Annotated in this window: 56 protein-coding genes (2 of these 56 running past the window's edge); 18 read left to right on the top strand and 38 right to left on the bottom strand. The window is 62.5% G+C overall.

From position 1 onward, the window contains the following. The 6 genes from PFLQ2_RS13610 to PFLQ2_RS13585 all read left to right on the top strand — a co-directional run. On the top strand, positions 1-346 hold the 3' portion of the coding sequence (locus PFLQ2_RS13610) for an extracellular solute-binding protein (protein WP_003181939.1). It extends 917 nt beyond the left edge of the window; the window shows 346 of its 1,263 coding nt (coding positions 918-1,263); its start codon lies beyond the left edge, outside the window; the stop codon is at positions 344-346. Then, entirely contained in the window at positions 346-1,251 is a 906-nt protein-coding gene (locus PFLQ2_RS13605) for a carbohydrate ABC transporter permease (protein WP_003181940.1), read from the top strand. Before PFLQ2_RS13610 ends, PFLQ2_RS13605 begins: the two co-directional genes overlap by 1 nt. Beyond that, entirely contained in the window at positions 1,251-2,126 is an 876-nt protein-coding gene (locus PFLQ2_RS13600) for a carbohydrate ABC transporter permease (protein WP_003181941.1), read from the top strand. The genes PFLQ2_RS13605 and PFLQ2_RS13600 overlap by 1 nt, the downstream gene beginning before the upstream one ends. 24 nt (positions 2,127-2,150) lie before the next feature. Then, positions 2,151-3,104, top strand: coding sequence for an SIS domain-containing protein (locus PFLQ2_RS13595; RefSeq protein WP_003181942.1), 954 nt, complete (start codon positions 2,151-2,153; stop codon positions 3,102-3,104). Between the two features lie 30 nt (positions 3,105-3,134). Continuing rightward, the gene (locus tag PFLQ2_RS13590) at positions 3,135-4,214 is read left to right on the top strand and encodes an ABC transporter ATP-binding protein (RefSeq protein ID WP_003181943.1); all 1,080 of its coding nucleotides are present in this window, start codon (positions 3,135-3,137) and stop codon (positions 4,212-4,214) included. Positions 4,215-4,337: 123 nt separating this feature from the next. Further along, entirely contained in the window at positions 4,338-5,207 is an 870-nt protein-coding gene (locus tag PFLQ2_RS13585) for an AraC family transcriptional regulator (protein WP_003181944.1), read from the top strand. A gap of 58 nt (positions 5,208-5,265) precedes the next feature. Here PFLQ2_RS13585 and metC read toward each other — a convergent pair whose 3' ends face one another. The 9 genes from metC to PFLQ2_RS13540 are packed head-to-tail and all read right to left on the bottom strand — an operon-like array spanning position 5,266 to position 15,407. Further along, positions 5,266-8,022: a cystathionine beta-lyase gene (gene metC, locus PFLQ2_RS13580; protein WP_003181945.1), complete on the bottom strand. Its 2,757-nt coding sequence runs from the start codon at positions 8,020-8,022 to the stop codon at positions 5,266-5,268. A gap of 45 nt (positions 8,023-8,067) precedes the next feature. Beyond that, complete coding sequence (locus tag PFLQ2_RS13575) at positions 8,068-8,667, bottom strand: hypothetical protein (RefSeq protein ID WP_003181946.1); 600 nt, start codon at positions 8,665-8,667, stop codon at positions 8,068-8,070. A 30-nt stretch (positions 8,668-8,697) separates the two neighbouring features. Beyond that, positions 8,698-9,534, bottom strand: coding sequence for an amino acid ABC transporter ATP-binding protein (locus PFLQ2_RS13570; RefSeq protein ID WP_003181947.1), 837 nt, complete (start codon positions 9,532-9,534; stop codon positions 8,698-8,700). Continuing rightward, positions 9,521-10,309 carry an amino acid ABC transporter permease gene (locus PFLQ2_RS13565; protein WP_003181948.1) on the bottom strand — a complete coding sequence of 263 codons (789 nt, stop codon included), beginning with the start codon at positions 10,307-10,309 and terminating at the stop codon, positions 9,521-9,523. Before PFLQ2_RS13565 ends, PFLQ2_RS13570 begins: the two co-directional genes overlap by 14 nt. Then, positions 10,299-11,033, bottom strand: coding sequence for an amino acid ABC transporter permease (locus tag PFLQ2_RS13560; RefSeq protein WP_003181949.1), 735 nt, complete (start codon positions 11,031-11,033; stop codon positions 10,299-10,301). Before PFLQ2_RS13560 ends, PFLQ2_RS13565 begins: the two co-directional genes overlap by 11 nt. Further along, positions 11,030-12,241, bottom strand: coding sequence for an aminotransferase class I/II-fold pyridoxal phosphate-dependent enzyme (locus PFLQ2_RS13555; RefSeq protein ID WP_003181950.1), 1,212 nt, complete (start codon positions 12,239-12,241; stop codon positions 11,030-11,032). Before PFLQ2_RS13555 ends, PFLQ2_RS13560 begins: the two co-directional genes overlap by 4 nt. Further along, complete coding sequence (locus tag PFLQ2_RS13550; protein WP_003181951.1) at positions 12,238-13,662, bottom strand: FAD-binding oxidoreductase; 1,425 nt, start codon at positions 13,660-13,662, stop codon at positions 12,238-12,240. The genes PFLQ2_RS13555 and PFLQ2_RS13550 overlap by 4 nt, the downstream gene beginning before the upstream one ends. Continuing rightward, positions 13,659-14,510 carry a transporter substrate-binding domain-containing protein gene (locus PFLQ2_RS13545; protein ID WP_003181952.1) on the bottom strand — a complete coding sequence of 284 codons (852 nt, stop codon included), beginning with the start codon at positions 14,508-14,510 and terminating at the stop codon, positions 13,659-13,661. The genes PFLQ2_RS13550 and PFLQ2_RS13545 overlap by 4 nt, the downstream gene beginning before the upstream one ends. Positions 14,511-14,564: 54 nt before the next feature. Further along, positions 14,565-15,407 carry a transporter substrate-binding domain-containing protein gene (locus tag PFLQ2_RS13540; protein WP_003181953.1) on the bottom strand — a complete coding sequence of 281 codons (843 nt, stop codon included), beginning with the start codon at positions 15,405-15,407 and terminating at the stop codon, positions 14,565-14,567. Between the two features lie 238 nt (positions 15,408-15,645). Between PFLQ2_RS13540 and PFLQ2_RS13535 the strand changes: the two genes are divergently transcribed. Continuing rightward, complete coding sequence (locus tag PFLQ2_RS13535; RefSeq protein WP_003181954.1) at positions 15,646-16,503, top strand: LysR substrate-binding domain-containing protein; 858 nt, start codon at positions 15,646-15,648, stop codon at positions 16,501-16,503. A 39-nt stretch (positions 16,504-16,542) separates the two neighbouring features. On the opposite strand, the gene PFLQ2_RS13530 is transcribed toward PFLQ2_RS13535, so the two are convergent. From PFLQ2_RS13530 to PFLQ2_RS13495, 8 genes are all read right to left on the bottom strand, one after another. Further along, on the bottom strand, positions 16,543-16,986 hold the full coding sequence (locus tag PFLQ2_RS13530; RefSeq protein WP_003181956.1) for an HIT family protein: 444 nt from the start codon (positions 16,984-16,986) through the stop codon (positions 16,543-16,545). A gap of 128 nt (positions 16,987-17,114) precedes the next feature. Beyond that, complete coding sequence (locus PFLQ2_RS13525; RefSeq protein WP_003181958.1) at positions 17,115-17,486, bottom strand: response regulator; 372 nt, start codon at positions 17,484-17,486, stop codon at positions 17,115-17,117. Then, positions 17,483-19,666: a PAS domain-containing sensor histidine kinase gene (locus PFLQ2_RS13520; protein ID WP_003181960.1), complete on the bottom strand. Its 2,184-nt coding sequence runs from the start codon at positions 19,664-19,666 to the stop codon at positions 17,483-17,485. Before PFLQ2_RS13520 ends, PFLQ2_RS13525 begins: the two co-directional genes overlap by 4 nt. Positions 19,667-19,822: 156 nt before the next feature. Further along, positions 19,823-20,653, bottom strand: coding sequence for an amidohydrolase family protein (locus PFLQ2_RS13515; RefSeq protein WP_033046037.1), 831 nt, complete (start codon positions 20,651-20,653; stop codon positions 19,823-19,825). Positions 20,654-20,681: 28 nt separating this feature from the next. Then, positions 20,682-21,971: an MFS transporter gene (locus PFLQ2_RS13510; protein ID WP_003181963.1), complete on the bottom strand. Its 1,290-nt coding sequence runs from the start codon at positions 21,969-21,971 to the stop codon at positions 20,682-20,684. Positions 21,972-22,109: 138 nt separating this feature from the next. Continuing rightward, the gene (locus PFLQ2_RS13505; protein WP_003181964.1) at positions 22,110-22,841 is read right to left on the bottom strand and encodes a GntR family transcriptional regulator; all 732 of its coding nucleotides are present in this window, start codon (positions 22,839-22,841) and stop codon (positions 22,110-22,112) included. A 174-nt stretch (positions 22,842-23,015) separates the two neighbouring features. After that, positions 23,016-24,356, bottom strand: coding sequence for a HAMP domain-containing sensor histidine kinase (locus PFLQ2_RS13500; RefSeq protein WP_003181966.1), 1,341 nt, complete (start codon positions 24,354-24,356; stop codon positions 23,016-23,018). Further along, the gene (locus tag PFLQ2_RS13495; RefSeq protein ID WP_003181969.1) at positions 24,353-25,012 is read right to left on the bottom strand and encodes a response regulator; all 660 of its coding nucleotides are present in this window, start codon (positions 25,010-25,012) and stop codon (positions 24,353-24,355) included. The genes PFLQ2_RS13500 and PFLQ2_RS13495 overlap by 4 nt, the downstream gene beginning before the upstream one ends. A gap of 205 nt (positions 25,013-25,217) precedes the next feature. Between PFLQ2_RS13495 and PFLQ2_RS13490 the strand changes: the two genes are divergently transcribed. From PFLQ2_RS13490 to PFLQ2_RS13480, 3 genes are read left to right on the top strand one after another with little or no spacing between them, the layout of a single operon-like run. Continuing rightward, complete coding sequence (locus PFLQ2_RS13490; protein WP_003181971.1) at positions 25,218-25,688, top strand: DUF2271 domain-containing protein; 471 nt, start codon at positions 25,218-25,220, stop codon at positions 25,686-25,688. Between the two features lie 24 nt (positions 25,689-25,712). Further along, positions 25,713-27,893, top strand: coding sequence for a PepSY domain-containing protein (locus PFLQ2_RS13485; protein WP_003181973.1), 2,181 nt, complete (start codon positions 25,713-25,715; stop codon positions 27,891-27,893). Further along, positions 27,844-28,854 (top strand): FAD:protein FMN transferase, encoded by a 1,011-nt coding sequence (locus PFLQ2_RS13480; protein ID WP_050551574.1) that lies wholly within the window; start codon positions 27,844-27,846, stop codon positions 28,852-28,854. The genes PFLQ2_RS13485 and PFLQ2_RS13480 overlap by 50 nt, the downstream gene beginning before the upstream one ends. A gap of 55 nt (positions 28,855-28,909) precedes the next feature. Here PFLQ2_RS13480 and PFLQ2_RS13475 read toward each other — a convergent pair whose 3' ends face one another. Further along, a complete protein-coding gene (locus PFLQ2_RS13475; RefSeq protein ID WP_003181976.1) occupies positions 28,910-29,800 on the bottom strand; it encodes a universal stress protein in 891 nt (296 codons plus the stop codon). A gap of 233 nt (positions 29,801-30,033) precedes the next feature. Here PFLQ2_RS13475 and PFLQ2_RS13470 point away from each other — a divergent pair, with 233 nt between their 5' ends. Further along, on the top strand, positions 30,034-30,597 hold the full coding sequence (locus PFLQ2_RS13470) for a GNAT family N-acetyltransferase (RefSeq protein ID WP_003181979.1): 564 nt from the start codon (positions 30,034-30,036) through the stop codon (positions 30,595-30,597). A gap of 48 nt (positions 30,598-30,645) precedes the next feature. Here the strand turns inward: PFLQ2_RS13470 and PFLQ2_RS13465 are convergent, their stop codons facing one another. The 3 genes from PFLQ2_RS13465 to PFLQ2_RS27795 all read right to left on the bottom strand — a co-directional run bounded on the left by PFLQ2_RS13465 (position 30,646) and on the right by PFLQ2_RS27795 (position 33,171). Continuing rightward, on the bottom strand, positions 30,646-31,557 hold the full coding sequence (locus PFLQ2_RS13465) for a universal stress protein (protein ID WP_003181981.1): 912 nt from the start codon (positions 31,555-31,557) through the stop codon (positions 30,646-30,648). A gap of 106 nt (positions 31,558-31,663) precedes the next feature. Further along, on the bottom strand, positions 31,664-32,908 hold the full coding sequence (locus PFLQ2_RS13460) for an MgtC/SapB family protein (RefSeq protein ID WP_003181983.1): 1,245 nt from the start codon (positions 32,906-32,908) through the stop codon (positions 31,664-31,666). Further along, positions 32,905-33,171, bottom strand: coding sequence for a hypothetical protein (locus PFLQ2_RS27795; protein ID WP_033046039.1), 267 nt, complete (start codon positions 33,169-33,171; stop codon positions 32,905-32,907). Before PFLQ2_RS27795 ends, PFLQ2_RS13460 begins: the two co-directional genes overlap by 4 nt. Between PFLQ2_RS27795 and PFLQ2_RS13455 the strand changes: the two genes are divergently transcribed. The 3 genes from PFLQ2_RS13455 to PFLQ2_RS13445 all read left to right on the top strand — a co-directional run bounded on the left by PFLQ2_RS13455 (position 33,170) and on the right by PFLQ2_RS13445 (position 35,038). Further along, entirely contained in the window at positions 33,170-34,093 is a 924-nt protein-coding gene (locus tag PFLQ2_RS13455; protein WP_003181985.1) for a universal stress protein, read from the top strand. The genes PFLQ2_RS27795 and PFLQ2_RS13455 overlap by 2 nt on opposite strands. Positions 34,094-34,169: 76 nt before the next feature. Then, on the top strand, positions 34,170-34,604 hold the full coding sequence (locus tag PFLQ2_RS13450) for a YeeE/YedE family protein (protein ID WP_003181987.1): 435 nt from the start codon (positions 34,170-34,172) through the stop codon (positions 34,602-34,604). Between the two features lie 2 nt (positions 34,605-34,606). Then, positions 34,607-35,038, top strand: a complete 432-nt coding sequence (locus PFLQ2_RS13445) for a DUF6691 family protein (protein WP_003181989.1) — start codon at positions 34,607-34,609, stop codon at positions 35,036-35,038. A gap of 86 nt (positions 35,039-35,124) precedes the next feature. Here the strand turns inward: PFLQ2_RS13445 and PFLQ2_RS13440 are convergent, their stop codons facing one another. The 7 genes from PFLQ2_RS13440 to PFLQ2_RS13410 are packed head-to-tail and all read right to left on the bottom strand — an operon-like array spanning position 35,125 to position 41,420. Beyond that, positions 35,125-36,492: a sensor histidine kinase gene (locus tag PFLQ2_RS13440; RefSeq protein WP_003181991.1), complete on the bottom strand. Its 1,368-nt coding sequence runs from the start codon at positions 36,490-36,492 to the stop codon at positions 35,125-35,127. Next, positions 36,489-37,151 (bottom strand): response regulator, encoded by a 663-nt coding sequence (locus PFLQ2_RS13435; protein ID WP_003181993.1) that lies wholly within the window; start codon positions 37,149-37,151, stop codon positions 36,489-36,491. The genes PFLQ2_RS13440 and PFLQ2_RS13435 overlap by 4 nt, the downstream gene beginning before the upstream one ends. 11 nt (positions 37,152-37,162) lie before the next feature. Beyond that, positions 37,163-37,807 carry a tetratricopeptide repeat protein gene (locus tag PFLQ2_RS13430; protein WP_003181995.1) on the bottom strand — a complete coding sequence of 215 codons (645 nt, stop codon included), beginning with the start codon at positions 37,805-37,807 and terminating at the stop codon, positions 37,163-37,165. Beyond that, complete coding sequence (locus tag PFLQ2_RS13425; protein WP_003181997.1) at positions 37,804-38,613, bottom strand: SDR family oxidoreductase; 810 nt, start codon at positions 38,611-38,613, stop codon at positions 37,804-37,806. The genes PFLQ2_RS13430 and PFLQ2_RS13425 overlap by 4 nt, the downstream gene beginning before the upstream one ends. Before the next feature lie 2 nt (positions 38,614-38,615). Further along, complete coding sequence (locus PFLQ2_RS13420) at positions 38,616-39,275, bottom strand: TenA family transcriptional regulator (RefSeq protein ID WP_003181999.1); 660 nt, start codon at positions 39,273-39,275, stop codon at positions 38,616-38,618. Then, positions 39,272-40,753 carry an AMP-binding protein gene (locus PFLQ2_RS13415; RefSeq protein WP_003182000.1) on the bottom strand — a complete coding sequence of 494 codons (1,482 nt, stop codon included), beginning with the start codon at positions 40,751-40,753 and terminating at the stop codon, positions 39,272-39,274. The genes PFLQ2_RS13420 and PFLQ2_RS13415 overlap by 4 nt, the downstream gene beginning before the upstream one ends. Further along, entirely contained in the window at positions 40,743-41,420 is a 678-nt protein-coding gene (locus tag PFLQ2_RS13410; RefSeq protein ID WP_003182002.1) for a thermostable hemolysin, read from the bottom strand. Before PFLQ2_RS13410 ends, PFLQ2_RS13415 begins: the two co-directional genes overlap by 11 nt. Positions 41,421-41,658: 238 nt before the next feature. Here PFLQ2_RS13410 and PFLQ2_RS13405 point away from each other — a divergent pair, with 238 nt between their 5' ends. Continuing rightward, entirely contained in the window at positions 41,659-43,365 is a 1,707-nt protein-coding gene (locus PFLQ2_RS13405; protein WP_003182004.1) for an amidase, read from the top strand. A 220-nt stretch (positions 43,366-43,585) separates the two neighbouring features. Next, positions 43,586-44,950 (top strand): OprD family porin, encoded by a 1,365-nt coding sequence (locus PFLQ2_RS13400; RefSeq protein WP_003182006.1) that lies wholly within the window; start codon positions 43,586-43,588, stop codon positions 44,948-44,950. 52 nt (positions 44,951-45,002) lie between these two features. Here PFLQ2_RS13400 and PFLQ2_RS13395 read toward each other — a convergent pair whose 3' ends face one another. After that, the gene (locus PFLQ2_RS13395; protein ID WP_003182009.1) at positions 45,003-45,857 is read right to left on the bottom strand and encodes a LysR family transcriptional regulator; all 855 of its coding nucleotides are present in this window, start codon (positions 45,855-45,857) and stop codon (positions 45,003-45,005) included. A gap of 74 nt (positions 45,858-45,931) precedes the next feature. Between PFLQ2_RS13395 and PFLQ2_RS13390 the strand changes: the two genes are divergently transcribed. Continuing rightward, entirely contained in the window at positions 45,932-46,879 is a 948-nt protein-coding gene (locus PFLQ2_RS13390; RefSeq protein ID WP_003182011.1) for a DMT family transporter, read from the top strand. 1 nt (position 46,880) lies between these two features. On the opposite strand, the gene PFLQ2_RS13385 is transcribed toward PFLQ2_RS13390, so the two are convergent. Continuing rightward, entirely contained in the window at positions 46,881-47,414 is a 534-nt protein-coding gene (locus PFLQ2_RS13385) for a DUF488 family protein (protein WP_003182013.1), read from the bottom strand. 113 nt (positions 47,415-47,527) lie between these two features. Then, positions 47,528-47,875, bottom strand: a complete 348-nt coding sequence (locus PFLQ2_RS13380) for a carboxymuconolactone decarboxylase family protein (RefSeq protein WP_003182015.1) — start codon at positions 47,873-47,875, stop codon at positions 47,528-47,530. A gap of 110 nt (positions 47,876-47,985) precedes the next feature. Between PFLQ2_RS13380 and PFLQ2_RS13375 the strand changes: the two genes are divergently transcribed. Continuing rightward, entirely contained in the window at positions 47,986-48,891 is a 906-nt protein-coding gene (locus tag PFLQ2_RS13375) for an AraC family transcriptional regulator (RefSeq protein WP_003182017.1), read from the top strand. On the opposite strand, the gene PFLQ2_RS13370 is transcribed toward PFLQ2_RS13375, so the two are convergent. From PFLQ2_RS13370 to PFLQ2_RS13340, 7 genes are all read right to left on the bottom strand, one after another. Next, positions 48,888-49,808: a LysR family transcriptional regulator gene (locus PFLQ2_RS13370; RefSeq protein ID WP_003182019.1), complete on the bottom strand. Its 921-nt coding sequence runs from the start codon at positions 49,806-49,808 to the stop codon at positions 48,888-48,890. The genes PFLQ2_RS13375 and PFLQ2_RS13370 overlap by 4 nt on opposite strands. Then, complete coding sequence (locus PFLQ2_RS13365; protein WP_003182020.1) at positions 49,808-50,728, bottom strand: LysR family transcriptional regulator; 921 nt, start codon at positions 50,726-50,728, stop codon at positions 49,808-49,810. The genes PFLQ2_RS13370 and PFLQ2_RS13365 overlap by 1 nt, the downstream gene beginning before the upstream one ends. 88 nt (positions 50,729-50,816) lie before the next feature. Next, positions 50,817-51,446 (bottom strand): glutathione S-transferase family protein, encoded by a 630-nt coding sequence (locus tag PFLQ2_RS13360; protein WP_003182021.1) that lies wholly within the window; start codon positions 51,444-51,446, stop codon positions 50,817-50,819. 168 nt (positions 51,447-51,614) lie between these two features. Then, complete coding sequence (locus PFLQ2_RS13355; RefSeq protein ID WP_003182023.1) at positions 51,615-53,669, bottom strand: pyridoxamine 5'-phosphate oxidase family protein; 2,055 nt, start codon at positions 53,667-53,669, stop codon at positions 51,615-51,617. Between the two features lie 216 nt (positions 53,670-53,885). After that, the gene (locus PFLQ2_RS13350; protein ID WP_003182025.1) at positions 53,886-54,287 is read right to left on the bottom strand and encodes an ExbD/TolR family protein; all 402 of its coding nucleotides are present in this window, start codon (positions 54,285-54,287) and stop codon (positions 53,886-53,888) included. Position 54,288: 1 nt separating this feature from the next. Further along, the gene (locus tag PFLQ2_RS13345) at positions 54,289-55,014 is read right to left on the bottom strand and encodes a MotA/TolQ/ExbB proton channel family protein (protein WP_003182027.1); all 726 of its coding nucleotides are present in this window, start codon (positions 55,012-55,014) and stop codon (positions 54,289-54,291) included. Between the two features lie 84 nt (positions 55,015-55,098). Further along, a protein-coding gene (locus PFLQ2_RS13340; RefSeq protein WP_003182029.1) for an energy transducer TonB crosses the window boundary here: on the bottom strand, positions 55,099-55,615 show its 3' portion. Its footprint extends 296 nt past the window's final position; the window shows 517 of its 813 coding nt (coding positions 297-813); its start codon lies beyond the right edge, outside the window — the gene reads right to left on this strand; the stop codon is at positions 55,099-55,101.

Raw genomic sequence — 55,615 nt, forward strand, 5'->3', positions numbered from 1 at the left:
GGGCATCCCCGCCACGGCAAAAAACAAAGACGGTGCCAGGACCTTCATCAACTGGTTCATCAAACCCGAGAACCAGATCGAGAGCTACAAGACCCTTGGCAACCTGCCCACCCGCACCAGCGTGCTCAAGCAGCTCAACAGCGAAGGCAAGCTCAAGAGCGGTGACGTGATCCTGCAACAGGCCACGCTGGTCGATCCACTGTTCAAGCAAGGCACACCCGTCTGGTACCCGCAATTCACCAGTGCGGTGTCCAGTGCCCTGAACCAGGCCGCCAAGGGGCAACTGACCGTGGCCCAGGCCGTGGCGCAAATTGCCGAAGAAGCCAAGAGCGCGATGCAGCCGTGATGACATTGACCTCCATCAGGGAGCGCTTGCGCCCCACACCGGGTGAAACCTGGCTCGGCCTGGCGTATGTGCTGCCGATCATCCTGGTGATGGCCAGCCTGGTCTTCGTGCCGCTGCTGGCCACGGTGTTCGACAGCCTATATCGGATAGACCCGATGCGCCCCGGGACGCCCTTCGTCGGCCTGCTCAACTACCAGAACCTGGCGACCGACAGCAACGTCCAGCACGCCACCTGGAACACCCTGGTCTACGTCGTGCTGGCGGTGGTGCTGGAAACCCTCGGGGGCCTGGCTGCCGCGCTGCTGTTGAACAAGGTACGGCATGGCCGCCAATGGCTGCTGGCGATCCTGGTGTTGCCCTGGTGCTTGCCGCCGGTGGTCAATGCGCTGGTCTGGCTGTGGATCTACAACCCTAGCTACGGCGTATTGAACAACCTGCTCAAGGGCATTGGGCTGATCAGTGAAAACCAAGTGTGGTTCAACGACCATCACACCGCGTTGCTGCTGATTTCCCTGGTCCACGTATGGCGCATGCTGCCGCTCACCGCGATCATTTTGCTCGCGGCGTTGCAGGCGATTCCTGGCGACTTGTATGAAGCCGCCAAGCTCGACGGCGCCGGGCGCATCAAGTGCTTTCGCATGATCACCCTGCCCCTGATTGCCGGTGGACTGGCCATTTCCCTCAGCCAGTCGACGGTGTTCGCCTTCAACCTGTTCGATGAAGCGTGGATCCTCAACGGCGCGAGCCTGGACACCCGTAGCTTGATCATCCAGGTGTACATGTCGGCGTTCCAGAACCTGAAGTTCTCCTATGGCATGGCGTTGTCGGTGCTGGCGATGATCGCCTCGCTGTTGGTATCGATGGTCTATGTGCTCAAGGTCTACCGCGAAACGAGGTTCGACTGATGCGCCGATATTTCTTCGAAGGCCTGGGCAAGGCCGGGTTCGCCCTGGCGTTGCTGGCGCTCGTACTGTGGTCGTTGGGCCCAGTGTATTGGGCGGTTATCACCAGCTTCACCGACCCGCGCGAGATGCTCAGTGGCCAGCTGCATCTGTGGCCACAGCACCCGACCCTGGAGCATTTCGCCAAGTTGTTCGGCGCCAGCAGTTCGTCCCAGGGTAACGAAGTGCAATCGGTGTGGCCGCAATTTTCCAGAGCCTTCATCAACAGCCTGGTGACCTCGGTGGCGGCGACGCTGTTGACCCTGGTGGCGGCTGCGTTCGGTGGCTACGCCTTTGTGCGCCTGCGCTTTCCCGGTCGCGACCTGTTGTTCGCACTGGTGGTGGCGAGCATGGCGGTGCCGGCGTATACCGTGATGATTCCGCTGTACCGCCTGATGATCAGCCTGCAACTGATCGATACCTACCTGGGCGTGACGCTGATCTACGTCTCCGCCTTCTTGCCGCTGGCCCTATGGCTGATGCGCAGCGTCTACCAGTCGCTGCCGGTATCGTTGGAAGAAGCGGCGTGGTTGGATGGCGCGGGTCGCACCTACACCCTGGTCCGCATCGTCCTGCCCCTGGCGGCGCCAGGCCTGATCGCCACCGCGATCCTGACGTTCCTCAGCGCCTGGGGGCAGTTCATGGTTCCGTTGGTGTTCTCGCCGTCCCTCGCGACCAAGTCGCTGACCGTGCTGATTCCTGAATTCGTCACCCGCAACTACGTCGACTACGGCCTGATGAATGCCGCCGGCGTGATCGCGATGCTGCCACCGGTGCTGCTGGTGATTTTCCTCAACCGTTTCCTGGTGCGCGGGCTGATTGCCGGCGCGACCAAATAAACCCTCTCTTGAAAGGACTGCCCCATGAACATCACTGAACAGGTCATCGTTGAGCAATTTCCTTTTTGGACTTCAGCGTTGACTCAGCCACTGCCGGACTTCACGGCTGCCACGACGGTGGTGGTCGGTTGCGGCACGTCCTACTACCTGGCACAAACCGTCGCCGGTGCATTGAACCTCAACGGCAAGCGCGCCATCGCCGTTCCGGGTGGAGAATGGGCCCGGCGCCCAGCGGCCTACTTGGCCACCACAACGGACGTGAAGGTGATCGCCCTGTCGCGCAGCGGCGAGTCCACCGAAACCGTGCAGGCCGTCGATGCCAGCCGCACACGGGGCCTGGAAACCCTGGGCATCACCTGCGAAGCCGACAGCAGCCTGGCGCGCAACAGCGACCACGTACTGTTTGCCCCGACACACGCCCTCGAAGGCATCGTCATGAGCAGCTCGGCAAGCCTGATGCTGCTGCTCGGTTTGCGTCTGGCCGGTGTGGAGCTCGACCCGGCGATTGCGGCCAGCGCCGAACAAGCGATGCGCAGCCTCGACAGTCAGCTCAACAGCGATCTGCTCTCGCGCTCGCACTTCGTGTACCTGGGCGGCGGCGCCTATTACGGCCTGGCCAGCGAAGGCGCGCTGAAATTGCAGGAAATGAGCCTGACCTACACCCAAGTCTTCCATCCGCTGGAGTACCGCCATGGGCCAGTCAGCCTGGTCGACGAAAAAACCTGCGTGGTGCTGATCTACAGCCCCGAAACGTTTGAAGAAGAAAGCCAGCTGTGCGCCGAACTGCAAGCCAAGGGTGCGCGAGTCATCGGTTTCGGCGGTCCGGGCGATCTTTCGATCGGCATCGGCCAGCAGGGCCTGGACCGCAGCCTGGCGATCCTGCCGGCGTTGCAATTGTTCGGCGAACGCCTGGCCCAGCACAAACATCTGGACAGCACCGCACCGCGCCACCTGACCAAGGTTGTGCGCCTTTCCTGAATTGCGGCTCCGACACAGGCAGGTTTCCCAATGGCAACGGTCAACATTCAACAATTGCAAAAAAACTACGGCGCGATTGCGGTGCTGCACGGCATCGACCTGGCCATCGCCGACGGTCAGTTCGTCTCGTTGGTCGGGGCGTCCGGCTGCGGCAAATCAACGCTGCTGCGAATGATCGCCGGACTGGAAACCGTCAGTGCCGGGACCATTGAGCTCAATGGCAAAGTCATCAACACCCTCTCGCCCAAGGACCGGGACATCGCCATGGTGTTCCAGAACTACGCGCTGTATCCGCACATGACGGTGGCGCAGAACATGGGCTTCAGCCTGCATCTGCGCAAGGAGTCGCCCGAACGCATCGACAAGGCCGTGCGGGAAACCGCCGCCCTGCTCGGCCTCACGCCGTACCTGGAGCGCTACCCCAAGGCCTTGTCGGGCGGCCAGCGCCAGCGCGTCGCCATGGGCCGGGCCATCGTGCGCCAGCCCCAGGTGTTTCTGTTCGACGAACCGCTGTCCAACCTCGACGCCAAGCTGCGGGTGCAGATGCGCATTGAAATCCGCACGCTGCAACGCCGGCTCGGCACGACTGCTATCTACGTGACCCACGATCAGATGGAGGCCATGACCATGTCCGACCTCATCGTGGTGATGAACGCCGGGCGCATCGAACAAGTCGGCGCGCCCATCGAGGTCTACGACCGTCCCGTCAACCTCTTCGTCGCGACCTTCATTGGCTCTCCGGCGATGAACCTGATCGAGGGTGCGCTGGAGCATGAAGGTACGCTGTCGTTCGTGCGGGTCGGTGGCCACAGGATCGCCCTCGGCCGGCACATCGATCGGCTGCCCTCGACGCCGGTGGTGGTCGGCATCCGACCCGAGCATGTGACCCTGGCGGCGCTGGAAGGCGCAACGTTCTCGCTGCCACTGGGCGTGGAACTGATCGAGCCAACCGGCGCCGACAGCCATGTCTACGGGCATTCATGCGGGGCCCAGGTGATGGCCTCACTGTCACGGCGCGACAGCCTGGCATTGGGCGACCAGGTGACGTTACATGGGCGTTGCGAGCAGTTGCACGTGTTCGAGAAGGCCAGTGGGATGCGGGTTGACTGAAGCGATAGTACGGGCAGCGATACTGCCGGGCGGGAAAAATCAATCTTGAGCAAACCCGGCTAGGCGCGTCCATGCCGGTATAGTCGACTCTATTGCCGACCGTACCTCCAAGAGCCTTTACCAGTGCCTGACATGCCGACCCACTCTGCTTACACCAAACGCTTCGACGCTGTGCTCGCCTATATCGATGACAACCTCGAAGGCGACCTGTCGGTAAAGGCGTTGAGCCAAGTGGCGAATTTTTCGGCCTTTCACTTCCACCGACAGTTCACCGGGTTCGTCGGCGTGCCAGTCTCCCGTTATGTGCAGCTGATGCGGCTACGACGGGCGGCACATCGCCTCGCTGCGCTCGCTGACCATTCGATACTGGACGCTGCGTCCGATGCCGGTTTTGAAAGTCCCGAGGCCTTTTCCAGGGCGTTCAGGCGGGCGTTTGGCATGACGCCGAGTGCGTTTCGCAAGGAACCGAACTGGCAGGTCTGGAATGCGGTGTTCGCCATCCCTCATTTTTCCAGGACGATCATCATGCAAGTACGAATCGTGCAATTCCCTGAAGTCAGGGTCGCTGCCCTTGAGCATTGCGGGCCCACCGGGCTCGTCAATGAAAGCGTGCGCAAGTTTGTCGAGTGGCGCATGCACAGCGGACAGTCGCCGGTGGTATCGAGCCGGACCTTTGGCATTCCGTTCAACAACCCCGATACAACACCGGCGCATGCGTTTCGCTTCGCCATCTGTGGCGAGATTCATGAGGCCGTGGCGCCAAATGCGTCCGGCGTGCATGAACGCATCATTGCTGGCGGTCGCTACGCCGTGGTGCGACATGCGGGGTCACCGGATCACATCGGCGAAACGATCTATCCGGTCTACCGCGATTGGCTGCCTGCCAGTGGAGAAGAACTGCGGGACCAGCCGCTGTTCTTCCATTACCTGAGTGTGTATCCCGAGACGCCGCAGGATCAATGGCAGACCGATGTGTATGTGCCGCTGCAATAGCGGAGCAAACAATCTGCGGGAGCGAGCCTGCTCGCGGTGGCGACGGCTCAGTTACGCATTAAGGGGCCGCGTCAGCCACCGCGAACCCATTGTGCAGGTCCTCAACCAACGCGTCGACATCCTCCAAGCCGATATGCAGCCGCACCACAGGATTTAACGCCCGGTCCTCGGTCCTGTCACGATCCCTGGTCTCGGCGACGGTCACCAGGCTTTCATAGCCGCCCCAGGAAGCCCCCAACCCAAACAGCTGCAACGCATCGATGAAGCGCTCGAGGTATGCATCGTCGGCTTCGCGAAGCTCGAAGGACAGCAATCCGTTACTGCCTTTGAAATCCCGCTGCCACAGCGCATGGCCGGGATGCTCGGGAAACGCCGGATGAAACACCCGCTTCACCTGCGGTTGCGCCTGTAGCCATTGGGCGACTTCCAATGCCTGGCGCTCGTGTAAATCCAAGCGTGGCAACAGCGTACAGGCGCCGCGCAGTACCAGGTAGGCGTCGTCCGGGCTCACCGTGTTGCCGAAGGTGTCGCTCATGGCCGCCAAGGCCGGCCAGGCTTGCTGGCGGGTACAGACGCTGCCCATGACCACGTCGCTGTGGCCGCTGAGGTATTTGGTCAGCGCCATGATCGAGATGTCCGCGCCCAACTCCAGTGGCCGGTACAGCACACCCGATCCCCAGGTATTGTCCGCCGCCAACAGGATGCCGCGCGGCTTGCAGAGGGCGGCGATGGCCGGCAGGTCGCAGAGTTCGTAGAGCAACGAACCGGGGACTTCGGTGTAGACCATTTTGGTGTTGGCTTGCAGTCGCCCGGGCAAGTCGCTGCCATCGGGGGCGAAGTAGCTGACTTCGATGCCGAAGGCTTCGAGAAAGTCCCGCGCCAGGCGCCGTACCGGCGAATACACCGCATCGGTAATCAACACGTGGTCGCCGGGGCGCAAATAGGCCAGGAACGTTTGTGCCACCGCCGCCAGCCCCGTGCCGAACAAGCGGGTGCGGTAGCCGCCCTCCAATTCAGTGACCAGATCTTCCAGGACAAACGCGGTGGGATTGCCCCGTGCGCCATAGGTCAGCACTCGCTCGCTGTCGCGCCGTGAGCGGGCGTCGCGCATTTGCGCCAGGTTGTCGAACAGCACCGTGCTCAGACGGCTGACCGGTACATTGACTGACCGCGCGCCGTTGCCGTTCTCGGGCCGCGCCCCATGGACCAGGCGGGTGCGGACTCGCTCGCCGGCAGGCTTGCGATGGGGCGGATGCAAGGGCTTGAGGCTGGCTATTTCGTCGTCGTTCATCTGCGCCAGCAAGCCGATCTCCCAGGCCAGATACTGTCGCGCTGCATCCTTGTTTCCAGCGTGGCGATCATGGGTGAAGAACAGGAAGTCGATGCATTGTTCGTCCGCCAGCGTGCCAGCCCCTTCCCGCACCGCGAACCCTGCCCCACGCCAGGCATCAAATCCGCCGTCCAGCACGCTGAACGACGCCTCGGGCCATTCCAGCGCGGCCAATGCGGCCAGCCGGGGATCGTCCGCCACCAGCACCACGGGACGTCGCTCACCTGCCAGGGCACGAGCCAACAGCGGTCGGATCGACCAGCGAGCCCCTGCTATATGAGCTTTGCGGTAGGCCATGCTCGGACGCAGGTCGATCAATGCAACCGCCTCATCCTTCAGCGCATCGGCCAAGGCCTGGGCGCTGATCAGGGGCAGCGCTTCAGGCAAGACGAGCTTCGCAGCCGGCAACGCCAGGCCACTGTCCACGCCTTGCGCCAATGCATAGGCTTCATGCCCCAACTGCCGCAGCCAGCCGGCGATGATCGGTGCCCGTACACCGTCACTGTCAAACAGCACCACGCGGGCCTGGCGCACACCGATGTAAAGATCGGTGGACTGAATCAGCTGCCCGCCCGGCGTGTGTTGCGCCCCCGGCAACGTGCCGGCGACGAATTCCTCGGCGGTGCGCACATCACAGAGGAACAGGCTGCGCCGCGCCTCCCTCGCCCACTGTTCGACCTGCGCTGCCGCAACAGTCGGCGCACCGGCGCGCTCAGCCAAACGCGCTGCCGCGAGGCGCTGCGTCGGCAGGCTGCTTTGCGACACTTCATCGGCGTACCGACGGTCGCTGCCATGCTCCAGCTGGAAGTCTTCCAAATACCAGCCCTGCGTGCCGTTTTCCAGGGCATAGACCGGGTTCTTCAGCCCCAGGTCGATCAGCGTCTGGGCGCCGATGATGCTGCGGGTTCGACCGGCGCAGTTCACCACGATGGGCGTCTGCTCGTTCGGCACCAGGTCGTGCACGCGATAACCCAGCTCGCCGTTGGGGCAGCAGATCGAACCGGGAATGGTCATCTTGCGGTACTCCTCGAACGGTCGGCCGTCGAGGATCACCAGCGGTTCGCCCCGGGCTTGCCATTGGGCCAGTTGGCGGGCGGTGACATGCGGCGTGTGCCGGGCCTCCTCGACCTTCTCGCCAAACGCCTTGGACGGTACATGCACACCGGCGAACAGCTGATGACCGGCAGCCTGCCAACCCTGCGCGCCACCGGCCAGGCTGTGCACGCTGGCATACCCCAGCGCTTCCAGGCGCAGGACCGCGCGCTCAGCCAGGCCGCCGCCATCCTGGTCATAAATCACCAACCGAACCTGGAGGTTTGGCGCCAGGCGAAGGGCCTCCAGCTCCAGACGGCTGTAAGGCAGGTTCACCCCGAAAAACAGGTGGGCTTCGCCGTACTGGCCGTGCTCGCGCACATCAAACAGGGCGATTTCTTGCCCGTCGAACAACCACTGCTGCAATTGCCCGGGCGTTATGGTCTGGCTCATGGAAGTCCCGCTGGAAAAATGAAATGGCACAAATGTGAGGTGGCGTCAGTGGGCATAGGCCTTGATCGACGGCGCCATCTGCGAAGCGTTGTAATTGAGAATGCGCCCGTCGGCTTCGACGCCGTAACGGCCATTGAGCGACTCCAGCGGCAAGCCATAGAGGTGAAAGTGCAGGGTTGGTTGCTCGCCAGCCACGCGGATGCCATGCAGGTCTTCGCCGAGGAACGCGATGGACGTGCCGGGCTGCACCACCACTTCCTTTTCCAGGCGCAAGGTGGTGTACCCAGGCTCGCGACCTTCGTCGTCACGCTGGTAGACGTAGTTGATTTCCTGGCCCTCGACGGCGCTGATGATCGCCCAGGTCTCGTGGTTGTGCGCGATCGTGCTTTTGCCCGGCAACAGCGAGTTCACGTACAGCGTCGGGGTGTCGCCGTCGTCATTGAGGCGGTAGCGGAACGCGGTGCTGCCCTGCCCCGCCACTGGCGGCGGGAAGGCGTCGAAATTGAACAGGTCGCGGCGCTCGGCGAGGGCCTCCAACAGCGCAACGATTTCCACCAGGGCGGCGCGGTCGACGCCACGTTGATGAATCACGCGTACCTTCTGCAGGAAATCTTCGATGACATCGGGACGGCTAAACGTACTCATGGGGCAGGCTCCATTGTTCAGGCTGGAAAGTCAGACGGACAGGCTGTAGCGACTCAGGTTGGTCAGCAGGTAGGGGTCGTTGGCGATGGGCGGCCGACGGCCAGGGTCGCCCAGCGCATGCCGCAAGAATTCTCGGGTGCGCTCACTGGCCGGGTGCTGGAAAATCCGCGCGGCACTGCCATGCTCGACGATCACCCCGTTCTCGGTGAAATAGACGATGTCGCTGATTTCTTCGGCGAAACGCATTTCGTGGGTCACCAGCACGCAGGTCATGCCCTCTTCGGTCAGCTCGCGGATCACCGTGAGCACCTCGCCGACGGTTTCCGGATCCAGGGCCGAGGTCACCTCATCGAACAGGATCAGCTCCGGGCGCATCGCCAGCGCCCGGGCAATCGCCACCCGCTGCTGCTGACCGCCCGAGAGCTGGCCCGGATAAGCGTCGGCCTTGTGCTCCATGCGCACCTTGGCCAACAAGGCGCGGGCGTCTCGCTCGGCGTCACTGCGGTTGCGCCCCAGGACCTTGCGCGGCGCGATGACCAGGTTCTCCAACACCGACAAATGCGGGAACAGGTTGTATTGCTGGAACACAAACCCCACGCGCTTGCGCAGTTCGATGCGCTGGGCTTCCTGGGTCAGGGTGTGGACTTCGGTTGCGCCGACGCGAATGCTGCCGCGCTGGGGCTGCAACAGGCCGGTGATGCAGCGCAGGATCGTCGACTTGCCCGAGCCGGACGGGCCGATGATCGACACAGCCTGGCCACGGTGGACGTCCAGGTCGATGCCCTTGAGCACCGGGTTGCTGCCAAACGACAAATGCAGGTCGCGCAGGCTGACCAAAGGTTCGGCGACGGTTTCAGTAGAAGGCATAGCGTCGCTCCAAATGCTGGGTGAGGCGGGAAATCGGATAGCAGTAGGCAAAGAACAGCACCAGCAGGCTCAGGTAGATCACCACCGTGAAGCCCGTCAGGTTCACCGTGTTGCTGGCGATCTGCGCGGTGTCGATCACGTCATGCACGCCCACCAGTGAGGCCAATGCGGTGCCCATGGTGATGACTGCGTAAAGGTTCATCCAGGGCGGCAACATGCGCTTGAAGCACTGCGGCAGGATGATCGAGCGGAAAATCTGCCCGCGGGTAAACGCCAGAGAGCGCGCGGCTTCCCATTGGGTGCTGGGGATCGACGCAATGGCGCCACGGAAGATTTCCGCGACATTGGCGCTGGCCGGCAGTGCCAGCCCGAGCGTGACCTTGACCCAGTCCGGGAACGAGACATAGCCGCTGCCGATACGGATCTCGAACGGGAACACATAGGTGGTGAAATAAATCAGCACCAGCCAGGGCGCGTTGCGGAAAACCTGCACCCAGATCCGCGCCGGCAAACGCAACAGGCGCAGGGGCGACAGGACCATGGCGCCCACCAGCACGCCAGCCACCGAACCCAGCCCGATGGCCAGCAGGCTGATGAGAACGTTCTGGCCAAACCCGGCGATCAGCGCCGGACTCCATTGCAACAAGGCCTTGAGCACCGGGCTTTGCGGGGCGATGTACAGCAGCCAGAGCAGCGCGGCGGCCAGCAACAGCAATTTGCCGATATGCCGGCGCGGCCAGGCCAGCGGCGCGCCCACGGAAGATTCAATGGCCATAACCGGGCATCCTCAGGCGCGCTTCCAGGAAGCGCCCCACGCAATTGACGATGAAACTCAGCAGGCCGAAAAACGACAGGATCAGGATCATCAGTTCCAGCACGTTATCGCTCTGGGTCCAGATCATGATGGCGGCGTAGGTGATGTCCCCCACGGCAATGGCCGAGGCCACGGCGGTCATCTTCACCAGATCAATGAGATTGTTGATCAGCGCCGGCAAGGCGAACCGCAGGGCCAGCGGCAGCTGCACGTTCCACAGCAACTGGCGACGGCTGAATGCCAATGAGCTGGCCGCCTCCAGGGTTACCGCGGGGACGGCCTCGATGCCGGCACGCAAGGCTTCGGCGTGGAACGCGCCCTTGTGCAGCGAGATCACGATCACCACCCAGGCAAACGGCGTCAGCGGGTTGGCCGCGCCTACCGCCTGGGTCAGGAGCATGTTCAGTACCAGGAATGCGCAATACAGCTGCACCAGGGTCGGCGTGTTGCGGGTGACTTCGACGAATACTCGGGCGGGCTTCGCCAACCAGGGCGTGCCCGAGGTCAGCATCGCCGCCAGGCCGACACCTGCCAGCAGGCTGCCGACGATGGTCAACAGGCACAGCAGCAGTGTGGTCAACGCGCCCTGCTCCAGGGTCCCGCGCTGATAGGCATCGAGCAAAAAGCTGTAGTTCAGGCCGAGTCCGGCGCTCCATTGGACGAACCATTGCAACCCATGACTCATGGCTCGCCCCTCAGTTGAGCGCAGGCGTGAGCAATACGGTGCCCGGCCTCACGAACGGTCTCGGTGGCCGTGGCAATCGACAGGCGAAACCACGGCGACAAGCCATAGGCGCTGCCCGCCACACCCGCGACGCCTTCTTCGAGCAGATACGCGACAACATCCCCATCGGTGTCCAGTCGCTGGCCGTCCGGGCGGTAGCGCCCGAGCAACCCGGCACAGCGCACGAAAACAAAAAAGCCGCCTTGGGGCTCAAGCACTTGCAGCCCATCGACACGGCTCAAGGCCTCCACCAACAGATCCCGGCGCTGACGGTAGGCGGCGACCTGCGCCGACAGAAAATCCAAGCCACCCTCGAACGCTGCCAACGCGGCAGCTTGCCCGACCGAAGAAGCGCCGGAGGTGGATTGCGATTGCACCACGGTCATGGCCTCGACCAACGTCTGCGGCCCGGCACCGAAGCCAATGCGCCAGCCGGTCATGGCGTAGGTCTTGGAGACTCCGCCCACCAGCAGGCAGCGTGGCTGCAAATCCGGCGCGACATTGAGCAGGCTGAAGGCCTGGGAGCCATCGAAGCGGATGTGTTCGTAGAGCTCGTCCAGCAGGACCAGCACCTGCTGATGGCGCCGAAGCACCTCGGCTAGAGCGCGAAGCTCGGCCTCGCTGTACACCGCGCCGCTGGGGTTGCCGGGGCCGTTGAGGATCAACCAGCGGGTGCGCTCGCCGATGTGTGGCTCAAGCGCCTGCGCCGTCAGCTTGCAGCCTTGCTCCAGCCCGCATTCGATGAATACCGGCTCACCGCCATTGATGCGCACGCTGTCCGGAAAGGACGGCCAATACGGTGCGGGCACCAGCACCTCGTCACCGTCATCGAGCGTCGCGGCGAAGGCATTGAAAATGATCTGCTTGGCGCCGTTGGCAATCACGATGGATTCCAGCGGATAGTCCAGGCGATTCTCCTGGCCGAGCTTGCGTTGTATCGCGGTGCGCAACGCCTTCACGCCCGGCGTCGGGGTGTACTTGGTAGCCCCGGCGGCAATGGCGGCGTAGGCAGCCTGCTTGATGTGATCGGGGGTGTCGAAATCCGGCTCGCCGGTGGTCAGGTCGAGGATCGCACGGCCGGCATCCCGCAAGGCCATGGCACGGGATTTGGCGGCGGCATTGGCTGACAGCGAGACGCGTTGCACGCGCTTGGACAGGCGAAGCGTCATGGCTGGCCTCCTTGCAGGACCTTGCCCGGGTTGAGCACGTTGTGCGGGTCCAAGGCTTGCTTGATGCGGCGCATCAGGTCCAGCTCCACTTCGCTTTTATAGCGCCCCAGCACGCCCACCTTGCGCTGGCCGATGCCATGCTCGGCACTGATCGAACCGCCGTGGGCGTGGGCACTGTCATGTACCTGTTGGCTGAGTGCGGCGTAATTCGCCATGTGTGCGTCCACCGTGGCGTCCAGCGGATGGGCGACGTTGTAATGCAGGTTGCCGTCGCCCAGATGACCGAAGGTGTAGAACCGCACCCCCGGGTAATGCTGCTGCAACAGCGCATCGGTATGGGTAACGAACGCCACGACCTGTGAAATCGGTACCGAAATGTCGTGTTTCATGTTCCGACCGGCACGCTTTTGCGCCTCGCTCATGTTCTCGCGCAACTGCCAGAACGCTTGGCTCTGGGCCAGGCTTTCGGCGATCAGCGCATCGGCCAGCAGGGCTTGCTCGAAGGCTTCGCCCAGGACCTGTTCGAAGGTTTCCCGCGCATGCCCCTCACTGTGGTTATCCGACAGTTCCAACAGCGCGAACCACGGCTGGCGCGCGCCGAGAAAAGGTCGCGGCCCTTCAGGGAACTGCTCGCGCAACAACGCCAGGCACTCGGCACTGAGCAGCTCGAACGCGGTCAGGTTGGCGCCAAAACCGCTGCGGGCATGGGACAGCAAAGCCACGGCCTGTTCCAACGAGTCGAAAGCCAGCAATGCCGTGACCTGGGCCCGGGGCTGCGGAAAGAGTTTCAGGGTCGCCGCCGTGATAATGCCCAACGTGCCTTCGCTGCCAATGAACAGGTCCCGCAGGTCGTAACCGGTATTGTCCTTGCGCAAACCCCGCAGGCCGTTCCATATCTCGCCTTGGGCGGTGACCACCTCCAGGCCCAGGGTCAGCTCACGGGCATTACCATAGCGCAGCACGGCGGTGCCGCCGGCGTTGGTGCCCAGGTTGCCGCCGAGGGTGCAGCTGCCTTCGGCGCCGAGGCTCAAGGGGAACAGGCGACCGGCGTCACGGGCCACTTCCTGGATTGTGTGCAGGATGCAACCGGCCTCGACGGTCAGGGTGTCGTTGTCGGTGTCCACCGCACGCACGCGATTCATCCGATCGAGCAGCAGCAATACGGCGCGGCCGCTGGCGTCCGGGGTGGCGCCGCCCATCAATCCGGTGTTACCGCCCTGCACCACGATCGGCGTACTTTGCGCCGCACAGGCGCGGACCACTGCCGCGACTTCTTCGGTTGTGCCCGGGTGCACGGCGGCGAGCACGTGTCCGACATAACGGCCCTGCTTGTCGGTCAGGTACGGCGCAGCATCCTCGCTGCTCTGCACATGGTCGGCGCCAAGCAATGCTTGCAGGGTCGCCCACAACGATTGGCTCATGGCTGAACGGCCAGCGGCGCGGCGTTGCGGTATTGCTCGTGCAAATCACGCAAGGCCTGGGACGGCGCCATGCCGGTGCGCTCGCCCAATTCGAGCAGCCAGCCGCTGCGATGCCAATCGCGCACGATGGCGTCGAGTTTGGCCTGGGTGTCGTGCTCGCCCTTGCGCAGCCAGATCACTGAATTGGACGGAATCAAATCTTCCGGCAGCGGCAGTTCAAAGTCCTGCCATTCGGCTTCGCTCAGCAAGGCGTGCATCGTCGGGCTTACGTGCACCGCCGCCACGCAGCCATTGCCGCGCAGCGACAACAGCGATTCGGACTGACTGCGAAACGCCTTGATCTGCGCGCCGTAGGTTTCCTGCAACGGCTTGATGAAATTACTGCCCTGGGACACACAGACCGGTTTCCCCTTGAGATCGGCCCACTGGGTAATGCCGGCGCCCTTGCGGATCAACGCGGCCCCGCCCACTTCTTCATAAGGCGTCGGCACGTAATCGAGGATCTCTGCGCGCTCCTCGGTGAACTGCATGTTGGCGATCAGAATGTCGACCTTGCCCTGCTGAAGGAATTGCACACGGTTCGGCGCCAGCACCGACACCGTTTGCGTCTCGACCCCCAGCGCCTGGCCGATGCCCTTGGCCAGCTCGACGTTGTAGCCCAGGTGTTCGCCGCTCTTGGGATCGATCGTGCCGAATGGCGAACCACTGAGCATCACCCCGACGCTGATGGCGTGGCGCTGTTCGATCTTGTCCAGCGTTGCATCGGCCTGGGCCAGGCTGGCAGCGCAAACGGCGGCGCCTGCCAGGCACCACGAGGCCAGGGTTCTAACGGAAAAAAATGCAGTCATGCGCGGCATACCTTGAGCGACGGTCGTTGAGGACGGTGGACAGTGCGACGGCCGTCAGGCGCCGTTGGCCTGGAACTGCTTCTGCAATTCCACCAGGGCCGGTGACGCGGGCGTGATGCGGTTGCGGGTCTGCGCTTCGATCAGCCAGCCGCTGCGGTGCAATTGCTTGATGATCGGATCGAGTCGGGCCTGGGTATCGCTTTCGCCCTTGCGGGTCCAGATCACCGAAGGCGCCGGGTTCAACTCCGGGTCGAGGGCGCGGTAGCCCTGCCATTCGGCGTTCTCGGCGATCAGCGGATTGATCAAGGTGGCGTCATGCACCGCCGCGACGCAGTTGTTGCCCCGCAGGGCCAATAGCGATTCCGAGGAGCTCTTGAAAGCCTTGATCTCTGCGCCCAGCTCGGTGAGCGGCTTGATGTAGCTGCTGCCCTGGGAGGTGCACACCGGTTGGCCCTTCAGGTCCTCCCAACGACTGATCTTGCTGTCCTTGAGCACGGCCGCCGTGCCACCGACGCGGTAGAACGGCGTGGGCACGAACCCGAGGATGTCGCCGCGCTCCGCTGTCCATTCCATGTTGGCAACCAGCAGATCGACTTTGCCTTGTTGCAGGAATTGCACGCGGTTGGCGGGCAATACCGGCACCAGTTGCACCGTGGCGCCCAGCTGCCGACCGAGTTCTTCAGCGAGGTCAACGTTCAAGCCGCGAGGTTTCTGGGTCGCGGGATCGATGCCGCCGAAGGGTCCGCCCGAGAGCAGCACACCGACCACCAACTCATGGCGCTGCTCGATCTTGTCCAGGGTGGCATCGGCACGCGCGATGTTGACGGCCGATAGCGAGATCAAGGCGCCCAACATGACAGGCAGCAATCGTTTTACGGGTGAGCGCTCGAGCAACATGGAATTCCCCTCATGGATGATCGGCGTACCCCGACCTGATGAGTGGGCATGCTAGGTACAGCGTGGACGCAACGGAAATGCAAATATCTCATATCGTTATAACTCACACGGTTGCGCGTTTAGGCCATTCGCTTATATGGCTGTATTTGCTGCGCCCGAGCCAAACTTTCGTAAAGAGCTTCCACTGAATCCATAAAACTATGTAATGTTTATCTTTGTTCCCTTGATATGACCGCCTATGTCGACCCTGGATCTCGAGTTACTGCGCACGTTCATCGCCGTGGTCGATCACCACAGCTTTGCCGAAGCTGGCGCGCAGCTTTCCCGTACACAATCATCGGTGACCCAGCACATGCAACGGCTGGAACAACAGGTGGGCGTGAGCCTGTTCGAAAAACGCGGGCGACAGAAACAGCTCACGGAAGCCGGCCAGCAATTGCTGCGCCACGCCCGGCAGATGCTGTCGCTCAACGATGACATTCTCGGTTCCCTGCGCGAAAGCAGCCTGAGCGGCGTGCTGCGCATCGGCTCGCCCCATGATATCGCCGACACCATTCTGCCGCCGATTCTCAGCCATATCGCCCGTTCGGCCCCGCGCCTGCGCCTGGAAATCGATGTGGGCCGCAGCCCGTTCCTGATGGACGACCTGCACCGAGGCAAGGTCGACATGATCATTTCCACCCGCCAGGACCCGAGCCTGGAAGGCTTTGCCTTGCGTACGTCGCCGGTGTGGTGGATCTGCTCGGCCCAGTACATTCACAACCCTGGCGAGCCTTTGCCGCTGATCCTGGTGGACGAACCGAGTATTTATCGGCGCTATGCCCTGGAGGCCCTTGAGCGCGCGAATATCCCGTGGCGCCAGGCGTACCTGGCGTCGAACCTGATCGGCATCAAGGCCGCCACGCGCGCCGGCCTGGGGGTCACGCCGCGAAGCATGGAGATGCTCGGCCCGGACATGCGCGTACTGGGCGAGAACGATGGCTTGCCGCGATTACCGGACGTGACCTATCACTTGTGGATCCGGCCGAACACGCTCAATCCGCTGGTGCGCCGGGCGTATGAGCTGATCCGCAATAGTCAGGGGCACGGCAGCTGATCCAACGCGCGCCAACCGTGCCCTTCATGCGGCCCTGCGTCAGGCCCCTGCGCGAATGCGCTCGACCAGGCGCGCCTGGAGCGCTGCAAGTTCTTCTGAATCCGCCTTGCCCCTGCCATGCACACCAGGCATCTCGCCTTCCCAGCGCGGAATGATGTGCATGTGGATGTGATAGACCGTTTGCCCGGCCACCGCGCCATTGAACTGCGCGACCTGGACACCGTCCGGCTGCAACTCCTCGACGATGATGCGCGTCAGCCGCTGCACGGCGGACATCATCGCCCCCAGGACCGTCGGCTCGACTTCAAGGATATTGCGCGCCTGGGACGCTTTGGGAATGACCAGGACATGACCGCGCGATTGGGGAAAGAGATCCAGGAACGCCAACACATCGGCGTCCTCGTAAATCTGGTAGCACGGCGCCTCGCCGCGAAGGATCAACGCAAAAATGTTCTGCGGATCGTAATGACCGTGGAGACTCATGATTACTCCGTCAAAGGTTTTAGAAAGATCGCCTGCCGGTGAGCAAGCATCGGTCGGTAAGAGGTGTAGCACAGTCCAAAGGCACAAAACACACCGGCCCAACTTCTGTGACGAGGATTGGCAGGCCGCTATCGCGAGCCACCGGCCAGCGCAACGGCGATTGTCTGCTGCAGTTCGCGTTCGGAATACGGCTTGTGCAAGACCGGGCAACCCGCGTACTCGGGCGGTACGCCGCTGGCGCCGTAGCCTGTGCTGAAAAGAAAGGGGATATGGCGACTGCGCAGAATATCGGCCACCGGGAACACCCGCTCGCCGGCCAGGTTGACGTCCAGGATGGCCAGGTCAACCATCACCGTCCTGGCCATTTCACAAGCCGGGGCGAGTCGGGCAACGGACGCCACCACCCGGCATCCGAACTCTTCCAGCATGTCCTCGATCAACAAGGCGATCGCGCCTTCATCCTCGACAACGAGCACCCGGGTCCCCGCGAATGGGGTCATGCCCCGGACGCTCCGATCATGAATGACAGGCGGCAGCGAAGCCCCTGCGGGGAGAAGTTGAGGTCGAATTCCCCACCCAGGTCGCGCTCGATGCAGCGCTTCATCAAGCGAGAACCCAACCCTTCCCGCTCCGGCTCGGAGACGGGTGGCCCGCCCTGCTCCTGCCAGTCCAGGTTCAACAGCGTGCCGTTCGGTTGAGATTGCACGCGCCAAGCGACCGACAGCGTCCCCGTCTCGACTGACATGGCGCCGTACTTGAGTGCGTTGATCGCCAACTCGTTGAGCGTCATCGTGAGGTTGAGCGCCACACGCGTGCCAACATCAATGGAAGGCCCCTCGAACACGACACGGTCGGGCTCGGCCCCGAAGACCGGCATCAACACCTCTTGGGCCAAGTTGTCCAGGGGTGTACTTCCCCAATGCCGCTTGGTCAACAGGTCGTGGGCCCGGGACAGCGCCAGCAGCCTGGCTTCGAATCGCCGATAACCATCTTTTGCATCCGCTGCATTGCGCGCCGTCTGGGCGGCCAGCGACTGCACCGTGGCAAGGGTGTTCTTGACCCGATGATTGAGCTCGTCGATCAACGTCTTCTGCCGGTTCTCCGCCTGCTTTCGCTCGGTGATGTCCACCAGCATGTTGATCGCGCCCACCAGGTTGCCATCGGCGTCGTGCAACGGCGTGGGGTACGGGGCGAACGGTACGCGGGTACCGTCCGGCCGCTCGGCAATGGCCTCGACGCCGCGTATCGGCCGGTTCTCCTTCAAGGCCACCGCCATGGGGCATTGGTCATGCGGCAACGCAGTGCCGTCGGTATTGAACAGCTTCCAGGTCACGCACCACATGTCGCCCAACTGCGGCGTTCTACCCGACAGCTCGACAGCGGCGCGATTGTAGAACGTGATGCGGCCCTCGGCGTCGGTGGTATACACCGCCGCCGGCAGCGCCTCGAGAAGGTTGCGCATGTGCCGTTCACTCTCGCGGACCTGGTTCTCCATGCGCCGCGCCAGCGTGACGTCCTGCAACACGCGCACGCCGTAACGAAACTTACCGCCTGCGTCCCGGACCGAAGAGCTGTGGATGTCGAGAGACAGGACTTCACCATCAGGTTTCAAGGCGCGTTTGCGAAGCTCGTAATTGTCGAATTCCCCCGCCACCTGACGCGCGTACAGCGCCGCGTCCTGGGCTGCGCTCTCGGGATGGGTATAGTCGAGGAAGGTCATCGACAGGAGCTCTTCACGCGAGCGGCCCAGCATCTTGCAAAGGGCGTCGTTGACGCGCAACAGGCGACCGTCGATGTCGGCCTCGGCAATGCCGATCGTGGCCGCTTCGTAGGTCGCCGAAAGCCGGTCGTCACTCTCCTGTCGCGCGACTTCGGCGGCATGGACGCAGGTCATATCAACGGTAAAGCAACGCGTGTTGAAAAGCTTGCCGTCGGCAAAACGCCCATTCGAGGTGATCGTCACATGCCTGATCGAACCGTCCTTGGCCTTCAGGCGCGCCGGATAGCCCTCCAGACGGTCACCGCTCTGCAATCGGGTGAGGATGTCGCCGATCACCGGCTCATCGACATGAAACTCGGTAATGTGACGACCAATGTACTCGTCCGCCGAGTAACCCAGGAGCGCCAGTTCGGCCTTGTTGGCGCGCAGGATAATGCCCTCGCCACTCACAATATGAAGGCCCACGGCACTGTTTTCGAAAAAGTCCTCGAGGTCGGCACTCTTGCGCCGAAGCTCATCGGCCATGGCGTGATGCGCCGAGACGTCCTGGAAGCAGTTGATTGCCCCTTGGATGATGCCTCGCCGGTCTCGCAACGCGCGGATATTCATCAGCGCCACGAACCGCGAGCCATCCGGACGCTGGACGATGGCTTCCTGATTGCGCGCCGCAACGCCTGCAGCGAGGGCACAAGCCATCGGGCCATGGTCATGCGCCAGGGGCGTTCCTTCGAGCGAGAAAAGACGATGGGAGCCGCAGAAGCGGTCACCGTTTTCGCCCAGTACCGGCGCCCTTCCCCACAACTCGGTCGCCTCGTGGTTGTACCTGACGAGCCACCCGTCGCGATCACAGAGATACACCGCACCGGGAATCGCATCGAGCGCGTCCGTTCCCATGGCGATCAGGCTCTCATACTCGCTGGGTGCAAGCCCTTCCCTGGGTAGCTCTTCAATATTCGACATCTGTCATCCTCAAACCGCCTGGCTGCAACGCCCTTGCTTCCCGTGCTGCCTACCCGAGCCGCCGATAGGCATGGATATTTCTACAGCACGGTAATGGACTCTAGATCCTTATTGACGGCCCTAGTTCAGCGAACTTGATATTACTGTCTTTGCCACTCAGAACCCGAAGAGTTCCCGGGGCGCTTGCACCGTCAACGCGTGCATGAGCGAGGGCGAACACTGCAACGCTTGCAACTGCCCAGCGACCGTAGCGAAATCGACATCCTGCTCATGCTGCGTGTGGGGCCAGTCACTGCCCCATACCAGGCGCCGCGGACCGAAGCTCTGCTCCAGCAACGACAACGAGGCGCGGGCAAATTCGAGGTTCTGCTGGTCGGTGGCGGCCAATCGATAAATGCCCGACACCTTGACCCAGACCTGCCCGCCAGGTCCCCCCTCGATCAACTCGGCAAAGCCCGGCTGATCAAGGCCCAAACGCGCATCCGGACGACCGAAGTGATCGATCACCAACTTGACGCCGAACGGTATCAACTGCCGCAACAGCACTGGCAGGTCCGCCATGGGCGCATGTAACTCGACGTGCCAGTCCAGCTCGGCAATGCGGCCAAAGAAGCTTCTCCAGGCAGTGTCGCTAAAGTCAGGCAAGGCTTGGCCCATCAGGTTCAAGCGAACGCCGACTACGCCCAGCCGGGCCATATCGCCCATTTCGGCAGCGCTGGCATCCCGTTCCAGCACCACGACTGCGCGCAACCGCTGCGGCGCCTGCCGTAGCGCGTCCAGCAAATAGCGGTTGTCGGTGCCGAGAAAACTGGGTTGCACCAATACGCCATGGCTCAGGCCGTGGGCGTGCAAGTGGCCCAGGTACTGTTCGAGCGTGGCGTCATAACCCGGGGTATAGCGCCGCGCCGTCGCCAGGGTCAGCTGGCGACTGAACACGTGGGCATGTGAATCGATGCCGGTGATCGGCGTGAAACGGTTATCAGGCATGGGTTTCATCTATCGAAGGTAGAGGTCGTCAGGCTCGCGCGCCCTGGTTGTCCAAGGCCGGGGCTGGCTGCGATGGGTTCGATGCGTCCAGATTGCGGCCCCGGGTTTCCGGCAAACACAGCGCCGCAATCACCGCCACGCCATAGGCGATCCCGGCATCGATGCCAATGGCCGAGCCCAACGACATTGAATCGCTCATGTGCCCGACCAGGAACGGGAACACTGCCGAGAGCACCCGGCCGAAGTTGTAGCAGAACCCCACGCCGGCGCCGCGTACATCGGCCGGGTACAACTCGTTGAACAAGGCCCCGAGGCTCGCCGGAATGCCCGCCGCGAAAAAGCCCAGCGGGAACCCTAGGAACAGCATCTGGGTATTGCTCAGCGGCAGGAACACGTAGCACTGCACCGTGACGACACAGCACAGCGCGAACAGCACGATGTTCTTGCGCCGGCCAATGCGGTCGATCAACAGGCCGCTGACCACGCAACCGCACCAGAACGCCAAGATGATGACCGCAAGGTAACCACCGGAATTGAGCACCGACAGGTTGCGTTCGGTCTTGAGGAAGGTCGGCAGCCACGTCATCACCGCGTGATAACCACCGTGCGCGCCCAGCCCCAGCAATCCGCCGAACAAGGTCACACGGATCAGTTCGGGACGAAAGATACCGCCCAGGGACTTGAAGAAATTCTGCGGGATGGTCTTGTCCTTTTGCAGACGCTGAAAGCTGTCAGGCTCCTCGACATTGCGCCGCACCCAAATGATCAGGAACGACGGCAGCAGGCCGACGACGAACATCACCCGCCAGGCCATGTCCTGCGGGACGAAGGAGTAGATCAGGGTGAAGACGCCCACCGCCAAGCCCCAGCCCACCGCCCAGGCACTTTGCACTGTGCCCATGACCTTGCCGCGGTACTTGGGATTGATGGTTTCGGCCATCAGCACCGCACCGGCGGCCCATTCCCCGCCAATGCCGAACCCTTGCAGGGCCTTGACCATCAATAGCTGGTGAAAACCCGTGACGAACGCGGACAAGAAGGTGAAGACGGAAAACCACACGATCATCCATTGCAACGTGCGCACCCGCCCGTAGCGGTCCGACAGCGTGCCGCCGACCCAGCCGCCGATGGCTGAAGTCACCAGCGTCACGCCGCTGATCAGCCCCGCGTCGCCCTTGGTCAAGGCGAAAGCGGCGATCAGCGCCGGAATCGCAAGGCCGAACATTTGTACTTCGAGGGCGTCCAGCGACCAACCGCCGAAACAGGCCCAAAACGTTTTGCGCTCACGCGCTGTGATTTGGCGATACCAACTGAACATGGTTCTTATCCTTATAAGTGGAACGATAGGCAGCCGAGAGCGAACCGCGCCGCTACGGGGCAAGGCTTGGCAAACAAAACGAAAACGACAACGACAACGGCGACCGACTCGCCGCCGGTGTCCGCTAAACCGGCAGGTTCAACGGATTTCCACGCTGTAGCGGAAATGCTCGGCATGCCCGCGAGAGCGTCGCCATTCCAGCGGATTGCCGGCGTAATCCCTCGCCAGCCGCTCGATCACCACCACCGGGCTGTTGACCGGTACGTGCAGCAGCCGCGCGTGGACCTCGTTCACCGACTCAGCGGTGAGGGTTTCCTCGGCGTAGGCCACCACCTGAGCGCAGATTTCTTCGTAGATGGGGTAAAGCAATGGCCCTTTTTGATTCAGGTCGATTTCAAGCAGTGCTTGGAACCGGCTGCGCGGCAGCCAGATTTCTTCGGCGAGTACCGGCTCCTCGTCCAGCAGCCGCACACGAACGAGACGGATCACCGGCGCATCGACCGGCAGGCCCAACGCCTGGGCGACAGCCGAGGGCGCAGGCACCGGTTCGATGGATAAAATTCGACTTTCCGGCACCCGGCGCTCTCCCGAGGCGGATTGAAACCGGAAGAAACGGAACAGCGAGGATTGAAACTGCGGCCGACGAATGAAAGTGCCTCGACCCTGCTGGCGCTCCAGCACGCCTTCGCTGACCAACGCGTCGATCGCCTTGCGCACCGTGCCGGTGGACAGCTGGTACTCCGCTGACAACGCAGCCTCGGTAGGAATCGCCTCCCCCGGCCGCCAGCGATTGTTGGCGATCTGCTCGGCCAAATGGTCGCGCAGGCGTTGATATAGCGGCAGGCGGACATCACTGGAAAGCGCGTTCATCGACCTTATTCACCTTGTTATGTAGTCATCTATATGAATCTTGGGGCGAGTATTTGCCGTCCCCCTGCGGGTTGTCAAGATTGGAAAGCAGGTGTGGCTGACGAACGGAGCCCTTCGCAGTGAAGGACCGCGCTCGACATCGGCTAGCAAAAACGCTTGGGAACCATGCCGCAGTCAGCTTTCGACACGTGCAAGCGGAAGCCAGATGCGGACTTCGAAGCCGTCTTGCCGGCCATCGGCGGGTGACATCAGGGACATTCTGCCGTTGATTCCTTGCACGATCGCCTTGGCAATCGCCAGCCCCAGCCCAGCACCACCGATTCGGCTCTCACCGCGCACAAAACGCTCGGTCAAATGGTGCAACACGGCTTCTGGCACGGTCGGGCCGCCGTTAATCACGCGCAGCAGCGCTTGGTCGTCAAGGATGATTTGGATGGGTTGATCCGTCGCTCCGTATTTGAGCGCGTTCTCAATCAAATTGCGCAACAGAATGCCGAATGCGTCTGGGTCAATGCTCGAATAAACGCAGGCCTGCGCCGGAAGTTGCAAGTCGATCCGGCGAGCGCTGCTGTGCTGCCACTCGTCCACCACATGTGCCAACGAGGGGATAAGATCCTGGGGCGTTTGTGATAAAAGCCCGCCCCCCTCGGCCTTGGCCAGCTGCATGAGTTTTTCCGACAGGCGTGCTAACTCGCGCAATGCACTTTCAATCTTTTGCACACGCAACCGCAACGGACCTTCGGGGGCTTCATGGTGTAGGCGCTGGACTTGCGCCAACGTCGCGGCCAACGGCGTGCGCAACTCATGTGCGCTGTTGGCGGTGAAGCTGCGTTCGGCGTCGAGGGCCTTGCGCATGCGTTCCAGCAAGTGATTGACCGCGTCGGCCAGCGGATCGATTTCCGAGGGCAGGCGTGTGACGCTGATCGGCGATAAATCACCTGCGCCACGGGCCTCCAAGGCGCCGCGATAAGCCCGCACGCTGCGCAGGCTGAGGCGCACCAATGCCCAGGTGCCCAGCAGGCTGACGGGAATCAACAGCCATAAGGGCGACAACAAGGCCCACAAGGCTTCCTGTGCGGCCTCGCGGCGATGGTGCAAGGGCTCGGCGACTTCGATGAACAGCGTCTGGTCTTGCGTACTGGCGCCGTATAAGCGGTACTTTCCAGTGCTGGAAAAGCCCTCGAAGGGCTGTTCGCTGAATATCTTCGGGTTGGCATCGTAGGACTGCATCAGGACCCTGCCGCCGGCATCACGCACCTGGTACGTCAGGTATGCCTTGTGCGTCGTCAAGCTCACTACCTGTTGCATCTGGCCCGGCTCCGTCCGATTGCCGAGGCCTAGCACAGCCAGGGGCAACATGCGCTGGGCGGTTTCTTCAAGGGCACTGTCAAACGCCTCGTCCAACTCATGTTGCAATCCCCGCCAAGCGCCGGCCGTCGCTGCCAGCCAAAGCAGAGTCATGCCCAGCGTAAGTCCCAGGCCGAGACGTTTTTGCAGGCTGAACGAGCGCTTCATGGCGACACCAATCGGTAGCCCATGCCACGCACGGTTTCGATGAGGTCGCGACCGAGCTTCTTGCGCATCCGGCTGATATAGACCTCAATGGTGTTGCTCTCGATCTCGGCGCCAAAGGCGTACAGCCGCTCTTCAAGCTGCGCCTTGGACAGGAGCGCACCGGGGCGCTGGATGAAGGCCTCCAACAGCGCCCATTCCCGCGCGGTAAGGTCGACGCAAACGCCGGCCACCTGCACCGTACGTGCGCTGATATCGAGCTGCAGTTCACCGAGCCTGATCTGCGGGTTGGGGTTGCCGCTGTAACGACGGGCCACTGCCGCCACCCGAGCCGAAAGCTCGAACAAATCGAAGGGCTTGACCAAATAGTCATCGGCGCCAGCATTCAGGCCGGCAATACGGTCGGATATCTGGTCCTGGGCGGTCAGGATGATCACCGGCGTTGCGTCTCCTGCGCGGCGCTGCTGGCGCAAGAAATCCAACCCGCGCCCGTCGGGCAGCATCAGGTCAAGCAGTATCAGGTCGTAGGGGATCGCGCGCACGCTATTGCGCGCATGAGCGAGCCGCTGCACCCAATCGACGGCATGGCCGTCCTCGGTAATCTGCTCGCGCACCGCCTCTCCCAACCCCGGCGCGTCCTCAACCAATAAAACCCGCATTTCAAGCTCCTGTGAGGGTGATCGTGCAGCACCCTACCCGCCCTGGCTGACGTGAATCTGAAGATTCAGGTGGTTGTCAGGAATCCACCATAAGGTCTGCCAGCAACGACGCTGCGCAACGGCACGAGCATGACGCCGGCCAGGGTTCAGCTGGCTGTCAGCAATCGAGTCCAGGCTCTTGACCCAACGATCAAAAGGACACCCCATGAAGAAGATCATCGCTGCAACCTTTCTCGCCGGCATCATCGCCCTGCCAACACTGGCCCAGGCACGTGAAGTGACCCTGACCACGCAGCTCAAACGCTACAGCGGAAACGATGCCTACCTGGTGATCTATGTCACAGACGCCAATGGCCAATATCAGAAAACCCTTTGGGTCGCCGGCAAGAAAGCCAAGTACTACAAGCATCTGGCCGACTGGGCCCGCGCAAGCAAGATGAACCCGAGCGAGTTCGACGGCGTCAGCGGTGCCAGCGTCGGCAGCGGCGACACCCTCAAGGTCAGCGTCGAGCTGGCGGACACCCTGATCGATGCCGGGTATCAGATCCGCATCGACAGCGCCGTCGAAGACAAGCGCGATGCCCGTGCCGATGTCAGCGTGCCCCTGACCTCGGCGGGTGCAGGCAAACCGGCGACAGGCAATACCTACATCGAATCCTTTACCTACGCGTTGTAGCACCTGTACTTCTGGAGGCTGAACATGCTTCGCCAACTCCACTCCTTGCCCGGCCTGGTCGCCGCCCTGCTGGTGATGTTGTTAGCCATCAGCGGCGCAGTACTGTCTGTCGATCCGGCCCTGGAACGCTTGAACGCAACCGCCACTTCGACCGGGCAAGTCACTGTCGCCCAATTGGCCGGGCGTGTTGCGAGCCATTTTCCAGGCGTGGAGCAGATCCAGCGCACAGCGTCAGGGACCGTTGTCGTCTACTTCAATCAGGACGGCCAGGCTGGGGCCGAAAAGGTCGATCCACTGACGGGTGAAAGTCTGGCGCCCTACGTGCCCTCGGCCCTTTTTCGCTGGATAAAAGATCTGCACCGCGCGCTGTTGCTGGGCACACCGGGCCACGGGATCTCGGGCATCGGCGCGCTGTTCATGCTGATATTGTCAGGGTCTGGAGCGCTGTTGCTGGTGCGGCGAGTGGGCGGTTGGCGCAATCTGCTGCGGCCATTGCGCGGCAACTTCAGCCAGCGCTGGCACGCTGAAGTGGGTCGCCTGGCCTTGCTGGGGCTCATGTTGTCAGCCCTGAGCGGGCTCTACCTGTGTGCCACGACCTTCGAATTTATCGCCGATGGCAGTCAGCTCGAACCTACGTTTCCCGATCACATCAGCGCTGGCCCGGCGTCGCCGGTGTCGAGCCTGCGAGCGTTGCAAAACACTGATCTGAATAACCTGCGCGAGCTCGTCTACCCCAGCCCCGATAACCCTCAGGACGTGTTTTCCCTGCGCACGGCCCAGGGCGACGGCTACGTGGATCCGGTCAGCGGCACCCTGCTGTCCTATCAAGCCCACGACTCGATGCAAAACCTTTACGAATTGATCTACCGGTTGCACACCGGTGAAGGGCTCTGGTGGTTGGGCCTATTGCTGGGCCTCTGTGCCCTCTGCGTGCCGTTGATGAGCATCACCGGCATCCTGATGTGGCGCCGTCGCCAACAGGCCGGTCCGAACATCCGTCATAACAGTCCGGCGCAATCGGCCGACACCGTGATATTGGTGGGCACCGAGACCAACGGCACTTGGGGCTTCGCCAACGCCTTGCATGATGTTCTGCACCAAGTCGGCCACCGCGTGCATAGCGCGATGATGAATCAATACGCCAACGACTACCCCAACGCTCAACGCCTATTCATCCTCACGGCGACCCACGGTGACGGCGATGCCCCAGCCTCGGCTTCACAGTTCCTGGCACGGCTGGCCGAAGCCCGCTTGAAGCCCGGCCTGCCGTTTGCCGTGCTGGGCTTTGGCGACCGTCAGTTTCCACACTTCTGTGGCTTTGCCCATCACGTGCACGCAGCCCTGTTGCAGGCCGGGGGTTCGCCGTTGATGGGGCTGGGGACGATCAATCGCCAGTCTTCTCAGGCATTTACACACTGGGGTCAGGCCTTGAGCGAGGTGTTGGGGCAAAACCTGGCGTTGACACACATCCCGCCGCACCCACACACCCAGCAATGGGTGCTGGCCGAACGCATTGCCTATGGCGAACAGATGGATGCCCCCACGCATGTATTGCGTTTCACCGCTTCGCAGAGGCTGCCGGATTTTGAAGCGGGCGACCTGGTTGGCATCCTGCCTCCGGGCGACCCCGTTCCGCGATTCTATTCCCTGGCCAGTCATTCGCGGGACGGCGTATTGGAGATTTGTGTACGCAAGCACAAGGGAGGCGTGTGTTCGGAGTTTCTCCACGGCTTGCGCATCGGTGCGCCGATCCAAGCCTTTATCCAGCCCAACCCGCAGTTTCGTCCGGTGTCCAGTGCTCACCCGGTGATCCTCATTGGCGCCGGGACCGGCATAGGTCCGTTGGCTGGTTTTATTCGCAACAACAAAGCCCATCACCCCATGCATTTGTATTGGGGCGGGCGTAATCCTGCCTCGGACTTTCTCTATGAGTCCGAGCTCAACCACTACTTGGCTGACCATCGGCTCACCGCATTGCATGCGGCCTTCTCCCGGGCCAAGGACCGCTCCTACGTGCAAGACCGGCTGATCAGCGATGCCCGGATCCTGCGCGGGTTGATCGCAAAAGGCGCCCAGGTGTTGGTATGCGGCGGCCGCGAAATGGGCAGAGGCGTGATGCTGGCCCTGGACGAAATACTGGCACCGCTCGAACTTGATGTGCTCACCCTCAAGGCACAAGGACGCTATCGTGAAGACGTGTACTGAATGGCAGCGATACAGCCTGAACGGCGAAACCATGGGCACTCGCTACACCGCCCTGTTCTACGCCGAAACCGGACTCGACACCGACCCAATCAGCCACAGCCTGGCGCGCGCAGTGGCCCGGGTGGACCAGCAGATGTCCATCTGGAAGCCCGGTTCCGACCTCAATCGCCTTAACGACGCGCCCTTGCAGGAATGGATATCCGTGCCTGAAGAGCTGGCCATGGTGCTCTCCACCGCGTTGCGGGTCGGTCAGCAATCGCGCGGCGCCTTCGACATCGCCGTGGGCGATCTGGTAGGCGCCTGGGGCTTCGGTCCCGGCGAACTGACCATCACGCAGCCGACACTCAGTGCATTGCCGCTGCGAACTCCGCTGCCGACCGACACAGCGCTGATAGTGGACTCACAACGTCGACAGGTTCGCAAACGGGCACCGCTGAACCTTGACCTGAACGGCATCGCCAAAGGCTTTGCTGTCGATGAACTGGCCCGCAGCCTGGAAAGTTTTGGGATCATGCGCTACCTCGTGGGCATTGACGGCGAAATGCGCGCCGGCCACGAAAAACCTGACGCCCGGCCTTGGACCGTGGCCATCGAGAAACCCTGTCGGGGTATACGCGAGGTCATGGGCGTGATGGAGCTCAGCGATACCGCCATCGCCACGTCCGGGGACTACCGGCATTGGGTCGATGTGCAGGGTCAGTCTTATGCCCACACCATGAACCCACGTACTGGCGCGCCCTTACGCAACTCGCTTGCAGCCGTCACCGTATTGGCCGCCTCTTGCATGCTTGCCGACGCCTGGGCGACGGCGCTCATGGTACTGGGGGAAACCGAAGGCACCCGTCTGGCGCAGGAACGCGGGATGGATGCCTTGTTCGTGGTGCGCAAAGGTGCGCGGCTCGAGGAAATCTCCATTGTTGGTGGAGAGATACCTGTAGCCCCCTTTTATGCGCCTGGCTGAACCTGCCCGCGATCGCGATTTACCCATCCGCCAGATCATCGACTCCTCATGCTTATCATCTAACCACCAACAAGCTGCCCGGCACCGAGTACAAGGCTCGCTCCGTCGTGCTACCCACCAAGCGCTCCAGGCCGGTGCGTTGCACTGTGCCCATCACCACGACGTCCACCTCGAACTCCTCCAGGAACTCCTGGATCACCGGCACTGGAAGACCGATCACGAAGTGTCGGCGCTCGGCCGGTACACCGCAACGTTCAGCAAGGTTGATGAATGACATGTGCAGCGATTCGCGCAACGCATTGGCAAAATCGTCATCCCAGGCGCCGGCCAACAATGACGTTTCGCCGTCGAACGCAGGCGACAGGTCGCAGGCATACAGCAAATGCAATGAAGCCTCGCATTGCGAAGCCAGTGCGCCGGCCGCATGGACGATGCGCTCGTTCAGCGCATTGGCCTCAGGGTCCGAAGGGTCCACTGCGGCCACAACCCGCCGCGGCAGACCATGCACTGCCTGGCTGACCAAATGCACCGGCACCGGACTGTCTCGTAACAAATGACAATCCAGGGGGGTTGCGAACACGCGCTTGAGCAAGGGTTCGAGGGTGACGTCCTTGATTAACAGGTCGGGCTGGAACTGTTCGATATAACGCAGGATGTCCAGCAACGGATGAGTGGTCCACACCACGTGCGTCGTCACGTCCAGCCCCTCCTCCTTGAGCATCGACGCTTCCTCCATCATCCAGCGACGGTAGCGGTGCAGATATTGCTCGACCGTCGCCTGGTCAATTTTCTCCCCCCAAAGATGGGTGCGTGGTGGCGGCTGGACGAAGGCGCATAGGTGCAGCGCAGCGCCGCTGGCCCTGGCCAGGGCGCAGGCCCGGCGCATGGCGGCAGAGGGATGCAGGTCGGGTTCGACGATCAACAGCAGACGTTGGTATTGCCGCATCGCACACCTCCAGGGGCTTGTTCGCCTCAGGTTCAAACCTTGCGGCGTGGTCTACAGCGTGCACCCATCCAAGCCTGGAGCGGTTTGATCTATATCAAGAGCAGGGCAATCGACGGATGGGTACTGGGGCACTGATCCAGATCAGAACCGAGCGCTGCCGAGAGGGTAAAACGGAACCCAATGCGCGGCTTCTCTGCGGCTTCGCACGTTTCCACTCGATGGAGGATCGCATCATGCTGACTGTCAAAGACCACAACGAACGCGCTGCTGCCCTGTACGCTCGCATCAGCGGCAAACATTGGATTCAGGCACTCAAGGACGGCAGGCATGTACTGATCCGACCGCTCAGGGAAGAAGACCGCCAGCGCGAATATGACTTCATCAAGGCCCTTTCGTCGGAGTCCCGCCACATGCGCTTTCTGGCGCAAATCAACGAACCAGGCACCGCCATGCTCGATCAGTTGATGGACATTGATTGCAAGACTCACATGGCCTATATCGCGCTGGTCCACGACAACGGCAAGTTGATCGAAATAGGCGTCAGCCGTTATTGCGCAACGGGCGAACACGAATGCGAGTGCGCGGTGACCGTCGCCGATCCATGGCAGCACTTGGGGCTGGGCACATTGCTGATGGAACACCTGATCGAGGCAGCGCGCAAGAATGGCTATCACCAGATGTATTCCGTCGACGCCGCCAACAATGCCCCGATGCGCGACCTGGCCCATAGCCTGGGATTCGAAACCCGCTCCGACCCCGACGATACCCGGCAGGTCATCCACCGGCTTTACCTGTAGCTCATACGCTGACGCGAGGCCTTGAGCGGCCTCGCGCAGCGTACCCCATCAGGCCTGCGGCTTGATCGCCCAGACGCTGCAGGGTGACCGTTGCAACAGCAGTTCGGCCGTCGTGCCCAGGCGCCGATCCAGGCCACGGTGCCCCGTGGTGCCCATGACAATGACATCGATCTGTTGATCGGCGGCAAACTTGCAGATGCTGTTCAGGGGCGCGCCTTCGATGAAATGGCGCTGCTGCGGCGCAACCCCGTGACGCTCGGCCAGGGACTCGAAGACTTCGTGCTGGGCCTGGCCCAACGCTTCGTAGAGCCCGGTGGCCAGGGGCAGCGCGCCGATGCCCATGTCCGAGGCATACACGGCCGTCCAGTCAAAGGCGTGCAGCAACTCGACCTGGGCGTTGCACTGCTCGGCCAGTTTCACGGCAGCGTCGACGATCTGGTCATTGAACACCAGGTCCTGCTCCTCGCTGCGCAGCACATCAACGGCCGCCAGGACACGCCGCAACCGGGGGTGGCGCGCATCGGTGACCAAGTGCACCGGCACCGGGCAGTCGCGCAGCAAGCGCCAGTCCAGCGGCGTGAAAAAGATTCGCTTCAACACCGGTTCCGGCTCGGCGTCCTTGATGATCAATGCCAAGGGCATCTCTTTGACGTAGTGCTGCAAGGCTTGGTAGGCGTCTTTGCTCCAGATAACCTCGCTCGTAACCTCAACACCATGCCGCCGCGCCAGCTCGGCCTGTTGCCACAGCCAATGCCGGTGCGTTTCTATATAGCCTTCTCGTGCCAGCTTAACTTGCTCGGGCGCGAAAAGGCCGGCCACCGAGAGCAGTTCCAAATAATCGATCGCGATGATGTGCAGGGGCAGGTTCAGCGCCAGGGCCAGTTCGGTGGCTCGATCGAACGCCGGAGTGCGGATCATCGCGTCGGGCGCTACCAGCAATAAACGTTGAGTCTGGGACATGAAACACCTCGGTACGTGGCGGCTGCCATCTGAAGGATTGAGGCCTCAGCATTGCACCCACGCCAGAGACGAGGCTTGATCTTCATCAAAATGAAATCATCGAGTTTCAAAGATTGGGGAACAGCACCCCGCCCCACATCGCTAGCGTCAAAAGCACTTGGCCGGGTACCACATACCCAGCGAAGCCTCGCCCACCACTGAGCCAAGCCACCACACATTTGCTCAGGGAATTGCTACTCAACGCCATCAAGACCGGTACGGTCACGCCGTCAAAAGGCAGCAAGCCGGCCTTTGCCAGTGAAGCAATGGAAGCCGTGGAGGCATGCGCATCGGCCAGCCCACTGAAGATGGCGGTAACGACCACACCGGCCTGCCCGAATGTATCAAGCATCGCCGACGACAGGACGGTGATACCGGTCATGGTCAGTGTGACCATCAAGGCCAACTTGAGACTGAACGCCCCGCCTAACTTGATCGGCTTGGCGGACGATTCCTTCGGTAGGGGAAACATCAGCAGGCCGGCGTAAATCAAAGTCATCAAACCGCCACACAGCAGCGGCCCCCACATCCAATGCAACAGCGCCGGTTCAACGGCACCGACAATGAGCGTCATTTGAGCCAGTGTCGCCAGGTTGGCCAGGACAGCCGCGGCGCTCAGGACCTTGAGGTTATCGGGCTGCTTTGCCGCTATGTCACCCATGGCAGCGACAGTCGCCGTCGCGGAGGCGAACCCCGAGGCAATCGCGCTGAGGGCGTAGCCGTAGCGGGCACCGAAGGTGCGAACCGCGACATGCCCCAGCGCCCCTACCGCCATCAGCATGACCGTCAGGGTGCAAATGGTGCGCAAGTTGATTGCATGGTACGGACCCAGGAAACGATCCGGCGCCAGGGGCAGCACCACCAAGGCCGCGATCAACAGCACCACGCCGTCACGCAGTTCGGCGGCGCTCAGTTGGCTGCGGGCAAAGCGGTGCAACGGTTGGCGGCTGGCAAGCAGCCCGACCATCACCACGCCAATCGCCGTGGCCAAGACCGGAGCGCTCACGCAGAGCGCGCCCAATCCCAACACCGCGAACAACGCCACTTCGCTGGTGATGCCAGGGTCTTTGTCGAGGTTCCTGCAGTATGCCGCCGTCACCAGCGCCCCCAGGGCCAGGGTCATGAACCCCAGTAACACCGGGCCGCCCGCCTGGACCGTGACGTAACCGAGCAGCGAAGTGATGGCAAAGGTACGCAGGCCCGCAGAGTCGCGCCGGTCCCCCTCACCCTTGCGCCGTTCACGCTCGAGTCCCACCAGCAGGCCGATCCCCAGCGCAGCGGCGGCATTGGCGAAGGCCAGGGTTTCAGTCATTGCAAAGGCTCCATGGCGAGGGCTCCGGTGGTCGCGGCAGCCAGAAAGAACACCCGGCCTGCTCTGCTCTCGCCCTGGAACGCTTGATCATGAGCAACCATAGCGCTATTGCCCCGCCGCTGCCGCCCCTGATGCCATGCTTTGGAGAGGAGTTTGACGCAGATCAAATGACCACGCTCGATGGCGATCATGATCAAGCCAGCCACCACGCCGAGCGAAGGGTCGCCCGGTGCAATCAGGTACTTGTCCGGGAGGTATGTCATGTCCACTCAACCACGCTTGATGCTCGTCGTGTCACCGCTGATGGAGCACAGCCCTGCCTTCGACCGGGCGGCCGCATTGGCCAGGGCCAAAGGCGCGGCGCTGCACATTGTCGCTTTCGACTACCTTGAAGGCCTGGCGACGGCCGGCCTGGTCAATGAACAGGCGCTGGAACAGATGCGCCTGGGCTACGTTGAACGCCACCGGCAGTGGCTGGAGGAACAGGCCAGGCCGCTGCGTAACCTTGGCCTTGAAGTCACGACAGAAGTGGCCTGGGTCGAGCGACCCTTGCAGGAGATCCTGACTCACCTCAAGGAGCAGCCGATGGATGCGCTGATCAAGTCAGTGGACCATGAGTCCTGGTTCTCGCGCATGATGTTCACGCCTTTGGATGTGCACCTGCTGCGCGATTGCGAAGCGCCCCTGCATTTTGTCAACAAGGTCACCCATGCGCGCCCGCGCAGGATTCTGGCGGCCATCGACCCCTTCCATCACGATGGACAGTACGAAGGCCTCAACGACCGGATCCTGAGCGAAGCCAACAAACTCGCGGCGACCTGCGACGCAACACTGGAAGTCATTTACGCCTATGACCTGTCCTCCATGACCGCCGCCGAATACGGCTTCGGCAATGGCTCGATGTTCTTCTCCTCGACCCTGGCCCGCCAACTCTACGAATCCCAGAGCGAAGCCTTCGACGCGCTGGCCGAACGCAACGGCATCGCCCCTGAACAGCGACGCATGATCATGGGCGACCCGGCCAAGGTGCTGGCTAGCTACGCGGCCACCCATGAAATCGATGTCATCGTCATGGGACGAGTGCACTACCGCGGCGTGCACAAGCTGATCGGCAGTACCGTGGAGGCGCTGTTGTATAAGATGCCGTGCAGCGTGTGGGTGATTGCGCCGCAGCAGTTTGACTGAGTCCAACCCAACAGACAGATCGTGCTTATTGCGGGAATCTGGGTGAACATCGACCATCGAATACCGGAGCACTCTGATGAATCTTGACTGGCTCAATTTTACGCCTTGGTCATCCCTTGCCGGCGGGATGTTGATCGGCTTGGCGGCCAGTCTGTTTGTCGTCGCCAATGGGCGGATTGCAGGCATCAGCGGGGTGATCGGCAGCTTCTTGCAGCGTGGCGGCGAAGGGCTGGGTGAGAAAGCCCTGTTTCTCTTGGGCCTGGTCGCCGCACCGCTGTTATGGGGCGTGTTTGCAGCATTGCCTCCACTCGAGTTCCAAACCGGCTGGTTCGGCCTCATTGTCGCGGGCCTGTTGGTCGGAGTAGGCACCCGCTACGGCTCGGGCTGCACCAGCGGCCATGGCGTATGCGGCCTGTCGCGTCTCTCGCCACGCTCGATGGCCGCCACGGCGTGTTTCATGCTCAGCGGTTTCGCTACAGTATTTGTCCTGCGACATGTGATGGGAGGTTGATCATGCGCAAATTGACGGCATTCATCGCTGGACTCCTCTTCGGCATCGGCCTGCTCCTGGCAGGCATGACCAACCCGAAAAAAGTGCTGGGTTTCCTGGATTTGGCCGGCACTTGGGACCCCTCCCTGGCGTTAGTGATGATCGGCGCGATTGGCACAGCCATCGCCCCCCTGGCCTGGGCGCGCCAGCGGACCCACTCGCTGCTGGGCAATCCGATGCAGTTGCCGGTCAAGCGCGAACTCGACCCTCGACTGATCGGAGGCAGCCTGCTGTTCGGCATCGGCTGGGGCATCGCCGGAATCTGTCCCGGACCCGCCGTCGCGATTTTGCTGACCGGGCATTGGCAAGCCGTCATGTTCATGCTGGCCATGCTGGTGGGCATGTTGTTGTTTACTGCGCTGGAAACCCGGCGTTGGGGTCCCTTCCCGCCTTAACCAGCGACTCGTTATGCCCAGTTACTCGAGGAGCCTGTCTGAGCAGCGTTCCGGGCCCGCAAACCGTTGTGATACGGGAAACTCGCTCAAAGGAGCCCTATTTCCAAGGTCGCGCAGAGCCCGCCCTCGGGGCGATTTTCCAAGCGTATGCGTCCTCCCAGACGATTCGCGATGGTCCGTACAATCGTCAGGCCAAGCCCTGCTCCCTGGTCATTGCCACGGCTGTAGAATCGCTCGAACAGCCGCTCACGCTCGGCCTCGTTGATACCCGGTCCCTGGTCCTCGACAGACAGCTCGTAGTGATCCTCCTTCTTGGCCAGCCGTACGGTGATCGTGCCGTTGGCCGGAGAAAAATTGGCTGCGTTGGTCACAAGATTATTCAGGGCGATGTCGATGGACACCGGGTCGATTCGAACCGGCTCAATCCCATCGCTAACGTCCAGGACCGGTTCCAGGCCCCGACTCAACAGCCAGGGGGTCAATTGCACCAGGCTGGCACGCACCGTGGCGGGTAGATCGATAAGCGCCGGCGCCGGCACAACAGCTGGCGGCTCCAGGCGTGCCATGGTCAGCAGCTGGTTGACCAGGCGCGTGGTGCGATCAACCCCGACCAGCAGGTGCTCCAAGGACTCGCGACGACTTTGCTCATTGCCCGCCTCCATCAGGTTCTGCGCATGTACCCTGAGCACCGCCAGGGGCGTGCGCATTTCATGGGCGGCGTCGGCGATGAAGCGTCGCTCACGCCCCATCACCTCCTGGATCTGCGCAAGCACACGGTTGAGCGCCGCCTGCATGGGTTCGAGTTCCGTGGGCAGCGGCATCATTTGCAAAGGTTCGAGGGAACCCGGGTGGCGGGCGCGCAACTTCGCGGCCATATCCACCAGGGGCTTGAGCCCCCAGCCGATAGCCAGCCAGATCACCGCGGCCAGGATCAAACTGCCGATCAGGTTGGGCACCACTGTGTGACGAACGATGCGATCAACCAGGTCCGCCCGTACGTCGTCGCGCTCTCCGACCCAGATTTTCAGGCCGTATTGCGCGTCGTCCAGGACGAACGCCCGCCATGTATGGTTCCTCTGGTCGACCACCTCACTGAAACCAGGGGCACTTGGAGGTGATTTGAAAGACGGGGCACTGGAGGTATGCACCAGCACCGCACCTTGGGCATTCCAGACCTGGAAAGCGATTTTGCTTTCATAGGGATGGCCATCGACCTTGGGCTCCGCCAGCCCCAGCGCCGCATTGAACGCCTGGTACAGCTCGGCGTGCTCCTTGCTGGCCATGGGCATGCGCATGACGCCTTGCAGCAGGCGGGCGTTCTGGGCCAGTTGGGCGTCGTAGACTTCGGCGATTTCATGGTTGCTGTCATGCAAATTGAAGACGGTGATGATCAGCAGGCCAAGGAACAAAAGGCCAAGGATCAACGTCAGCGTGCGGTGGCGGATCGAAGTCATCGTCGCTCCTCCACCAGATAACCCACACCGCGAATGGTGCGAATCAGATCGGTGGAAAATTTCTTGCGCAGGTGGTGGATATGCACTTCCAGCGTGTTGCTTTCAGCCTCCTCGCTCCAGCCGTAAAGCAACTGCATCAAATGATCGCGGGTCATGACCCGACCCGGCGGTGAAAGCAGTTCATGAAGCAACTGATATTCCTTGGGCGTCAATGCCACTGGCCTGCCCTGGTAGCTGACCTGCTGGGTGCCGGGGTTCAGGCTGATACCGGCATGTTCGATCAGCGCCTGGGCGCGGCCGGCGCTGCGCCGCAGCAACGCCCTGAGCCGGGCCTTGAGCTCCGCCAGGTCGAAGGGCTTGACCAGGTAATCGTCGGCCCCGGCATCCAACCCGGCGATGCGATCCTCGGTGGCATCACGGGCGGTGAGAATCAGCACGGGCAGGTTGGAGCCACTGTCGCGCAAGCGACGCAGCACTTGCAGGCCGTCCATCCGTGGAAGCCCAAGGTCGAGCACCGCCAAGTCGAAGGTTTCACTGAGCAACGAATGCAAGGCGCTGCTCCCGTCTTGCAGCCAGTCGACGGTATAGCCCTCGCGCACCAGCGCCTCCCGGATGCCTTCGCCCAGTGCCACGTCATCCTCGATCAGTAATAAACGCACGCATACTCCTGTCAGTCGAGTTTCTTGTCCACGTCGGCCAGCAGCGCCTGGATTTCCTTGCGCCTTCCCGCATCGGCGCTTTCGCGCCCTGGTCGCGGCGCTGCCAGCAAGGCCTTTTGCAGGGCCGCCCTGGCTTCAACATAATGCTTCTGACGGTAGAGGTGATCGCCCCAGAAGTACAGGCTATCGATGCCGTTGGGGTTGAGTTGCAACGCTTGCTTGAGCAACTGCTCGGCCTTGTCCGAGTCGCCAAACCCCAGGGGCCAGCCGGGCACCCGGTCATAAAGTGCGCCGAGACTGGTGTAGGCCGAACCTTGCAGTGCCTTGGGGTCGAGCGCCAGGGCTTTTTCCAGATCGGCCCTGGCGTCCTTGACCTTGCCCAGCGCACCGATCCCGCCTTGGGCGCCGGCCCAACCGCTGCTGACGATGCCGGACCAGATCCACGCCTCGGCCACCGACTGGCGTTCCTGCTTGAACTGCGATGCTTGCGCCGCCAGCTTCTCGAAGGCCTCGGCACGTTGCCCCTCGGGCAGCTCATATTGAATGTGCGCCCAGCGCTGCTGGATGTCGCCCAGGCGCTGCTGGTCGACGGCGTCCAGTGCCCAGACGCTTTGGCTCAAGGCCGCGACCAGTAGACAGGTAAAAATCTTTTTCATGGCTTGAGGTGCTCGTTCTCGGGTTTATGACTGAGGCGGCGGACCAGTGCCAATTGCTTGCGCAGGCCACGGTCCACCAGGTTGGGGAGCAGGCTGTTGAGGCCGACGAAAAAGCGTTCAGGCCAGCCCAGATAGAGCTCGCGGCGGTCGCCGATGATGGCGTGGATAACCGCCGATGCCACGGTTTGCGGGTCGTCCACATTGGCTTTCAGTGCCTCGTTGAGGGCATCGGCTGCCGGACTGTTCATCGATGTACGCGTGGCCCGTGGCGCCACGTACAGTACGCCGACGCGGGTATCGGCCAGCTCCCGGCGCAACGCTTCGGAAAACCCGCGCAAGGCAAACTTGCTGGCGCAGTAGCTGGCATAGCCGGGGTAGCCAATGGAGCCGTAGGTTGAACCCACGTTGACCACCATGGCGCTGTCGGCCGCCTTGAGCAGCGGCAGGAGCAGTTTGGTCAGGCAGATCGGCGCGCTGATGTTCAACGCCAGCATGGCGGTGATCTCGCTATCGTCCAATTGTTCGAGCATGGCGAAGTGGTTCACCCCGGCAGCATTGATCAGCAGGTTGATACCGCCCAGCGCTTCGGCGGCGACCAGGACCTTGCGCCGGTCGGCCAAGAAGGTCAGGTCGGCGCCGACCCAGCAAATGTGTTGCGGGTAGCGCTCGATCAACGGCTGTAACGCTTCGCGGTGCCTGGCGACGGCCAGTACCCGGGCGCCACTGGCGCAAAGCGCCTCGGCGATGGCCAGTCCGATCCCACCGCTGGCGCCGGTCAATACAACACGGGCATCGCACAGGCGCATGATCACGCTCCCCCATCGCGGGGCAAGCCGCGGAACATGTCGGTGTAGAGCTGGTACACGACCTTGGAGGCGTGAATCACCGCTGCCTGGTCCGCCGGATCTTCGAGCCGGTTCATCAAGCCGCGGTAGGTCTGCATGTGTTCGATGTCCAGCGACCCGTGGGAGCTGAGGTAGCTGAACGCCGTGGGCGGCAATTCCAGGCGCTGGCGGATGCTGTCGGCGGCATGGGTCGCCAGGGCGATGCTGGTGCCTTCGAGCACGTTGACCATGCCGAACAGTCCTGCCGGATTGCCCCGGGCGATCAAGTCGTAGAGGTAACTGACCATCAGTTCGATGGGCAGCGACGGTTGGCCGTTGCGCACCGCCTCCTTGTCGCCACCGCACACGGCGATGTCATCCAACACCCACTGCTCGTGGCCATATTCTTCATCGATGTACTCGCACACGGCCTTGCGCAGCCATTCCAGGCGGGTGGGCAGGCGCGCGCCGCAGGCCATCATCAACGGGACCGTGTGGCGTACGTGGTAGTACGCCTGGATCAGGAACGCCCGATAGCTGGCCAGGCTGACCTGCCCATTGAGGGCATCACGGATGATCGGCAGATTGAACAGCGTCTGCCGCTCCTGCTCGGTGGCTTGTTGCAACGTGTCGAAAAAATTCATGAAGAGAACTCCTGGGACGAAACGGATGGGATGAGCAGCGCCCGGTAATGCTCGACGATGGCATCACGGCGCGGGCGGCCGTTGGCGGTAAGCAGGCCGTTGGCCGTCGTAAAAGGTTCCTGCAGTCGCGTCCAGCGATGGGCCCGTGCGTAGTCGGGCAATGCCGCGTTGGCCTTGGCCACGGCCATCTCCAGCGCATGATCGGAGCAATCGGCGCGGCTGGGCCAAAGCAGCGCGTGGTTGTGGGGCAGTGCCTCGCCATAGACGAAAGCCTGGGCGATGTCACCGCCTTGGGTGAGTTCGGCTTCGACCCATTCGGGATTGACGTTGCGGCCGAAGCTGGTCACGAACTGATGCTTCTTGCGCCCGCGCAGATAGAGGTAGCCGTCAGCGTCGAACTCGCCCAGGTCGCCGCTGGGCCACCATTGGCCGTCAAGCGTGGGCTCACCCAGGTAACCCAGCAGGGTCGAGCCTTTGATCATGACTTCACCGTCGTCGGCCAGGTGTACCTCCACATGGGGCAACGGCTGGCCAACACTGCCGGCGCGATGGGCCTGTGGTCGATTGAGGCATACCACCGAAGCGCATTCCGACAACCCATAGCCTTCAAATATCGGTAATCCGATGCGCTGGGCCCGTTGCAGCAGATCTTGGGATACCCGCGCCCCGCCCACGGCGGCGAAGCGAACAGTGTGCGGGTTAAATGCTTTCTGCTCAGCGGCCATCACCAGCATCAACAGCAACTGCGGCACCAGGATCAGGCTTTGCGCACGACGTTCGGCCAGGCACCCCAGCAGGCGCGTCGGGTCGACCCCGCTGGCGCCCTGGATGCCGAGGGTCTTCTGGCTGGGCAGGCTGAGCATCGCACCGGCATAAAGCGCCGCGTAGCACCCCAGGTTCTCCAGCAGAATCGCCAAGGGCAACAAGGCCAGATGGTGCCTTGCCTCGACCGGTTGGCTGGCCTGCTCCAGCTCTCGGGCAACCCGTAGCATGCTGTCGGCGGCCAGGCAGACGCCTTTGGGCGTGCCGGTCGTGCCGGAGGTGAACGTCAGCTTGGCGGTACCCGCCGGCAGGCGGCTCGGCTCGTCGAAGCAACGCGCCCAGAACTCGCCTCTTTGCTGGTAACCAGCGGCTTGGAGTTCCTCTGCATATGCCGGTTCGGCAATCACCCGCTCGGCCTGGCTCTGCTCCAGGCAATGGCGGCGTTGGGCCTGGCTGAAAAATCCGGGCAGGAGAACACAGGGCAGTCCTTCGAAGAGCGCGGCCAAGTCCCAGAGGATGGCTTCGATGCCGTTGTCCAACGCCAGGGCGACGACGCGAACCTGCTCATCGCGCAAGCGTTGCTGGCGGTACATCACTTCGGAATAAAGCGTGGCGTAGTCCAGCTGAGAGCCATCGCCCCACAGCGCTACCGCGTGGCCTCGACGCTCGGCGTGCCCGCGCAGGGTGCGCTTGAACAGTTGCATTTCAGGCGACATGGCTGGTCTCCCCGTGAGTTGGCAAGAGCCCCAGGCGATTGAACAGACCGATATTGCGCAAATGAATGAAGCCGGCACGGATGTTTCCGACGTGGACCCACGGCTGGCTCTCGTAGTAGCGGCCCCAAAGGTGACGATCCTCGCCCAGGCGCTGCGGGTCGGCCGGGCACAGGGTCACGGGCTTGAGGCCGAGGCGATGAAAGCTGTTGACCAGCCCGGCGTTGCCGGTGAACGCGACCCACTCCAGGCCGCCCATGGCCAGCAAATAAGTGATCGCAATGATGCTCAGCCGGGCGCTGCCTGTGTCGCTGGCAGCCAGGTTGCCAACCTCGACGATGCCGGCGCGATCCACAGGACGGTCCGCGGCAGCATTGATCAAAGGCTCGATGGGCTCATCCAGATAACGTTCGAGAAACAGCGGCCCTTGGGCGGCCCGACGCACCCCAGCGACTGCGCAGAGCGTGCCATTGACGTCATCGAGGCCGAACAGCTCTGGCATGAAGTGCCGGATATCGGCGCCGTGAACCTTGCGGAAACGCTGCTGGATAAACGCTTCGAATTCTGCTCGCCGAGGCTCTCCCGGCAGGGCCCGGTGAAGGTGGCGAACCGGCGGGCCGCCATCACCAAAGGCCAGCGGCAGGCGGATGTTCCAGTCGAAATGGGGCATGGGTCTACGTTCTCCGGGCTAGTGGGAGAAAGTATCGAGGCCGTTTCTTAACGAAGTCTGAAGGCGACGGATATCCCATTTGGGCACGTTCGAAAAATAATCCTGAACTGCCCCTGGCTGCTTTTCCGTAGTACAGTGGCCAAGACCGATAAATATCCATGTTGAGATGACCTGATAGGTCAGGATCCACTCAATGAACCCGAACTCCTCGTTATCCCACTGCCGCGGTGCCAACAACATGATCGAAATCACCGAAGCTTCCATTGCCCAATTGCGCGCTGCGCTCGAATCGGGCCAGACCACTGCGGTAGAGCTTGTCCGAGCCTACCTCGCCAGGATCGATGCCTACGATGGCCCAGAGACCCCCACTGCCCTCAACGCGGTGGTCGTGCGCAACCCCGATGCCTTGAAGGAAGCGCAGGCGTCCGATGCGCGTCGGGCCAGCGGCCAGGCCCTGGGCCCGCTCGATGGCATCCCTTACACCGCCAAGGACAGTTACCTGGTGAAGGGCCTCACCGCGGCTTCCGGCAGCCCGGCCTTCAAGGATCTGGTCGCCTATCGCGATGCGTTCACCATCGAGCGGCTTCGTGCTGCCGGGGCGATCTGCCTGGGCAAGACCAACATGCCGCCGATGGCCAATGGCGGCATGCAACGCGGGGTATATGGCCGCGCGGAGAGTCCTTACAACGGCGACTACCTCACCGCGCCGTTTGCCTCGGGCTCCTCGAACGGTGCCGGCACGGCCACTGCGGCCAGTTTCGCGGCGTTCGGTCTCGCCGAGGAAACCTGGTCGAGCGGACGCGGCCCGGCATCCAATAACGGTTTGTGCGCCTATACCCCCTCGCGCGGCGTGATCTCGGTGCGCGGTAACTGGCCGCTGACGCCGACGATGGACGTCGTCGTACCCTTCGCCCGGACCATGGCCGACCTTCTTGAGGTGCTGGACGTGGTGGTGGCCCATGACCCGGACACCCGTGGTGACCTGTGGCGGCTGCAACCCTGGGTACCGATTCCCAGCGTCGACTCGGTTCGCCCTGCCTCCTACCTGAGCCTTGCAAGCAATCCAGGGACACTCGCCGGCGTTCGGCTCGGCGTGCCACGGATGTACATCAATGCCGATCCCGAAGCAGGTACGGCGGAAAAACCCGGCATCGGTGGCCCCACCGGGCAGCGGATCATCACCCGCGCCTCGGTAATCGACCTGTGGCAAGAGGCTCGTGCGGCCCTTGAAGCCTGTGGCGCTAAAGTGATCGAAGTGGACTTCCCGCTGGTGTCCAACTGCGAGGGCGATCGACCCGGCGCACCGACGGTGTACACCCGTGGCCTGGTATCCAAGGAGTTTTTGCACCATGAATTGTGGGACCTGTCGGCCTGGGCCTTCGATGATTTCCTGCGGGCCAACGGGGATCCGAAACTCAACCGCCTGGCGGACGTCGACGGGCCGCAAATCTTCCCCCACGACCCCGGCACCCTGCCCAACCGCGAGGATGACCTTGCCGCGGGCATGGATGAATACGTGAAGATGGCCCAGCGCGGCATCACGCCTTGGGACCAGATTCCGACATTGCCTGACGGTTTGCGGGGCCTTGAAGAAACGCGCCGAATCGATCTCGAGGACTGGATGGCGCAGCTTGGCCTGGACGCGGTGATCTTCCCGACCGTCGCCGACGTCGGGCCGGCGGATGCGGACGTCAACCCGGCCTCCGCCGACATTGCCTGGAGCAACGGCGTCTGGGTCGCCAATGGCAACCTCGCCATTCGCCACCTGGGCGTGCCCACCGTCACCGTGCCGATGGGCGTCATGGCAGACATCGGCATGCCCGTCGGGCTGACGTTCGCCGGTCGCGCCTACGACGATTCGACGCTGTTGCAGTTGGCCTCGGCGTTCGAATCGATTGGCTCGAAGCGGCAGGTCCCGCCTCGCACACCGCCATTGTCGGCGTGAAAAAGTAAGGAGGGGCGGGATATACCGCCCCTTTTCCACGATACCGCAACGAGGGTCATCCGCATCGGCTGCAGCCAGGCGGGTGTACTCGGTGTTCACCTGCTCGATTTCCCCTCCCTCGCCCAAGCGCAATTAACAACGATTAACTCGCTCGCCCGCGCGTCGCCATCAAGAATGGCGACCTTGATCTGAAAGTCACTCTCCACGCGGGAAAGGAAGCATGCTGCCAACTGCACCAAACAACGTCTTCGCGCCCGACCCCGTGCCCGTCTCCCTGAAGCCGCTCTGGTTCCTTGCGCTGCTCACCTCCTGCAGCGCGTCGGCGCTGGCGCAGGAAGGCCCCCAAGATTCCCCTGGCTTGCTTGAGGGGGCAACGCTCGATGTGCTCAGCCGTAACTTCTATCTCAACAATGACTACCGTACCGAGAACCCGACGGGCAAAAGCTACAAACAGGAATGGGCCCAGGGTTTCATCGCATCGTTCGAGTCCGGTTTCACTCCTGGCACGATCGGTGTAGGTATCGACGCCCATGGTTTTCTCGGTTTGAAACTGGACGGTGGCAAAGGGCATTCCGGGACCGGATTGCTGCCGCTGGACCAGGACGGTCGCAGCGAGGCGCGCTATTCCAGCGCGGGCGGTGCGCTGAAGTTCCGCAGTGCACAAACCACCCTGGCGGTGGGCGAAATGACCGTGGCGACTCCGGTGTTCGACACCGCAGACAAGCGCCTGCAACCGGAGTACGCCAGCGGTTGGCTTCTGTCGAACCAGTCAATCCAAGGTATCGATGTGCAGGCCGGCCATTTTTATGCTTTCAAGAACCAGGACGCCTCGACCGGCAAAGGTGATTTTTCGGGCTACGGTGCCACGACGCGCAACCACGACATCGACTTCATCGGCGCCGACCTGCTCGCCGGACAGGCTACCGGCGGCGCCTTCTACGCCTCGGAATTGAGCGATACGTGGCGCCAGTACTACGGCAATGTCCATACGACGCTCGGCGGCCTGTTCCTCGACGGCAACCTGTATCACACCCGCGATCAGGGCGAGGCAGCGGCTGGAGCCATCGATACCACCGCCTATAGCCTGTCCGGCAAATACCGGATCAACGCCCAGGCATTCACCCTGGCCTATCAGAAAATCCACGGCGACACGCCTTTCGATTTTGTCGGCGGCGACTCCATCTACTTGGCCAACTCGATCAAATACGCCGACTTCAATGGCCCGGGCGAACGGTCGTGGCAAGCACGGTATGACCTGGATCTTGGGACCCTGGGCATTCCCGGCCTGAGCTTCATGGCCCGTTATGTGACCGGACGCGGGATAGACGGCAGTCATGCTCCGAAAGGCGGCGCCTACAACCCGTTCGATATTGACAGCGGCACCTATCAGCCACAACAACGGGCTGGAGGCCGTCATTGGGAGCGCGACCTGGACCTGCACTATGTGGTGCAGTCCGGTCCGGCGAAGGATTTGTCGGTGCAACTGTCCCACGTCACCCATCGAGCCAACAGCGCCCAGGCCGGCGATGATATCGACAGGCTGTATGTGGTGATCCAGTACCCGCTCAAGCTCGGACCGCTTTGACCCGGCAAGTCGTGCCCTTCTCCAAACCGTCGACGACGCAGCGTTGTCGGCGCTACAAGCGAAAACGTTGCGCCATGGCGTGGCAGAGCAAGTCCACCGCTTCGTCGGCGTGCGAGGCCTGCGACCGTAGAAACACCACTTCATGCTCGGCGATGGCAGGCAGTCCCTCAAGAATCCGCATCGCCTCCGTCACCCGGGCGCGGTCGATCAGGCTGATCGCCAGGCCGGCTTCCACGCACGCCTTGACGGCCTGGTTGGAGGGGCTTTCCAGGACGATGCGAGTCTTACGTCCGCTTTGCCTGAGGGACTCGATCATCGCTTGCCGATAAGGGCACTGCGCCGCGTGAACGGCCAGTGGCAACGGCACCATCGAGGCAACTGCGGCATGGGCGGGACCTACCCAGACGGGTGTGGTGGAAACCAGCACTTGAGCCTCTGCGCTCGGCTCGCCTTTGGGCTGGGTAAGGACCGCCGCCTGGAGTTTGCCGCGCTGTACCAGGTCGCGCAGCGCGTAGCTCGGCGCGGTCTTGAGTTCCAGCACCACGTTGGGCCACGCAGCCGTGAAGGTCGGGAGAATGTCGCGGATGACATGGTCGGCGTATTCGTCCGGTACGCCGAGGATAATGCGCCCGGCCAGGCGGGTGCCCTGCAGGTCGGCCAACACTCGGTCATGGGTGCTGAGCAACTCCGCCGTGGCCACCAGCAGCCGTTTGCCCAGCGCGGTCAGGGAAACAGCCTGATTGTCGCGGTTGAGCAAGCGCCCGCCGGCGACCACTTCCAGCCGCTGTATGTGCACGGTCACCGCCGCCGGGCTTTTGTGCAGCAATTGCGCCGCCGCGCTGAATTTGCCAATGCGCGCCACGGTGTGGAATGTGCGGATCAGATCAATATCGAGTATGGCCGGCATGGTTTAATCTTCGTGAATAATTGATGCAGATTATTTTGATTTATCAGATTACACAGGTTTCGTAGGCTGAGGCCATGGACCTGAATAAATCGCTGTCTTGCCCCCCTCTCTACCGTGCTGACTGGCGCCGGGCGCTTCCCCTGCCTTTGCTTGAAGCCGCCTTGCTCCTGGCCTGGAGCTCAGGGTTCGTCGGTGCGCGGTTCTCCCTCGATTACGCCCCGGCGTTGCTGGTGGTGTTCTGGCGCTGCGTCGTGGTCACGCTCGTTCTGTTTCCCTTCGTCGCCAAATCACTCCGGCGCACCTCACCTGGCGTCTTGCTGAAAAATGCCGGCATCGGCCTGCTGGCCATGGCGGGGTATCTGGCCGGCATCACCCAGGGGATTGCCCTCGGCGTGCCCGCGGGCCTGGCCGCGCTGGTCGCCGATCTGCTGCCGATGTGCCTGGCGCTGTTGACCGCAGGCGTGCTTGGACAACGACTGGCCTGGCAGGTCTGGGTGGGCCTGCTCATCGGTCTGCTGGGCGTTTCGCTGGTGACCCACGGCGCGTTGGCCTGGGGCGATGCCCCGTTGTGGGCGTATGGCCTGCCACTGCTGGGCATGCTTTCGCTCGCCGTCGCGACTCTCTGGCAGAAACACTTGGCGCCCTCCGAATCAATGGAGCTGCTGCCCAACCTGTGGCTGCAATGTTGCGTCTCAGGTATCGCCTTCGCTGTCATCGAAGGTTCCCAAGGCAGTCTCGCGCCCCTTCCCACCACAGGCTTTGCCCTGAGCGTATTGTGGACCGCGGGATTATCGACGATGGGCGGTTATGGGCTGTATTGGATGTGCCTGCGCCGCGCGACAGCCACTCGGGTCGCCAGCGTCCTGTACCTCAGCCCGCCGATTACGATGCTCTGGGCCTGGGCCATGTTCGGCGAGCCGCTTTCCTGGCAGATGGTGGCCGGCATGGCGGTGTCGGGCATGGGGATCTGGCTGGTGGTGCGCACGGAAGCGCGGCAGGCGAAACGATCGCAAGCCAGTTGATCTAGCTTGCAGGGTAAGTCAGCTTCAACCCAGTCACCTTCGCGGCAGGATTCAGCACGGCCTTGGTCGATTTGTCCTTATCCATGATATGGATGACCTCGATACCGCGAAGCAACAGATAGTCCGCGATGATCCTGCGGTGACAGCGCCACCAGACCGCCTCCGCACACATGATCGCGCAACGCTGGGTTCTGCTCAGTTCCAAAAGGCGATCCAGGCCTTCTTCAAACTCATCCGAGAGCGCGTAATCGGCGTAGTTGTGAAAGCTGCGATTGTCCCAGAACGAATTGACTTCATCGCCCACCGTCCGGGATTTCTTGCGCAGTCCACCGAGCTGGGCAATCTGCTCATGCCCGATTCCCACATTAGCCAGCTGTTGTCCAAACGTATCGAGGTTGTATTGCGGGTTGGTCCGGGACCGGGGGACCGTTCTGACATCGATAATCATCCCTATGCTAAAACCTTTGACGATATCCACGAACTGGTCGAGGGTCTTGGTGGAGTGACCAATCGTGTAAACCGGGTAACTTTCCATACGTGAACATCCAAACGATAGGCTCTGCCGTTAGGCCCCGCAGGGAAGCAATGGTTCTTCAAACAAAAAGCCCCGGAACCTTTAAAGGGCCGGGGCTTGGCAGGGCGTGGAAATCAAGCCTGTTCTTTCAGCGTGTCATACGCCTCCAGCGAACGCAGCGAGTAGATGTAGGCCGCGCCGGCGTTCAACGAAATCGCGGTTGCCAGGGCGGCGGCGATTTCCTCGCGGCTGGCGCCGGCCTTGATGGCGGCGTCCGTGTGCGTGGCGATACAACCATCGCAGCGGGTGGTGACTGCCACGGCAATCGAGATGAGTTCACGGGTCTTGGCATCGAGCACATTGTTTTCGCTGGCGGCTTCCCCAAGGGCCATGTAGGCCTTGACCATTTTGGGGTTGCTGCGGCCCAGAGCGCCAAAGGCTTTCTTGACGGAAGACAACAAATCGGACCAGTTATGGAACATGGCATTAACTCCTGAGTGGGTTGGGTGTACTGTTTCAACGCCCTCAGTTTTCCATCCTGGCGCGGGAAGGTTTTGTCCGATGCGCTCAGTTTTTTTTGCGAAACGCTCAAATGAATGCAATCGATAAACTCATCAGCCTGGCCAACGTTCGCGGCAGCCTGGATCTGCGTTGCCAGTTCGAGGGCGACTGGGCCCTGGACCATGAACAGCAGGCCCTGGGCACGGCGCCCTATCACATCGTGCTGGCGGGAGAGTGCCGGGTGGAATTTCCCGACGGGCAGCGCCTGCCCATGCGCGCCGGTGACATTCTGCTGTTGCCCCGCGGCGCGCGGCACGTGATGCACAGCCCCGGAAAGAGCGTGCCGCCGAGCACTCCTAAGCAGGTGACCGGTGGCACGCTGCCGATTCATCGCATCGGCGGCGCCAGCCCGGAACTGGACATGCTGTGCGGTGGCTTTCACTACAACCGTGCTTCGCTGCTGTTCGCATCCCTGCCCGATTACCTGGTGATTCCCAGCGGCGCGGGGCCGGCCAACGGGCCGTTATCGGCGCTGGTCGGGGTGATCCGGCAGGAGGCTGACGACGATAAAGTCGGCGCCCGTTTCTTGCTCGACGCACTTACCCAGGCACTGTTCACGCTGATTTTACGCACGCACCTGGCCAGCCAGGGCCAGGACAGCGGCGCGCTGGCCCTGCTCGGCGACAAGCGCCTGGGCCGGGCCTGGCAGGCAATCCTGGCGGATCCGGCGCATGAATGGACCATTCAAGGCCTGGCGGACATCGCCAACATGTCCCGCGCCAGTTTCATGCGCGCGTTCGTCAATGTGGCCGGCGCCTCGCCGTGGGTGCTATTGACGCAGGTGCGCATGGAGCTGGCCTTCGGCCTGCTGAGCCACTCACACCTGGGGCTGAGCGATATTGCGGTGCAGGTCGGCTATCAATCCCAGGCCGCGTTCAGCAAGAAGTTCAAGGACATCTACGGCCAGGCGCCAGGAAAAGTTCGACGCGGGATCTAACCAAAAAATGCCGCATCGGGCCGCATGGCCGGGTGTTCACGCAGGCGATCGACAACGTAATCGACAAAGCTGCGTACCCGCATTGGCGCCTTGCGCCTTTCCCGATAAACCACATGGACCGGCAGCGAGGGCGGCTCGTAAGGTTGCAAGATCCTGCGCAATTGGCCGCTGTTCAAATAGTCGTACAAGGGGTAGCTCAGGCAACGGGTCAACCCCGCGCCATGAGCTGCGGCATCGATGGCGGCCTGGAGCGTGGCGCAACTGAGCCGCGTGCGAGCGTTGATGCAACTTGTCTCGCCTTGCTGTTGGAAGGACCAGCGGACCCTGTCCTGATTGGCTTGCGCGGCAATCAATCGGTGATTGCGCAGGTCCTGCGGCACTTCGGGCTCACCGTGAATCGCCAGGTAACCAGGGCTGCCGCAGACGATCGAACGAACGCTGCCGACCGGTCGGGCGATCAATGAAGAACTGGGTAACCGGCCCACCAGCACTGCCACATCCAGCCCCTCTTCGCTCATGTTCGGGAAACGATCATGGTAGTGGGCAAACACCTTGATCTGCGGATACAGATCCATATAGCCGGCCAGCAGCGGGGACATGACGTAGCGGCTGAACAGCAAGGGCAACAAGACCGTCAGATTGCCCTGCGCCTGGACATGCCAACCCTTGGCCAAAGCCTCGGCATCGTCGATGCCCTTGAGAATGCGCGAGCAATCGGCCATGAAGCCCGCGCCGGCTTCCGTCAGCACCACCCCGCGTGTGCTGCGCTGCAACAGCTGCACCCCGAGCCGCGCTTCCAGGCGAGCGATGGCACGGACCACGGTGGGACCGGAGACGTTGAGACGATGGGCCGCCGAGGCGAGGCTGGGGCACTGCGAGAGCGCATGAAACATCAGCATTTCATGATATCGCCCCATCAAGCGCTACCTTTGACGACCGGCTTGAGCGTGGCGTCGCTCCCGAGCCGGTCCGTCAGGAAATCGACAAACGTGCGGACCTTGGCGGGTATCCGGTTGCTCTTTTGATACACCACGTGAATCGGCAACGCCGGCAGTTCAAATTCCTTGAGCACCACTTCCAGCGTTCCCTGCGCCACCTGCCTGGCGACTTGATAGGACAGCACGCGAGTGACGCCCCAGCCCTGGCAGGCGATGTTGATCGCGGCCTGATTGGCGGTGACCACCAGGCGCGGCTCGAAACGCAGGTTCAACGGCTTTGCCTGCGCCATGAATTGCCAGTCGCTGAGCAAGTGGCTGGCCGAAGACATGACGATATTGGCCTGGCTCAACTCTTCGGGGTGCCTGGGTGTCCCATGTCGCTGAAAATAGGCAGGCGCCGCGCAGATCACCTGCCGGACCTCCCCGACCTTGATGGCGTGCTGGTTGGTTTCCTGCAAATGGCCAATGCGTATCGCCACGTCGATCCCTTCGTCAGCAATGTTGACCACGCGGTCGACCAACAAGGCGTTGAGATGCACCGACGGGAACTGGTCCAGGTAATCGGTAAGCAGCGGCGCGATGTACAACTCGCCAAACAGCACCGGTGCCGTGACCGTCAGGTATCCGCACGGTATCGAATAGCTGCCGGCAGCCGCCTCCTCGGCCTCGTCGAGTTCGCCCAGGATTCGCCGGCAATCTTCCAGATAGCGTTGCCCCGCTTCGGTCAGGTGCACATTGCGGGTGGTGCGCGACAGCAGTTGGGTTCCGATACGCTCTTCCATCCCGGCGATGGCACGCGTCACGCTCGGGGGCGAGATGCGCAGCCGGCGTGCGGCCGCGGCAAAGCCTTCTTCTTCCGCAACAGCCATGAAAACCTGCATTTCCTGGAAACGATCCATGGGCGACTCAGCCTGGGTTGACGAAATTCAAGTGCAGCGGGATGGGGCGTGCCGCGAGGAATTGCGGCGCTCGCCCCTGGCTCCGGAATCAAACCTGTTGCAAGCCTTTGGCGGTGCGTTGCATGCCGACGAAATTCGGCAACGCTTCGATGCTGCCCAGCCACGCACGGACCTGCGGGTAGTCGCTCAGCGAGACGTTGCCTTCCGGTGCGTGTGACACGTAAGTGTAGGCGGCAACGTCAGCGATGCTCGGTTGGTCACCCGCCAGGAACTTGCTTTGTTCCAATTCCTGTTCCATGACCTGCAACAGCGCGTGGGAGCGCTTAATGGCATCTGCCGCGTCATAACCTGCACCGAATACGGTGATCAACCGCGCGTTAGCGGGGCCCTGGTTGATCTGGCCGGCGGCCACCGAAAGCCAGCGCTGGATTTTGGCTTGGGCAAGCGGATCGTCCGGCAGCCATTGCCCCTTGCCGTACTTGGCCGCGAGGTAGACCAGGATCGCGTTCGAGTCGGCCAGGACGGTGCCGTTGTCATCGATCACCGGCACCTGGCCAAAACGATTGATGGCCAGGAATTGCGGGGTCTTGTGCTCACCCTTCATCAGGTCGACGAATATCAACTCGGTCGGCAGGCCCAGCAGGGACAACATCAGCTCGACGCGATGGGAGTGACCGGACAAGGGGTGGCGATAAAGTTTGATCGCTTTCTCAGGCATGACGTACTCCGTACTGTTGGCTCGAAGCGGCAATCGCGTCGATGACGCTATCCTCTACTCCCTTGCCAGGCACCGGAATAACCAGCTTTTACAATCCAGCATTTCATCCAACGAAAGAGTCGACCGCCGCATCCGGCCTCAGCGGGATGCAGCGCGCCGGCATTCGAGTCAAATGTCGAGCACCAGGGTTTCACTGCCCTGCGCCGGCACCGCGCAGCAGATCAACACCTCGTCCTCGGCCACCGGCTCCGCAGGCTGGGTCAGGTAATGCACCTGGCCACGGGTCAAGCGGGTCTTGCAGGTGCCGCAGGAACCGCCACGGCAACTGAACTCCGGGTTCAATCCGCGCGCCTCGGCCAGCTCCAGCAGCGAACCATTGCCCGGCTCCCAACGCGCTTCCTTGCCGGAGCTGGCGAACAGGACCTTCACCGCTTCGCTCGCGGCGGGCACTTGCTCGGCTGCGGGCACGCTGACTTCGATGTCGCGCACTAGCGTGGAGGGGCCGAAAGTTTCTGCGTGCAGGCGGTCGTCAGGGATGCGCAGGCCCCGCAATCCGTCATACAGCGCCTGGGTAAAGCCGCCCGGCCCGCACAAATAATAGTCGTAGTCGTTGAGGGGCAGCAGGCGCTTGAGCAGCTCCACGTCGATCCGGCCCGCCAAGTCGTAGCCTTCACCGACATTCACGTCGAGGGCCGGTTGGCTGACCACGCGCAGTATCCGCAGCCTGTCCCCGGCGCGCGCCGCCAGTTCGTCGAGCTCCTCGCGAAACGCCAGGTCGGCCACGGTGCGCGCACTTTGTACCAGCCAGACCGGGCGCATGCGGCTGATGCGTTGGCCCTGGTAAACAACCTCCCGCAACATCGACAGCAGCGGCGTGATACCGACCCCCGCCGCCAACAGCACCAAGGGGCGCCGCTCGGTGGGCTGAATAGTGAAATGGCCCTGGGGGGCGCGCGCCTCGATTTCATGCAGCGCCTGGACCTGGTCATGCAAGTGGGACGACACCGTGCCGTCGCGCTTGACGCTGATGCGCAGGAAATCATCCGACGGCGCGCTGGACACGCTGTACGTGCGGATCGATGGCGTTTTCTGCCCTGGCAGAAGGACCCGCACGGGCAAATGCTGCCCGGCTTCGAACCGTGGCAAACCCGCCCCGTCGCTCGCCTGCAAGTAGAACGAACGGATGCTGGGGCTTTCATCCACCACCCGCGTGACCTGCAGCGAACGCCAGTGGGTACGCAAGGCCTCGGCCTGCAAGCGTTCAGCGGCGTGCTCCCAACTGCCGGTCATCAGCGAGTTGGGCGAGTCGCCCTCGTCCTGGTCTTTCCAGCGCAACGGGATGGCCGCCGGCCGGTAAACGATGCGTTGCGGGGTGAAACGCAGCAACCGCTCGGCGCCCTGAAACGCCGAAATTTGCGGGTCGTCCAGCAGGACTTGCGCCGAACCGCTCATTTGCAGCAGGTCGCCTGTCTGGAAATCGATGAACACCAAGCCCGCACGCGGGTTCAGCAGGATGTTGCCCAAGGTGTTGAAGAACAGGTTCCCGGAAAAGTCGGGAACGGTCAGCGACCCGTCTTCGTCCATGCGCACGAACCCTGGCTTGCCGCCGCGATGGGAGGCATCGACTTGCCGCTCGCCGTCGCGCACGACATAAGTGGCGATGTAAAACGAATCGGCCGCCGTCACCAGCCGACGGACCAACGGGTCCGTCGCGGTCAATGGCCGAGGCGCGAGCGCCTGCTCGTCGACAAAGTGATACTGGCGCAGGTTGATGTAGCGAGGGCAGTTGCCATAGGCCTGGCTAACGGAAATATCCAGTCCTTGCTCAAGCTGACCGCGTACGACGCCATTCATGCGGTTACGTCGACGGGTGTGCAGCTCGATGCCCAGCATGCCGATGGCATCGCCCTCGCCCATGCCTTCCTGGGCCGGGTCGTTGGGCTGCGGTTCGCAGTGGATGTGCAAGGTCTGCGGGTCGGGCGAATTCATGAAGCCGGGCTGACCGGTGCGCAGGGTCGCCCATACGTCGCCTTGCCGATCCACCGCACCCAACACCACGAAAGGCAATTGGGCGTAGAACTCGCGATGCTGGTCCGGCATCCAGGTGCGCGCCAGTTGCCGCTGGCCGACGCTGGCCATCATGTCGACCGCCCCGACGGAGCGCTGCAATGTCAGCTCTCCTTCATGCCAAGGCGAGGGTTTTGCTTTCAAGGCTTCGTCCATCAGCTGCTCCTCGCGCCCGCAGCAGGACAGCCTGCGCCAGTGCGCTCCGGTTAGGAATCGTGCACCGCACTCGCACGGGTGTGCAGGTGGGTGGAGTCATCTTCGTCCCAAAGCGGCTGCGCAGGAATACGCACAAACTGCAATCCACCCTTTCATAAAATGGAACGGTGGCGTGGGCAGGCCGATACAGCGAAGCGACGTGGGCGCGTCGTCCTTCTATTTCGCCGTGATCACCGACAGCTTGGTAATCCCGGCGCGCTCGATGGATGCCATGGCGCGGGCGACCTCGCCATAGTTCACGCCGTTGTCCGCCTGCAATTGCACACGCACCTCCGGATTCTTTGCCTTGGCCGCCTGCAGGTTGAATTCGAGCAGGTCCGCCTGGATCTCGTCCTTGTTGATGAACACCTTGCCCTTGTCGTCGATGCTCACCACCAGCGGGTCTTTCTGCTCCACCGGCGCCACCGACTCGGTCTTTGGCAGGTTGATCGGGATGGCGTTGGTGAGCAGCGGCGCCGTGACGATGAACACCACCAATAGCACCAACATGACGTCCACCAGGGGCGTCACGTTGATCTCGCTGAGTACCTCATCACTGTCTTGTGTCGAGAAGGCCATATCAAGACGCCTCCTTCACTTTCTGCCCGGCGACAGTCGCGCCGGACTTGCTCAGTACCGGGTGCAACAACACGCGGAAGGCGTTTTTCTGCGCCAGGCTGTAGAAGTCGTGGGCGAAGTCATCCAGGTCGGCGGCGGTCAGCTTCAGGCGCCGAAGCAGATAGTTGTACACCAGCACCGCCGGCACCGCGACGGCAATACCGACACCCGTGGCAACCAGCGCGGCACCGATGGGACCGGCCACGGTTTCCAGGCTCGCCGAGCCGGCGGCACTGATGCCCTTCAACGCCGACATGATGCCCCAGACAGTCCCGAACAGACCGATGAAGGGCGAGGTGCTGCCGATACTGGCGAGAATCGCCAGGCCGCTTTCCAGTGAGCGGCGCTCGCGCACGATCTGCTGGCGCAAGGCGCGCTCGAGCCGGTCCTGGTGGTTGATCGACTGGCTCAGATCGGCCGCTTGAGCGCCCTCCGGCACCTGGATCGCCGCGTAGCCGGCCAGCGCCACACGGGCCGCGGCGCCCGGTTGGCCCTGGGCCAGTTCAGCAGCCGAATCGAGGCTGGAGGCGGCCCAGAAGCGTTTATGGAAGCGGCGATCCTGGGTCTTGAGGCGGGTGAACTGTACACCCTTGAGCAAGGCCAGCCCCCAGGTGGCAACGGAAAAGAGGATCAACACCCAGATGACGGCATGTTCGATGGATTCAAAAGGCGATGCGATCAGGTTCATGGTCAGGCTCTCCAACAAGGCATTAGATCGGTTGCAGCGATGCGCCTTTTGTCAGGTGGCCCGCGGTCTCTGGGTACAGTTGAGTTACTTGATTTTGAAATCGATGGGCACGCTGACCCAGCCGTCCTGGGCAACATCGCCCTGTTTGGCCGGGACAAAGCTCCAGCGCTTGACCGCCGCCAGCGCTGCGTCGTCGAGCTGATCGCGGCCACTGCTTTTCTGGATCTGGATCTCGCCGGGCTTGCCACTGGCCAGCACATGCACCCGCAACAACACCGTCCCTTCCCAGCCACGGCGCATGGCAAGCGACGGGTATTCAGGCGCCGGGTTCTTCAGGTAGCCAGCGCTGGCCGACGGCGGGGTCAGCGGTTTCGGCGCGGGTGGTGCGGGAGGCGCCGGGGCCGCGACCGGTTGTGGCGGCGCGGGCGGCGCAGGCGGCTGTTCCACCGCCTTGGCAACCGGCTTGGGCGGTGGCTTGAGCACTGGTTTAGGCTTGGGAATGGGTTTGGGCGGCGGTGGCTTGACCGCCAACTCATCCTCGACCGGCGGCGGTGGCTCGGCCGCAGGCCGTGGAATCGGTGCCGGAGGTGGTGGTTCTACC

The organism is Pseudomonas fluorescens Q2-87 (assembly GCF_000281895.1).
GTDB classification, from domain to species: Bacteria; Pseudomonadota; Gammaproteobacteria; order Pseudomonadales; family Pseudomonadaceae; genus Aquipseudomonas; species Aquipseudomonas fluorescens_S.

Bases quoted from the DNA above. Each gene is read 5' to 3' on its own strand.
- PFLQ2_RS13605 (WP_003181940.1), top strand. From the start codon at position 346: ATGACATTGACCTCCATCAGGGAGCGCTTGCGCCCCACACCGGGTGAA.
- PFLQ2_RS13600 (WP_003181941.1), top strand. From the start codon at position 1,251: ATGCGCCGATATTTCTTCGAAGGCCTGGGCAAGGCCGGGTTCGCCCTG.
- PFLQ2_RS13595 (WP_003181942.1), top strand. From the start codon at position 2,151: ATGAACATCACTGAACAGGTCATCGTTGAGCAATTTCCTTTTTGGACT.
- PFLQ2_RS13590 (WP_003181943.1), top strand. From the start codon at position 3,135: ATGGCAACGGTCAACATTCAACAATTGCAAAAAAACTACGGCGCGATT.
- metC (WP_003181945.1), bottom strand. From the start codon at position 8,022: ATGAGCCAGACCATAACGCCCGGGCAATTGCAGCAGTGGTTGTTCGAC.
- PFLQ2_RS13575 (WP_003181946.1), bottom strand. From the start codon at position 8,667: ATGAGTACGTTTAGCCGTCCCGATGTCATCGAAGATTTCCTGCAGAAG.
- PFLQ2_RS13570 (WP_003181947.1), bottom strand. From the start codon at position 9,534: ATGCCTTCTACTGAAACCGTCGCCGAACCTTTGGTCAGCCTGCGCGAC.
- PFLQ2_RS13565 (WP_003181948.1), bottom strand. From the start codon at position 10,309: ATGGCCATTGAATCTTCCGTGGGCGCGCCGCTGGCCTGGCCGCGCCGG.
- PFLQ2_RS13560 (WP_003181949.1), bottom strand. From the start codon at position 11,033: ATGAGTCATGGGTTGCAATGGTTCGTCCAATGGAGCGCCGGACTCGGC.
- PFLQ2_RS13555 (WP_003181950.1), bottom strand. From the start codon at position 12,241: ATGACGCTTCGCCTGTCCAAGCGCGTGCAACGCGTCTCGCTGTCAGCC.
- PFLQ2_RS13550 (WP_003181951.1), bottom strand. From the start codon at position 13,662: ATGAGCCAATCGTTGTGGGCGACCCTGCAAGCATTGCTTGGCGCCGAC.
- PFLQ2_RS13545 (WP_003181952.1), bottom strand. From the start codon at position 14,510: ATGACTGCATTTTTTTCCGTTAGAACCCTGGCCTCGTGGTGCCTGGCA.
- PFLQ2_RS13540 (WP_003181953.1), bottom strand. From the start codon at position 15,407: ATGTTGCTCGAGCGCTCACCCGTAAAACGATTGCTGCCTGTCATGTTG.
- PFLQ2_RS13535 (WP_003181954.1), top strand. From the start codon at position 15,646: ATGTCGACCCTGGATCTCGAGTTACTGCGCACGTTCATCGCCGTGGTC.
- PFLQ2_RS13530 (WP_003181956.1), bottom strand. From the start codon at position 16,986: ATGAGTCTCCACGGTCATTACGATCCGCAGAACATTTTTGCGTTGATC.
- PFLQ2_RS13525 (WP_003181958.1), bottom strand. From the start codon at position 17,486: ATGACCCCATTCGCGGGGACCCGGGTGCTCGTTGTCGAGGATGAAGGC.
- PFLQ2_RS13520 (WP_003181960.1), bottom strand. From the start codon at position 19,666: ATGTCGAATATTGAAGAGCTACCCAGGGAAGGGCTTGCACCCAGCGAG.
- PFLQ2_RS13515 (WP_033046037.1), bottom strand. From the start codon at position 20,653: ATGCCTGATAACCGTTTCACGCCGATCACCGGCATCGATTCACATGCC.
- PFLQ2_RS13510 (WP_003181963.1), bottom strand. From the start codon at position 21,971: ATGTTCAGTTGGTATCGCCAAATCACAGCGCGTGAGCGCAAAACGTTT.
- PFLQ2_RS13505 (WP_003181964.1), bottom strand. From the start codon at position 22,841: ATGAACGCGCTTTCCAGTGATGTCCGCCTGCCGCTATATCAACGCCTG.
- PFLQ2_RS13500 (WP_003181966.1), bottom strand. From the start codon at position 24,356: ATGAAGCGCTCGTTCAGCCTGCAAAAACGTCTCGGCCTGGGACTTACG.
- PFLQ2_RS13495 (WP_003181969.1), bottom strand. From the start codon at position 25,012: ATGCGGGTTTTATTGGTTGAGGACGCGCCGGGGTTGGGAGAGGCGGTG.
- PFLQ2_RS13490 (WP_003181971.1), top strand. From the start codon at position 25,218: ATGAAGAAGATCATCGCTGCAACCTTTCTCGCCGGCATCATCGCCCTG.
- PFLQ2_RS13485 (WP_003181973.1), top strand. From the start codon at position 25,713: ATGCTTCGCCAACTCCACTCCTTGCCCGGCCTGGTCGCCGCCCTGCTG.
- PFLQ2_RS13480 (WP_050551574.1), top strand. From the start codon at position 27,844: ATGTGCTCACCCTCAAGGCACAAGGACGCTATCGTGAAGACGTGTACT.
- PFLQ2_RS13475 (WP_003181976.1), bottom strand. From the start codon at position 29,800: ATGCGGCAATACCAACGTCTGCTGTTGATCGTCGAACCCGACCTGCAT.
- PFLQ2_RS13470 (WP_003181979.1), top strand. From the start codon at position 30,034: ATGCTGACTGTCAAAGACCACAACGAACGCGCTGCTGCCCTGTACGCT.
- PFLQ2_RS13465 (WP_003181981.1), bottom strand. From the start codon at position 31,557: ATGTCCCAGACTCAACGTTTATTGCTGGTAGCGCCCGACGCGATGATC.
- PFLQ2_RS13460 (WP_003181983.1), bottom strand. From the start codon at position 32,908: ATGACTGAAACCCTGGCCTTCGCCAATGCCGCCGCTGCGCTGGGGATC.
- PFLQ2_RS13455 (WP_003181985.1), top strand. From the start codon at position 33,170: ATGTCCACTCAACCACGCTTGATGCTCGTCGTGTCACCGCTGATGGAG.
- PFLQ2_RS27795 (WP_033046039.1), bottom strand. From the start codon at position 33,171: ATGACATACCTCCCGGACAAGTACCTGATTGCACCGGGCGACCCTTCG.
- PFLQ2_RS13450 (WP_003181987.1), top strand. From the start codon at position 34,170: ATGAATCTTGACTGGCTCAATTTTACGCCTTGGTCATCCCTTGCCGGC.
- PFLQ2_RS13445 (WP_003181989.1), top strand. From the start codon at position 34,607: ATGCGCAAATTGACGGCATTCATCGCTGGACTCCTCTTCGGCATCGGC.
- PFLQ2_RS13440 (WP_003181991.1), bottom strand. From the start codon at position 36,492: ATGACTTCGATCCGCCACCGCACGCTGACGTTGATCCTTGGCCTTTTG.
- PFLQ2_RS13430 (WP_003181995.1), bottom strand. From the start codon at position 37,807: ATGAAAAAGATTTTTACCTGTCTACTGGTCGCGGCCTTGAGCCAAAGC.
- PFLQ2_RS13425 (WP_003181997.1), bottom strand. From the start codon at position 38,613: ATGCGCCTGTGCGATGCCCGTGTTGTATTGACCGGCGCCAGCGGTGGG.
- PFLQ2_RS13420 (WP_003181999.1), bottom strand. From the start codon at position 39,275: ATGAATTTTTTCGACACGTTGCAACAAGCCACCGAGCAGGAGCGGCAG.
- PFLQ2_RS13415 (WP_003182000.1), bottom strand. From the start codon at position 40,753: ATGTCGCCTGAAATGCAACTGTTCAAGCGCACCCTGCGCGGGCACGCC.
- PFLQ2_RS13410 (WP_003182002.1), bottom strand. From the start codon at position 41,420: ATGCCCCATTTCGACTGGAACATCCGCCTGCCGCTGGCCTTTGGTGAT.
- PFLQ2_RS13405 (WP_003182004.1), top strand. From the start codon at position 41,659: ATGATCGAAATCACCGAAGCTTCCATTGCCCAATTGCGCGCTGCGCTC.
- PFLQ2_RS13400 (WP_003182006.1), top strand. From the start codon at position 43,586: ATGCTGCCAACTGCACCAAACAACGTCTTCGCGCCCGACCCCGTGCCC.
- PFLQ2_RS13395 (WP_003182009.1), bottom strand. From the start codon at position 45,857: ATGCCGGCCATACTCGATATTGATCTGATCCGCACATTCCACACCGTG.
- PFLQ2_RS13390 (WP_003182011.1), top strand. From the start codon at position 45,932: ATGGACCTGAATAAATCGCTGTCTTGCCCCCCTCTCTACCGTGCTGAC.
- PFLQ2_RS13385 (WP_003182013.1), bottom strand. From the start codon at position 47,414: ATGGAAAGTTACCCGGTTTACACGATTGGTCACTCCACCAAGACCCTC.
- PFLQ2_RS13380 (WP_003182015.1), bottom strand. From the start codon at position 47,875: ATGTTCCATAACTGGTCCGATTTGTTGTCTTCCGTCAAGAAAGCCTTT.
- PFLQ2_RS13375 (WP_003182017.1), top strand. From the start codon at position 47,986: ATGAATGCAATCGATAAACTCATCAGCCTGGCCAACGTTCGCGGCAGC.
- PFLQ2_RS13370 (WP_003182019.1), bottom strand. From the start codon at position 49,808: ATGGGGCGATATCATGAAATGCTGATGTTTCATGCGCTCTCGCAGTGC.
- PFLQ2_RS13365 (WP_003182020.1), bottom strand. From the start codon at position 50,728: ATGGATCGTTTCCAGGAAATGCAGGTTTTCATGGCTGTTGCGGAAGAA.
- PFLQ2_RS13360 (WP_003182021.1), bottom strand. From the start codon at position 51,446: ATGCCTGAGAAAGCGATCAAACTTTATCGCCACCCCTTGTCCGGTCAC.
- PFLQ2_RS13355 (WP_003182023.1), bottom strand. From the start codon at position 53,669: ATGGACGAAGCCTTGAAAGCAAAACCCTCGCCTTGGCATGAAGGAGAG.
- PFLQ2_RS13350 (WP_003182025.1), bottom strand. From the start codon at position 54,287: ATGGCCTTCTCGACACAAGACAGTGATGAGGTACTCAGCGAGATCAAC.
- PFLQ2_RS13345 (WP_003182027.1), bottom strand. From the start codon at position 55,014: ATGAACCTGATCGCATCGCCTTTTGAATCCATCGAACATGCCGTCATC.